Raw genomic sequence first — 54,700 nt, forward strand, 5'->3', positions numbered from 1 at the left:
TCGACGCGCTGGAACGCGTTGGCGGCTTCGGCGGCAAGGGCTCGACGCTGGCCGAAGGGCTGCTCTATTCCGACGATCCGGCCTATTACCGCACAGCACTGGAACGCGCGGCCTCGCTCGAAAGCGGCGAGGTGCGCGAGGCGCTCGGTCGCTGGCTTAGTCGCCCAGCCTACAAGCTTGCCATCGTGCCCGGCGAACGCGTCGAGAGCGGTGCGGATATGGGCGGCTGGGGCGACGAGGCAACCACGTCCGCACCTGAGCCGGACGCCAAGGAGCCGATCGAGATCACCCGTACCGGCCCGCCGCGCGAAATGCCGACGCCGCAAGACGTCGGCCCGCTGACTTTCCCGACCGTCGAACGTGCCGAACTGTCGAACGGCATCTCGGTCGCCCTGGCGCGCCGTACCGCCGTGCCCAAGGTCGTCATTTCGATGCAGTTCGATGCCGGCTATTCCGCCGATGGTGCGGCCCGGGCGGGCACGCAGTCGTTGATGATGGACTTGCTGGAAGAAGGCACGACCAGCCGCAGCGCCGTCGAGATCGCCGAGGAGCAGGAGCGCCTCGGCGCTTCGATCGGCACCGGCAGCTCGCTCGACACCAGTTCGGTGACGATGAATGCGCTCGCGACCAACCTCACGCCGTCGCTGGAGCTGATGGCCGACATCGTGCGCAATCCCGCTTTCGCGCAGACCGAGGTGGAGCGTGTGCGCGACCAGCGCTTGGCCGAGATCGCGCAGCAGCTGTCCTCCCCCGGCGGGCTGGCCAGCCGCACGCTGCGCCCGCTGATCTTCGGCGAAAATCATCCCTATGGCACCGTCGGCAGCCTCGGCACCGCGCCGGTGGTCGAGGCCATCGGCCCGGCGACCCTACGCGCCGAGCACGGCAAATGGATCCGGCCCGACAATGCCGAGATTTTCGTTGTCGGCGACATCACCATGCCCGAGCTTACCCGCCAATTGGAGGGCGCTTTCGGCGACTGGCAGGCAAGCGGGGCCGCCGCGCCCGAGAAGGTGTTCACCGATTCGGCGCGCGTGGACGGCACCCGCCTCGTGGTCATCGACCGGCCCAATTCGCCGCAATCGGTCATCTATGCCGGCCGCGTCCTGCCGCTCGCCGGGGCAACGCCGGGCCTGGAATCGCTCGACCTCGCCAATGAAGTGCTCGGCAACGGCTTCCTCAGCCGCCTCAACATGATCATTCGCGAGGAAAAGGGTTGGAGCTACGGCGCACGTAGCGGCGTCGATGCCCCGGCAGGTCCGCGCACCTTCACGGTCAGCACTTCGGTCCAGTCCGACCGTACGGGCGACTCCGTCCAGCTCATCCTCGATACCGCGCGCGAATTCGCCGAAGGCACCCGCACGGTCGACGATACCGAGTTCACTCGCGTGACCGACGGCAATATCCGCGGCCTCCCGAACCGCTTCGAGACCAATTACCAGGTGCTCGGCGCCATCGTGGAAAACGACCGGCTCGGCCGGCCGGACGATTACTACACCACCCTGCCCGCCACCTATCGCGCGATCGACAAGACCGCGATCGATGCGGCGGCCCGGCAGTATCTCGGCCCCGACGACCTCACCATCGTGGTGGTCGGCGACCGGAGCGAGATCGACGCGCAGCTCGAAAAGCTCGGCCTGCCGACGACCTATCTCGATGTTGACACTGATGTCAGCAACGCGGATTAAGGTGCCACTTCAAACCCTCAATTTTGCAGAGAGGAATTACCATGTCCGTAGCCGGTACGTATGACACCGTCGTCAAGAGCCCGATGGGCGACCAGAAAGGCACCTTCACCGTCGTCCCCGGTGACGATGGCAACACCTTCACCGGCTCGATGGCCGGCGGAATGGGCTCGATGGACGTCAAGGACGGCACCATCAACGGCAACGCGCTGAGCTGGAAGATGGACATGACCGTCCCCATGCCGATGACGCTGAACTGCAACGCCACCGTCGATGGCGACCAGCTGACCGGTACCGTCAACGCCGGCGCTTTCGGCGACATGCCGATCACGGGCGAACGCCAGGGCTAAGCTGTTCTTCAGCGAGAATTGGCAGGGCGTCGGGAGCGATCCCGGCGCCCTTTTTCTTTGCGTCAGATATGTGCTCGCACTGCCTGGTAGGCCGCCGCAGCCACCGTGTTGGCGAGGTTGAGCGAGCGCACCTTGTTCGAGCGCATCGGCAGGCCGACGAGCTGCTCGCGATGGGCCTCGATGATTTCCGGCGGGATGCCCTTCGTCTCGCGCCCGAAGACGAGATAGGCATCTGCCGGGTAATCCGGTTCGTAAAAGCTGCGCTCCGCATATTCCTCGAACAGATAGAGCTGGTCGGCGCGCGGTGCCCGCTCCGCGATGAAGGCCTCCCAGCTGGCAAACTCGACCAGCCGGATATGCGGCCAGTAGTCGAGGCCGGAGCGCTTGACCCTTTTGTCCGAAATCTCGAACCCGAGCGGGTGGATAAGCACCAGTTCCATATCCAGCGCCACGCAGGTCCGCCCTACCGCGCCGGTGTTGCCGGGTATTTCGGGCTGGACAAGGACGATGGAGGTCATCGCGCCTGGAACAGGCCCCACAGGAAGAGCGCCCAACCGATCGTCAGGAGACCGCTCGATCCCATGACAGCGAGTGTGACGACGTTTTCGGCCAGAGCCGAACCGTCATGACCTGCGCCGGCCATCGGCAGCACCTGGCTGGCACCGTTCAATGCTGCAAGCGTTATGCCGACCCACAGGCCGACCATACCGATCGCAAGGGTCCAGCGCGCAATCTGCTCAATCCGTTGGCCGAGTTTGGCCGTGCTCCAGAGCGCGCCCGCGATCATCACCGCCATTCCGCTTTGCACGGCATCGAGGTGCGCGGACAGGGCCATCCGCGGGTTGGCGTGCAGGTCCACCGCAGCGCCTTGCAGGATGCCTGCCATGAACAGCGCTGCCCCCGTGATAACCAGCGAACGGCCGGCCGGGGTTAGCGCCAGCTGCATCAGCCTAGCTTGTCCTTCAGGATCTGATTGACCACCGCAGGGTTGGCCTTGCCCTGCATCGCCTTCATCGTCTGGCCGACGAAGAAGCCGAACAGCTTGTCCTTGCCGCCGCGGTATTCTTCGACCTTGTCGGCGTTGTTTGCGATGATCTGGTCGATCGCGGCTTCGATCGCACCGGTGTCGCTGACCTGCTTCAAGCCTTCGGTTTCGGCGACTTCCTCGGGGTCGCGACCGGTCTTGAGGACGATCTCGTAGATCTCCTTGGCCTGCCCGCCCGAAATCTCGCCCTTGTCCTGCATGGCGAGGATGCTCGCCTGCGCTTCGGCGGTGGCATTCGAAGGGTCGGCCTCGTCCCCGAGCGATTTCATGACGCCGGGTGCGACCGAAAGCGCCCAGTTGGCGACCTGCGTAGCAACCTTGGCTTCCGGCTTGCCGATCTTCGCGGCAGTCGCAGCGAGCAGCGTTTCGAACCGGCCGAAGGTCTCGACCTCGGCGGTCAGCTCGCGCGCATTATAGGGTGTGAGGCCGAGCTCGCTCTCGTACCGCTGGCGCTTGGCATCGGGCAGCTCGGGCAGCGAAGCGCGGCATTCCTCGAGAAACGCGTCCTCCAGCTCCAGCGGCAGCAGGTCGGGGTCGGGGAAGTAGCGGTAATCGTGTGCGTCTTCCTTGCTGCGCATGGTCCGCGTGGTGCCGGTGTTCGGATCGAACAGGCGCGTTTCCTGATCGACCGTCCCACCATTTTCCAGCACATCGACCTGGCGATTCGCCTCGTATTCGATGACCTGCATGACGAAGCGCACGGAGTTCACGTTCTTCGTCTCGGTCCTGGTGCCGAATTCCTCGCCCGGCTTGCGCACGCTGACATTGACATCGGCGCGCATCGAACCTTCTTCCATGTTCCCGTCGCACGAGCCGACATAGCGCAGGATCGAACGCAGCTTGCGCACATAGGCCCCCGCCTCGGCGGGCGAGCGCATGTCGGGCTTGGAGACGATCTCCATCAGCGCCACGCCGCTGCGGTTGAGGTCGACATAGGACATGGTCGGATGCTGGTCGTGCATCAGCTTGCCCGCGTCCTGCTCGACATGGATGCGCTCGATGCCGATGACCTTGTCCTCGGCGATGCCGGCCTTTTCGTCCGCCTCGATCAGCAACTGCCCCTCGCCCACGATGGGGTGATAGAGCTGGCTGATCTGGTAGCCCTGCGGCAGGTCGGCGTAGAAGTAGTTCTTGCGGTCGAACCGGCTGTATTTGTTGATTTGCGCCTCGATCGCCATGCCGGTGCGCACCGCCTGACGGATGCACTCGGCGTTCGGCACGGGCAGCATGCCGGGCATCGCCGCGTCGACGAGGCTGACCTGCGTGTTCGGCTCCGCCCCGAAGGCGGTCGAGGCGCCGCTGAACAGCTTGGCTTTGGACGTGACCTGCGCATGGACCTCGAGGCCGATCACGACCTCCCACTCGCCCGTCGCGCCCTGGATGCGGTAAGTGCTCATTCTGTTTCCTCGAAACGTGTGCGGGCAATCGAGATCATTTGGTCGAACATTTTCTCGAGACGATCAAACTGCCCTTGCTCTAGTGAGCCTTCCGGGAGCATTTCCAGCACCGCACGAACGCCATCGACCGAAGTTTGTATATCAACCGAGGAAGCAAGCCCGCGCTCTGCAAGAATTCGGAGGCCGTGGATGCCGGCTGTCAGCCCCGCAATACCCAGCAACCTATCGCGCCGGTCGTCAGAACTCTCACCGAACAGTGTCACCACCACTTCTCCGGCTTCGCGTCGAACCTGGCGCGTTGCTGGATCGCGAGCCCTGCGTTCAGGACGCCCTGCTCGTCGAAGGGCTTGCCGACGATCTGCAGGCCGAGCGGCAGGCCGTCCGCGTTCACCGTCGCGGGCACGCTCATCGCAGGCAGGCCGGCGAGCGATGCGGGGACGGCGAAAACGTCGTTGAGATACATCGTCAGCGGGTCGTCGTTGAGCGAACCCAAAGGAAATGAAGCGGTCGGCGTGGTCGGCGCGAGGATCGCGTCGCATTGCGCGAAAGCCTCGGCAAAGTCGCGGCTCACCAGCGTGCGGACCTTCTGCGCCTGATTGTAATAGGCGTCATAGAAGCCGGCCGAAAGCACATAGGTGCCGATGAGGATGCGGCGCTTGACCTCGTCGCCGAACCCTTCGGCGCGGGTGGCGGCGTACATGTCCTGCAGGCCCGCACCGTCGGGCAGGTCGCGCAGGCCATAGCGCACGCCGTCATAGCGCGCGAGATTGCTCGAGGCTTCTGCCGGAGCGACGATGTAATAAGCGGGCAGCGCGTATTTGGTGTGCGGCAGCGAGACGTCGACGATCTCCGCGCCTGCATCGCGCAGCCATTCCTTGCCCTGCTCCCACGACTTGAGGATTTCCTCGTCGGTGCCATCCATGCGGTATTCTTTTGGAATACCGATGCGCTTGCCCTTGAGGTCGGCGGAGAGGCCCGCTTCCCATGCGGGCACGTCCATCTTCAGGCTTGTCGCGTCCTTCGGATCGAACCCGGCCATCGCCTCCAGCATAATCGCGCAATCCTCGACGGTGTGCGCCATCGGGCCGGCCTGATCGAGGCTGCTGGCAAAGGCGACGACGCCCCAGCGGCTGCAGCGGCCATAGGTCGGCTTGATGCCGCAAATGCCGGTGAAGGCGGCGGGCTGGCGAATCGATCCGCCGGTGTCGGTGCCGGTGGCGGCAGGCGCGATGCGCGCGGCGACTGCGGAGGACGAACCGCCCGAAGAGCCGCCGGGGCTCATCGCGGCATTGCTGCCCGCTTTGCGCCACGGCGAATTGACGTTGCCGAAATAGCTGGTCTCGTTCGACGAGCCCATCGCGAACTGGTCGAGATTGAGCTTGCCCAGCATGCCCGCGCCCGCATCCCACAGGTTCTGGGACACGGTGCTTTCGTACTGCGGGTTGAAGCCTTCGAGGATGTGGCTGGCGGCGGTGGTCTGCACGCCTTTGGTGGCGAACAGGTCCTTCATCCCGATCGGCACGCCGCCCATTTTGCCGAGGTCATCGCCCTTGGCGCGCTTCGCATCGACTGCGTCGGCAGCGGCGAGCGCATGATCGGGCGTGGTGACGATGAAGGCGTTGAGACTGGCGGCTTCGGCGACGGCAGCGTTGAACGCTTCCGCCACTTCGCGCGCGGTAAACTCGCCGGAATCGACGCCGTCGCGGATGTCCTTGACGCCAAGGTTCGTAAGGTCGGTCATTATTCGATCACCTTGGGCACACCGAAGAAGCCGTGTTCGGCCGCGGGTGCGTTGGCGAGCACATCTTCGCGGCGACCGCCGGCGGTTTTGGGGTCGGCATCGACCACGTCATCGCGCAGGCGCAGGTGGTTTTCGATCACTGCAGTCATCGGCTCGACACCGGACACATCGACCTCGCCCAGCTGTTCGACCCATTCGAGGATGTTGTTGAGCTCGGGCACCATGCGCTCGAGCTCTTCGTCACCCATTTTGATGCGCGCCAGCGAGGCGATTTTCGCCACGGTGGCCTTATCGACGGACATGGCTGCCGTCCTTTCCGTTCCTGGTGTTGACCGGTTGCAAAGGGCAGCTAGCAGCGCCGCTCCGCAGCTTCAAGAATTCGCGCGACCCGGCCTATTCGGCCGGAGGCGCTGCGCCGGCCTCGCCCTGCTGCTGCTGTTGCTGCATCATCTGCTGCATGGCGGCGGCACGCGCCTGGAAATCTTCCTCGCTCATGAAGTCCACCACCTCGACCTCGAACACGAGATCGGCATTGGCGGGGATCGGCGAGCCCGGCGGCGGTTCGGCGCCATAGGCCTGGTCTGCGGGGATGGTGAGGACATATTCGCCGCCCTTCTTCATCTGCGTCAGCCCTTCGATGAAACCATCGATGATCGCGCCTTCCTGCAGCAGCAGGGGATTGCCGTCCGGGAACAGGCCCGGCGGGATCGGCAGCGGCTGCGAACGGTCGAATTCGGTCCCGTCGGTGAGCTTGCCGACATAGTTCACGAACACCACGTCGCCGACCTGTGGCGATTCGCCCGTACCCTCGGCGACAGTCTCGACCGAAACGCCTTTGGGCACGGCGGCCCAGGCAAGCCCTGCGCCGAGCAGCACGGCGACGATCACGCCGATCCACAGCTTGGTGAGCGAGCCCTTGGAAATGGGCTGGAGGGGAACGCGGGTAATCTCGGTCATGCAAATTCGCCTGTAATACGCAAAGGGCGCGGATTTCTCCGCGCCCTCATGGCTTAGCTTGTTTGGTGTCGCAAGCCGGGATTACTTGACCCCGTCACGCTCCATCCGCTTGCGCTCGAGCTTGCGGGCGCGGCGAACGGCAGCAGCCTTTTCGCGGGCACGCTTTTCGCTCGGCTTTTCATAGTGGCGGCGCAGCTTCATTTCGCGATAGACGCCTTCCCGCTGCAGCTTCTTCTTGAGCGCGCGGAGGGCCTGGTCGACATTGTTATCGCGAACCATGATCTGCATAAACTTCAATACCTCGACTAGCGGGCCAGAGCCCGCTCGCGGCGGGGTATGCCTCCTTGAATAGTGCTTCGTTGGATAAACGAAAAACGCGCCGAATCCGTTCCGGATCGGCTCGAACCGGGGCGCACATACGGATTCGAGCGGTAAAAGGCAAGCGCTGACTGCGCGCTTCCCGTTTCCCGCGCGAGGCGCTAGGGGCGCTTGCAGCAATGTCCACCTACTCCCCTGTCCTTGCCAGCCTCAACGTCGCTCTCGGCGGCGCGATCGGTGCGGTGCTGCGCTACCAGCTGGGGCGCGGCATGACGTGGTGGCTGGGGCCGCAAATAGTTTCGCTGTTCCCTTGGGCGACGCTTGCCGCCAATGCCGTCGGCAGCCTCGCCATGGGGCTGCTCGCAGGATGGCTGGCCGTTCGCAGCAGCGGCGACGGCGAGCAGGTGCGCTTGCTGTTGGGCGTCGGCCTGCTGGGCGGCTTCACCACTTTCAGCGCCTTCAGCCTGGAGATGGTCCTGCTGATCGAACGCGGGCAGTTTCTCTTCGCCGCCCTTTACGCCATCCTCAGCTTCGCGCTGGGTATCAGCGCGCTGATGGTCGGCCTCACCCTGATGCGGAGCTTCGCATGAAAACCGCCGACGAAGTCCGTACCTTTACTGTCGAGCAGGACGATGACGGCGTCCGCCTCGACCGCTGGTTCAAGCGGCATCTGCCGCAGGTCGGCTTCGGCACGGTCAGCAAATGGGCGCGCACCGGTCAGATCCGCGTCGACGGCAAGCGCGCCAAGCCCGACGACCGGATCGCCGCCGGCCAGCAGATCCGCGTGCCGCCGGGCGGCGATGCGCCGCACAAGAAGCCGAAAGCCAAGCGCCCGCTCACCGAGGACGAGATCAGCCAGGCGCACGACATGGTCGTCAAGCAGACCAAGAGTGCGATCGTGCTGAACAAGCCGCCCGGTCTTGCCACGCAGGGCGGCACCGGGACGACGCATCATGTCGACGGCCTGCTCGACGCTTTCGCGCCGGGCGAGGAGGACGTGCGCCCGCGCCTCGTCCACCGGCTCGACAAGGATACGTCGGGCGTACTGCTGGTGGCAAAGACACCGGGCAGCGCATCGTACTTCTCCAAGCGCTTCTCCGGGCGTAGCGCCAAGAAGATCTACTGGGCGCTGGTGGTCGGCGTGCCCGAAATCCGCGAAGGCGTGATCGAGGCACCGCTCGCCAAGCAGCCGGGCTCCGGCGGCGAGAAGATGCATGTAGATCACGAGGGCGGGCAGTCGGCCAAGACCAAGTACCGGGTGGTCGACAGCGCGGGCAAGAAGGCCGCGTGGCTCGAACTCCAGCCGCTGACCGGGCGCACCCACCAGCTGCGCGTGCACTGCGCGGCAATGGGCAACCCGATCGTCGGCGACGGGAAATACGGCGGCAAGGATGCCTTCCTCACCGGCTCGATCAGCCGCAAGATGCACCTGCATGCGCGCCGGCTGATCATCGATAGCCCCGATGGCGGCAAGCTCGACACGACCGCCGACCTGCCCGAGCATTTCGCGGCGAGCATGGAGCAGCTCGGCTTCGATCCGAACATCAGCGATGCGACGCCCATGCGCGACGATCCGCCGCCCAAGAGCCGCGAGGAAAAGAAGCAGCAAGCCCGCCAGCACGCGAAAAACTACCGCAAGTCCCAGCGCGGACCCCGGCGCGCGCGGGGTGGATCTGGCGGGAAGCCGGCGAAGCCGAAGGGCAAGCGCTGATGCACCCCAACCCGGTGTTCAGAGCCGACGACGAAGCGCTGCTTGCGCGGCTTCTCGACGAGGTCGGCTTCGGGACCGTCTTCGCGCAGACCGCGGACGGCCCCCGGGTGGCTCATACACCTATCGCGATCGGCCCTGATGGCGGCATTCGCTTTCATCTCGCTAAGCGAAACCTACTCGCTCCGGAGCTCGACGGGACGCAGGCGCTGATCGTGATCGATGGTCCCGACGGCTACATCTCGCCGCGCTGGTATGCGAACCGCGACACCGTCCCGACGTGGAACTACGTCGCGCTCGAACTCGAAGGCCGTGTGTCGATGCTCGACGAAGCGGGGCTGGAAGAGTTGCTGCACGGGATGATCGCAAGGCATGAAGGCAAGCTTGCCGGAGATGGCTGGAGCGCAGCCGAAACCAGCGAGCGCGTCTGGACTGCGCAGCTCAAGGGCATCGTCGGTTTCGAAATGACGGTTACCGCCATCCGCTCGACGGTAAAGCTTTCGCAGAAAAGCAGCCCCGAAGAGCGTGAGCGGATCGCGGCGGGTGTGGCATCTGCGGGCAATCCTGCGCTCGCCGGCTGGATGCGGGAAGCGGCGGCGTGAACCGCCTCGCCATCTTCGATTGCGACGGCACGCTGGTCGATGGCCAGGCCGCAGTCTGCGAGACGATGGAGCGCGCCTTCGGCGCCATCGGCGCGCCGCCGCCCGAGCGCAATGCGATCCGCCGGACAGTCGGCCTGAGCCTGCCCCTCGCCGTGCGCCAGTTGATGATGGACGGCCGCGAGGTCGACCGGCTGCAGGTGGTCGAGGCCTACAAGCGGATCTTTCGCGACATCCGCCTGTCTGGCAAACTGCACGAACCGCTCTTCGACGGGATGCGCGAATTGCTCGAAAGGCTCTCCGCCGATGGGTGGATGCTCGGTGTAGCGACCGGCAAGAGCGATCGCGGACTCCATTCCTGCCTCGAAACGCACGGCATCAAGGACCTGTTCGTGACCCTGCACGGGGCGGACCGCTATCCGTCGAAACCCAATCCGGCGATGCTGGCGGCGGCGCTGGCCGAGGTCGGCATCGAACCGCAGGGCGCGGTGATGATCGGCGATACCAGCTTCGACATGGAGATGGCCCGTGCGGCCGATATGCGCGCCATCGGTGTCGCCTGGGGCTATCACGAACCGCGCGAGCTGCTGCAGACCGGCGCCAGCGCGGTGGCCGAAACGATGGAAGAACTGGAGGACATGATCCGTGGCTGAGCCCGATCCCGCCGCGAGCCGTTTCTGGCTGTTGCAACTCGCGCGCCTGTCGGGGGCTGCGATGGTCGTCGTCGGCGCGCTGATCGTCGCCGAAGCGATCGCGCTGCCCTATGCGCTGGGTATCGCGCTGCTGGTGCTGGGGCTGGTGGAATTCTTCGTAATCCCCACCCAGCTCGCCAAGCGCTGGAGCACGCGCGACAAATGAAGCGCTTCTACAAGGATGTGAGCGTCGAGCCGACCGAGGGCGGCCATCGCGTGCTGCTCGACGGCAGGCCGATCAAGACGCAGATGGGCCGGCCGCAGGTCGTGCCGACCGAAACACTTGGCTCTGCCCTTGCGGCGGAATGGGCCGAACAGGGCGAGAAGATCGACCCTCGCAAATTCCTGTTTCGCGACCACGCCGATTTCGCCATCGACATCGTCGGACAGCATCGGGACGAGACGATCGCCAAGCTGCTGGCCTTCGCGGAAACCGATACGCTGTGCTATCGCGCCGACCCGGACGAGCCGCTCTATCGCCGGCAGCAGGAGGACTGGGAGCCGCTGCTATGCCGCCTCGAAGACAAGCACGGCGTTTCTTTCCAGCGGATCAGCGGCGTTATACCCAAACCCCAGCCGCCGGAAACGATTGCGACGCTGAAGGCCCATCTCGAACAGCTGGACGATTTCGCGCTGGCGGGCATGACCGCCCTCGCATCGCTCAGCGCATCGCTCGCCATCGCCCTGCTGGCGGACGACGAGGCCGTGAACGATCCGATGCTGCTATGGCGCGACGCCAATCTCGAGGAAGAATGGCAGGCGGACCAGTGGGGCCGCGAGGAAGAGGCCGAGGAGCGCCGCCGGAAAAAGGGCGACGAGTTCTCCGCCGCTCACACCTTCATGCTGCTGGCCAAAAGCTGACGCCTCAGCCGACCCAGTCGGCGATTTGCACCGCGACGTCGTTGGCCGCCCGGTTGAGCGCCGGGCCGACGCTTTCACGGTCGGCGGCGATGCCGGGAATGCGCGCTTCGAAGCGACGCGTTTCGATCGCACTACCCTCACCCGGCTTCACCGCGTCGAACACCAGCACCACGCTGGACGACGGCACGTCGTAACCGAACTGGCGCAGCGTTCCCGTGAGCCGATTTTCGGCCAGCACGCCGGGATCGTCGCCGTCGATGACGACGCGGCCCGAGCGGGTGCGGATGGTTTCGGCAATCAGGCGACGCAGGAGGCGCGCGGGCTTTTCGACCCAGGTCGCTTCCTGGAGATAGGCGAGCTTGGTCGGATCGATCTGGACCGGCACACGCGTCACATCGAGCGCGGCGGGCGCTTCGAACTCGGAGAGAACCAGCGCAGTTCCGGCATTGGCGGAACCGCCCGCGCCCACCGGCGCCGAAGCGGTCGGAGTCAGCGTCAGCAGATTATCGGGCGTCTCGCCGCCGAAGCTGATGCAGCCCGCGAGCAAGGCGATCGGGGCCAATGCGGCCGGTCGAAGAAAACGGGTCGTCATCATGCGCCTCACGGTTCGTAATCGGGCAGCGGTTGCGAGCTTAGCAGGGCACCTGCGCCCTTTTCGTCGATCTTCTCGGTCACGTCGCGCAGCGCCTTGCTGGTGGCGCGCAGATCGCGCAGCGTTGCTTCGGCAGCCGGCAGCGTGCTCTCGGTCAACTGCTTGGTCGCCGGCCGCGCATCGGCGAGCGTCTGCTCCAGTGCCTTGGCCGCGCCGCTGGCGGAATTCAGCGTCCCGCGTAGCTGCTCGGCGAGCTGCGAGCCTTCCTGGTTGATCAGCCGGTCGGTCGATTGTGTAACCTTCTCGAACGCGTCCAGCGCTTCGCTGGATTCGCGCAACGTCACCTGCAATTCGGACAGCACGCGCTCTATTTGCGGCGTAGCAGCGGCAAGATCGCCGCTCATGCGCTCGGTATTGCGCAGGATGCCCTGCAGCGAATTCTGGTTCTCGTCCGACAGCAGCAGTGTCAGCCGCTCGGTCAGCGTGGCCAACCGCTCGAGCAGCAGCGGCGCGCTGGCGAGGACGGCACCGATCCCGCCCCCGGAGGTCGGCGGGATGATCGGCACGCCTTCGGTGCAGGCGGTGGTCTCGCAGGAGATCGGCGGAGCGCCGGTGCGTGCCCCGTCGAGTGTGATGGTGGAGACGCCGGTGAAGCTGCCCTGGATCGTCGCAGTGGTGCCGACCAGGATCGGCACTTCCTCGCGCACCTTGATACGGACGCGCACGAATTCGGGATCCTTGTCCCACAGCTCGATCTGATTGACCTGACCGACGGGCACGCCCGCGAAATCGACCGAGCTGCCGTTGGCGAGGCCCGCCACCGACTGCTTGAAGAAGATGTCGTATTCGTTCTGGTCCCCGCCGCCGAGCCGCGCGAGCCAGACGATGAACAGCGCAAGGGCACCGAGGATCAGCAAGGTAACCGCCCCCACCCAGATATGATTTGCCCGCGTTTCCATCCGTCAGTCTCTATGCCTTGCTATCATACTTATTGTCCAACGCTTTGACCGCGTGGGCGGCGATGGGATTGTCCATGTGCTGCCGCAATTCGTCGAGCGCCTGCGCGGTGAGCGCGGCCCGTCCGCGCGGGCCGTTGAAATATTCCTGGATCCACGGGTGATCGAGCTGCATCAGGTTCGGAACCGTATCGACGGCGATCACTTTCTTGTCGGCCAGCACGGCCACGCGGTCGCAGATTTCGTGCAGCGTATCGAGATCGTGGGTGATCAGGAACACAGTGAGGCCGAGCGTTTCCTTCAACTCGCGCGTCAGGCGGTCGAAGGCCGCTGCGCCGATCGGGTCGAGGCCCGCAGTCGGTTCGTCGAGAAACAACAGTTCGGGGTCGAGCGCGAGCGCACGGGCAAGGCCGGCGCGCTTCTTCATCCCGCCCGACAGTTCGCTGGGGAACTTGCCCGCGGCTTCTTCCGGAAGGCCGGACAGCACGGTCTTGAACCGCGCGATCTCGTCGAGCAGCTCCGGCGAGATGTCCGGGAAGAACTGCTTCAGCGGCACCTGCACATTCTCGCCAACGGTCAGCGTGGAAAACAGCGCCCCGCCCTGGAACAGCACGCCCCAACGGTTGCGCACGCCGATCTCTGCATCGGGATCGCCTTCGGTCATCGATTTGCCGAAAACCTTCACCTCGCCTTCGGTCGGGCGCTGCAGCCCGATGATGGAGCGCATCAGTACGCTCTTGCCGGTGCCCGAACCGCCGACCACGCCGAGGATTTCGCCCCGCCGCACCTTGAGGTCGAGGTTCTCGTGCACGGTCTGCGAGCCGAAGCGATTGACCAACCCCTCCACCACGATCGGGTGCTCGCCGCGATAGCGTTCGTGCCGCCCGAGGGTCCTGCCGTCGTCGTCCTGCGCCATCAGCCCCACCCGATCTCGGTGAAGAACACCGCGAAGAAGGCGTCGATGACGATGACGGCAAATATCGCGGAGACAACGGCCATGGTCGTGCGCCGTCCGACCTCTTCCGAATTACCCTTGACCTGCATGCCGTGATAGCAGCCTGCCAGCGCCACGATCAGACCGAAAACCGGTGCCTTCACCAGCCCGACCCACAAATCGTAGATCGGTACCACGTCCTGAATGCGCGCAAGGAAGGTGTAAAAGGGGATGCCGAGCATGACGTCGCCGATCACTGCACCGCCGACGATGGCGACCAGGGCGGCATAGAAGCCGAGCAGTGGCATCATCAGGATGGCAGCCAGGATGCGGGGGATTACCAATGCCTCCATCGGCGAGATACCGATGGTGCGCATCGCGTCGATCTCTTCGGTCAGCTTCATCGTGCCGAGCTGCGCGGCGAAGGCCGAGCCGGAGCGACCAGCGACCATGATCGCGGTCATCAACACGCCCAGTTCGCGCAGGGTGATGCGCCCGACGAGGTTTATGGTCAGCGTTTCGGCACCGAACTGCGCCAGCTGCACGGCACCCTGTTGAGCGATGACGATGCCGATGAGGAAGCTCATAAGCCCCACGATCGGCAGTGCGCTGACGCCGACCAGTTCCAGCTGGCGGACCAGCGCCAGCCAGCGAAAGCGGCGCGGATGGCGGATGAGGTTGCCGAAGGCGGCGATCAGCGCGCCGAGGAAGCCGAGCACGCCGAAAACGCCGTCGCGCGCAGCAAACACCTTGTTGCCGAGGGCCTCCGGAACGCGCTCCCAGACCGGCAGGCGCGGGGCGGAGACTTCTTCTTCGCCACGTGAGCCCTTCAACGCATCGATAAGCCGAGTGGCGCGATTGCTCGCCCCGGTGACTGCTGCATCGTGGTCGCTCGCAATGGTGCTGGCAACCCAGGCGCCAACCGTATCGATTTCACTTATTTCGGAGAGATCGACCCTCGCAATCGGACCGTCCAGATGGCGCAGTTCCTCGTCGACCGAGCCGATGGTCGATACCAGATAGGGACCGGACAGGGCGAGCACCTGCCCCCCGTCGTCCCCCTCGACCAGCTCGTATTCGGCGAAACCACCCATTGCTGCGCCCTATGCGGGGAATTGCCGTGCGAAACAAGCGGCTATGCCGACGCATCACCTGCGGCGTTGCATCGCAGCATGGGCGCTGGCATGGAATCCTATCTGATTTACCGGCACCGGCCCGCTCCCCCTCCCGGCCACCCCAAAGGATCATGCCATGGGTGGCCGGAAGGGGGAGCGGGCCGGTGCCGCCTGTAAGCGCGAGCGAACAAAGACAATGACCACCGAGCTACCCAAGACTTTCGACCCGGCAGATATCGAGGCGCGCTGGTACGCGCATTGGGAGGAAAACGGCCTGTTCCGGCCCGGGCGGACCGACGCCGAACCCTATACGATCGTCAACCCGCCGCCGAACGTCACGGGCAGCCTGCACATCGGCCACGCGCTCGACAATACGCTGCAGGACGTGATGATCCGTTACGAGCGGCTGCGCGGCAAGGACGCGCTGTGGGTGGTCGGCACGGACCATGCCGGTATCGCGACGCAAATGGTGGTGGAACGCCAGCTGGAGGCGCAGCAGGACAAGCGCACGAATTACTCACGCGAGGATTTCATTGCCAAGGTGTGGGAATGGAAAGAAGAAAGCGGCGGCACGATCACCCGCCAGCTACGCCGCCTCGGCTGCTCGATGGATTGGTCCAGAGAGCAGTTCACCATGGACGAGCATTTCTCGAATGCCGTGCTCAAGGTGTTCGTCGATCTCTACAACAAGGATCTGATCTATCGCGACAAGCGGCTGGTGAACTGGGACCCCAAGCTCAAGACCGCGATCTCGGATCTCGAGGTCGAGACGACCGATGTGAAGGGCCACTTCTGGCATTTCAAATATCCGCTCGAAGATGGCGTCACGCTCGACGACGGGCGGGACTACATAGAGGTCGCGACCACCCGCCCCGAAACCATGCTCGCCGATATGGCCGTGGCGGTTCACCCCGATGACGAACGGTACCGGAGCGTCGTCGGCAAGCATGTCGTGCTACCGATCACCGGTCGCCGCGTGCCGATCGTGGCGGACGAGCATGCCGATCCCGAACTCGGTTCGGGCGCGGTAAAGATCACGCCGGGTCACGACTTCAACGATTTCGACGTGGGCAAGCGCGCCGGGTTCCAGCCCGCCGAGATGCTCAACATGCTCGATGCGGAGGCCAACGTCTGCCAGACTGCGGACGGGCTGGTGCCGGAGGAATTTCTCGGCCTGCACCGCTTCCGCCGCGAGAAGATCGTCGGCGAAGGCGATGGCGCGCGCGAGCTGGTGGTCAAGCGCCTGAAGGAAAGCGGCCACCTCATCCCGCACATCGCCAAGACTAAGGATGGCGAGGAGGTCGAACTCGATGCCGAACCGCGCACCATCGCAACCCCCTTCGGCGACCGCGGCGGCGTTGTCATCGAACCCTGGCTGACCGACCAGTGGTATGTCGACGCCGAAGCGTTGGCGAAGAAGCCGATCGAAGCGGTGAAAAACGGCGAGATCGAGATCGTCCCGAAGAGCTGGGAGAAGACATTCTTCAACTGGATGGAGAACATCCAGCCGTGGTGTGTCAGCCGCCAGCTATGGTGGGGACACCGGATCCCGGCGTGGTACGATGCGGACGGCAAGGCCCATGTCGCCATGACCGAGGCCGAAGCGCAGGCGCAAGCAGGCGACGGCGTCACGCTGACCCGCGACGAGGACGTGCTCGACACGTGGTTCTCTTCGGCGCTCTGGCCCTTCGCCACGCTGGGCTGGCCGGAAAAGACCGACCTTGTCGACAAGCACTACCCCAACGACCTGCTCATCTCCGGCTTCGACATCCTGTTCTTCTGGGATGCGCGCATGATGATGGCGGGGTATTTCAACACCGGGCAGGCTCCTTGGCCCAAGCTCTATCTCCACGGCCTGGTACGCGCAGCGGACGGGGCGAAGATGTCCAAGTCCAAGGGCAATGTCGTCGACCCGCTGGGCCTGATCGACCAGTACGGGGCCGACGCGCTGCGTTTCTTCATGGCCGCGATGGAAAGCCAGGGCCGTGACATCAAGATGGATGAAAAGCGGGTCGAGGGTTATCGCAACTTCGCGACCAAGCTGTGGAACGCAACCCGTTTCTGCCAGTCGAACGGCATCGGCGCGAGCGCATCGATCGAGGCTCCCGCGGCCAGCCACGCAGTCAATCGCTGGATTATCGGCGAAGTGGTGGAGACGAAGCAGGCGCTCGATGCCGCGCTTGCCGACCTGCGCTTCGATGCGGCGGCGAACACGATCTACCACTTCGTGTGGGATCGTTTCTGCGACTGGTATATCGAGCTGATCAAGGGGAACTTCGACGAGGAGACCAAGGCCGTCGCCGGCTGGGCGCTCGACCAGATCCTCGTCATGCTGCACCCCTTCATGCCCTTCATCACCGAAGAGCTGTGGTCGAAGCAGGGCGACCGGCCCGACTATCCGCTCATCACCGCGAAATGGCCCGATCCGAAGGCGACCGTCGATCCGCAAGCTAAGGCGGAGATCGACTGGCTGATCGCCCTCACGTCCGCCACTCGCACGGCAAAAAACGAGCTAGGCATCGCCCCGGGCGCGAAGCTGGAGGCGTATTGCGCCGCTCCCAGCGCCCTCGCCCGCTCGGTCGTGGACGCCAATGCTGCCGCGATCGAGCGTCTCGCCCGCCTCACTCCCGTGCAGTTCGCCGAGGCACCCAGCGGGGCGGCGATGCAGATCGCGGCTGGCGACGATGCCTTCGTAATCCCGCTCGAAGGTGTGATCGACATCGAGGCGGAAAAGGCCCGCCTCACCAAGGCGATGGAGGCCAGCCAGAAGGAATTCGGCAGCCTCAACGGGCGGCTGTCCAATCCCAATTTCGTCGAGCGCGCCAAGCCCGAAGCGGTCGAAAAGGCCCGCGCCGACGCTGCCTTCCATGCCGCCGAAATCGACCGCCTGCGCGCCGCTCTCGCACGGCTGGGATAGGGGCGCTCTTACCAAGGCTCCGGATGCATCTTACCTGTGACGCATGACATCATGGATCGTACCTGGGGCACTCCTGCTGGTCGCAGGCTTGGCAGCGTTTCGCTGGGTATGGCGTCGCCAAAGGCGTAAAGTACTTTTGGCGACACCGCTGGGCACCGAGCAGCGGGAAATCGTCGAACGGCTCGTACCGCTGGTCAAACGATTGCCCGAGCCTTTGCGGGCATCGCTGGAAGGCAAGATGAACCTGCTGCTGAACCAGGTCACCTTCAGGGGCATCAATGGCGTCGAGGTGACCGAGGAAATGCGACTGTCCATCGCTGCCCAGGCCTGCCTCCTGATCGTCAACAGCCCCGTCTGGTACGATACTTTGAGGAACATACTCGTCTATCCTGCCGCATTCCTTACCGGGCGCGGCACGCCCGATGATGCAGTCGTGCACGAAACCCACCACGCGACGCTCGGGGAGAGCTGGGCACATGGGCCGGTGGTCCTGTCGTGGGACGATGCATTGTATGGCGGGCTCGATGCGAGCGACGGCCACAATGTCGTGATCCACGAATTCGCTCACCAGCTCGACGGGCTGAGCGGCCACGTCAACGGCATCCCGATCCTGCGTAAGGGGCAACGCTACGCCAAATGGGAGCAAGCGATGCTGGAGGCCTATGACGATCACGTCGAACGGCTTGAGAACGGTGAACGGACACTGATCGACCCCTATGGCGCGACAAACCACCAGGAGTTTTTCGCCGAAGCTATCGTGACCTTTTTCGAGCGGCCGAAGGCGCTGCGGAGCGAAGAGCCTGCACTCTATGCTCAGCTGAAGCAGCTGCTGGCGATCGACCCGGCGCTGTGGCACTGACCGACCCGCGGGGTCCGGCTCTCCGATTTCCCAAGGTCGGATTTCGTGTCATAGGGCCGCGCACCATGACAATCGGTAATAGAGACATTTCCCCTTGCCTTTAGTCCTCGCCACCGACGACACTGGCGGGCCCGAGATTTTCGCCTCCGTTCAGGGCGAAGGGCCGAGCGCGGGAATGCCGGTCGCGTTCATGCGGCTGTCACGCTGCAACCTCGCCTGCGTATGGTGCGATACGGCCTATACCTGGCACTTCACCGGTGATGATCGCCCGCATCGCGACGGGGTCGAATTCGACCGCAAGGCCAATCAGGTCAGGCTGGACGAGGACGAAGTCGCCGCGCGCATCACTACCTTAGGTCAGAAGCGCCTCGTCATCACCGGCGGCGAGCCGCTGTTGCAGGCCCCGGCGCTGGCGAAGCTGCTCGACCTGCTGCCGGACATCTCGGTCGAAATCGAGACCAACGGCACGACAACGGCCCCGCCTCCGCTCGACATCCGCATCGACCAGTTCAACGTCAGCCCCAAGCTAGCGCACAGCGGCAATCCGGCGGACCTGGCACTCATACCCGAACGGCTGGACGCCTACGCGACCGACCCGCGCGCGTGGTTCAAATTCGTGATTGCCGAGCCTGCGGATGTCGACGAGGTGCTGGCACTGCGCGATCGCTACCGCTTCAAGCCGGATCACGTCTTCCTGATGCCCGAAGGCACCGACAGCGAAACGCTGCGGACCCGCGAAAAGTGGCTCGCCCCGCTATGCGTCGAACACGGCTTCCGGATGAGCGACCGGCTACACATCCACCTGTTCGGCGATACGCGCGGGACATAATTGAATTTCGCAGCCACATCCATGGCTGCGCCCTCGCTAGACGTGCAGCACGCTGCACCCGCTACGGGCGGGCGGTCGCCCTTGCTTCGGCTCGGTTTCTGTTTAACCCTGCGAGCGCCAGCGCTGGACCGTGCGTTCGACGATCTCTTCCTCGCCGCCGGTCTGGTTCCACAGTTCGACGAAACTCGGGTCTTCGGACGCAGGGCGTTTCGATTCCTCGAGATTGTCGAAGCTGACGCGGATCGGGATGGCCACACCTTCGCCGCAGATGATGCATTCGCGATTGCGGAGCGCGGGGATTGCATCGAGGAAGCCGCGTGCGCCTTCGGGCATGGCGGCGCGGACGAAATCCTGGTCGCGGTCGTTGTTGAGGCGCATCGAGATGATCGTGCCGCACTGCGACAGCACGCCTTCGGCGAGGTCGGACGGTCGCTGCGTAATGAGGCCCAGCGAGATGCCGTATTTACGACCCTCCTTGGCGATGCGGCTAAGAATGGTGCCGACCGAATTGCCATCGGAATTCTTCTCGCTCGGCACGTAGCGGTGGGCTTCTTCGCAGACCAGCAGGATCGGCGACGTGCGCTCCTCGCGGCCCCAGATGGCAAAGTCGAACACCAGGCGGCTCAGTACCGCAACCACGGTCGAGGTGATGTCCGAGGGCACGCCCGAAACGTCGATGATCGAGATCGGCTTGCCGTTGGAGGGCATGCGGAAGATCTTGCAAATGAACTCCGACATCGTGTCGCCGACCAGCATGCCGGAGAACATGAACTGGTAGCGCGGGTCCGACTTCAGCTCTTCCAGCTTGTTCTTGATCCGCATGTAGGGCGCTGACGTCGTCGCCTTGTCGAGCTTGCCCATCGCATCCTGGATGGCGTTCGACAGGTCGGACAGGAGGTAGGGGATGGGCGAATCGACGGTGATCTTGCCCATGCTCTCGGCCAGGCGGCTTTTGCTGCGCGCCTTGAGCAGGCATTTGGCGAGGATGTCCTCATCCACCTGCCGGTCGTTGCCCTGCGAGGTCAGCAGCACCTCGCAATGCTCTTCGAAGTTCATGATCCAGTAGGGCATCTGCAGGTTCGAGACATCGAGGATCACGCCGGTGTTGCGGAACGCGGCCGAGTATTCGCCATGCGGGTCGACCATCACGATATGACCCTCGGGCGCGGCCTCGCAAATGCGGTGGAGGATCAGCGCGGCGCTGGTCGATTTCCCCGTACCGGTGGAGCCGAGCAGGGCGAAGTGCTTGCCGAGCATGGCGTCGATGTAAATGCCGGCGCGAATATCCTTGGTCGGATAGACCTTACCGATGGTGACAGCGCTGCGACCGTCGCTGACGTAGACCTGCTTCAAATCGGCTGTACTGGCGGGATAGACCAGTGCGCCGGGCACCGGGTAACGGGTGACACCGCGGCGGAAGCCGTGCAGACGACCGGTGAGCTTTTCTTCGATGCCCTCGCCGAGGAAATCGATATTCGCGAGGATGCTGCCGGCCTTGCGATCCTGCCGCTGGTTGCGGACGCTGGCAAGGAGCCAGCTGCTACCGACGCGAATCTTGATCTGGCTGCCGACCTGTCCGGCCATGGCGATTGCGGGATCGGCATCATCCGCGCATTCGGACAGGCGCTGAAGGTCGACGGCGATCATCGAGCCGGAACCGGCGATTTCGAGGACAACGCCGATGGGGTCCATCGTGTTGTTGGCGCTCTGCACGTCCGGATCGGGCGCTTGCTCGTCCTCGGCTTCGGGTTCCGGCGCCTTGCGAGCTTCCGCCTCGGCGCGAAGCTGCGACGGGGGAGCGGGAATGGATGGCGGCGCTACGGCCTGCTGGTCCACGATCGGCTCCTCGAAAGGCACCGGCTGTTGCACTTCCGGTGTTACCATCGAGGGCCGCTCGTCGGCGACCGGCTGTTGCTCGACTGGCTGCGGATTATGGACATAGCCCGAGCGCGAGAGCGAAGAGGCCGCCCCGCTGTCCTGTTCGCTTCGACGAATCCGGTCGCGCAGTGAGGAACCACGCGGCTGCGGCGGCTGGGCTCCTTCTTCCTTGGCAGGATCGAAAGTGCGGTGGTTCGGATTGCCCATGTCGGTCATCGGTCGGTTCGGCCCCAAGTTTCGCGCCCATCGCGCAGGGCTACAGCCTATGGCGGGGGACGGTTAAAATCGGGTCAACGCTAATGGGTCGATAGGGACTGGGGTCGGGGCTCTAGATCATCGCGAAGAGGCGACCGGCCAGCCAGCCCATGCCGACTGACAGCACGACGGCGAGGAGACCGTAGAGCAGCGACAAGTCCTGCGAATACTCCTCGACCTGCCGTTCGAAGCCGACTTTCTGGACTTCCACTTCGGTCTGCGCCGAGGCGATTACCCGCCCGCGACTCACCGCGAAAGTCTCGGCGGTATAGGTCCCTGTGGTCACGTTGGACGGCAAGGTAATCCGTGCCTGATACAGAACCTGCTCGCTGATCTGCACGCCCTCGAAATCCTGCTTGTAAAGCTGCTGGCGCGTTTTCAGATCGACGAGACCCGCGGAAAACCGCGCCTGCTCGTCCAGATCGATCACGCCGCTGGGGCTGAGCTGGATATAGTCGGTGCCGAACTCGTAAATCGCAGCCGTTTTCTCGTCCACGATCTCCTCGATGGGACGGGAGGAGGCGACCGCGAAGAACGAGGGGACCGAGCGGAAATCGGTGCTCTCCGCATTGACCCACACGCCGAGGAAGCGCCCCTTCTCGCGCAGTCGGGCAGGCTCGGCGGGACCTTTGAGCACCACGACGATGTCGTATTGATTGCCCGCAGCGCGCCCGCCCGGATCGAGGACCGCGCCGAACAACAGCAGTTCGGTGCCGGTAAACCCTTGCCTGACCTCCACTTCGTGCTGGCTGACCTCGGGCACGAGGATCGGGTCACGCTGACCCATTAGCGCGAACGCGCAGAGAAGGATCAACAGAACCCTCACAGCGGATACACCGTGTAGATCTCGTCCGGCTGGTAGAACAGGCCGAGGAACATGCGGAAGGCGATCACCAGCACGATGGCGGCCAGGATCAGCCGCAGCAGTTCGGGCTTGGCCTTGACGGCGATCTGCGAGCCGATCTGTGCGCCGGTGACGGAACCGATCAGCAGCAGGAAGACCAGCACGATGTCCACCGCCTTGGTTGTCAGCGAGTGCATCATCGTGGTCGCCATGGTCACGAACAGGATGTTGAACAGGCTGGTGCCGACGACGACATTCGCGCTCATGCCGAGAATGTAAAGCATGGCGGGCACGAGGATGAAGCCGCCGCCGACCCCCATCAGCATAGTGAGAATTCCGACGACGACGCCGACCAGCAGCGGGGCAAGCGGAGAGATGTAGAGACCGGAGCGATAGAAGCGCCATTTCATCGGCAGGCTGGCCACCAGCGGATGGTGCCGGCGCTTCGGGGCCTGCTTGCTGCCGGATCTGGCACCGCGCAGCAGTTCGACCGATTCCTTCGCCATCAGCAGCCCGATCGATCCGAGCAGCACGACGTAAAGCGCATTGATGACGACATCGATCTGGCCGATCGAGCGGAAGAAGCGGAACAGCAGCGCGCCGAAGCCTGAACCGACAACCCCTCCGGCGACCATCACCGCACCCATGCGGTAGTCGACGCCCTTGCGACCGCTATGCGCAATTACGCCTGTCACGCTGGCCCCGGTGACCTGTGTCGAAGCCGAAGCGGCGGCCACTGTGGGTGGCACTCCGTAGAAGATCAGCAGCGGCGTCGTCAGGAAGCCTCCGCCTACTCCGAACAGACCCGAAAGCACGCCCGTCAGCCCGCCCAGCGCGACGATCCACAGCCCGTTTACGGACAGGTTCGCAATGGGCAGGTATACATCCATGAAAGCGCCCTATCGCAGCCCCCGCCCGGATAAAAGCTGAACCGTGTCAGAAGCCCGCCGCAAGGGTGATCGCTGCTCCGGAAGAGGGCTCGGCATTGCCGGCCACGCGGAAGCGGTAGTCGGCCGCGATACGCGCCTGTCCATTGCCGAGTCCGAAATCCAGCTTGAGCGTCGGGCCGATGTCCACCCGCGAGGCGCCGCGCTGCGCGCCGGCCCAAGCCCCGGCACCGGCGCGCACCGATAGTGGATCGTTGTCCTCGATGTCGCGGGTGAGGTCGATCCTGCCATCGACAAACCCCGTGGCGAAATCGCCGGCGACGTAACCCGCCTGAGCATAGCCGGAGGCTTCGAGGCCGAACGGCATTTGCGAGTTTTCAATACCTGCCGAAACGAAGGCGGCAGGTCGCAACCTCACCTGATCGGCAGATTCTGTTGCGCGCAATTCCGCGTGCAGCGCTAACGGCAAGCCGCCAACCGGCCTTGCGCGCATACCGAGCGCCGCCTCGGTCTCTCCTGCTGTCACCAGCGCCTTGCTGGCTCGCGCATAGATCGCGGGATCGTGCCTGCTGGACGGCGCGAGGCGATAGGCAATCACCGCACCTGCCTGGCTGGCTCCGTAGCTTGCCGGCCGCGCTCCACCGGTGAGCGCGGACGTTCCTCCATCGCGCAGCATCAACCAAGCATCGATCCGCCATGCTTTTAGCCAATCGGCATCATTCTGAGGTGTGGCTTCCAGCGTGCGGTCGATCGATTCCGCGGTGCCGCCCGGCACATGCGACTGTGCCACATCGGTTTGCCGCAATAAGCTTTCTTCCAGCACCCGCTCACCAGTTCCGAAATGCTCGCGGTGATCGCGGCTCGTCAGCGTGACGATTGGGGAAATCGGCATTTGTTTTCTGGAGGGCGCAGGGTTTGGAACCGGCCCAGCATATGATGGAACCGTTTGATCGTATTCGGGCGATGGCCTCGCTTGGGGTACTATCGCAGCGGTGCGTTCACCTTCGTACGAGAATGCAAGCGTATTGGATTTTGTCGGCTGAACCATCATCGGCCAGGGACTCTGCCACGAAATTAAACGGATCAGCAGCCAGCCGATTAGCAACAAGCCAAGGAATAGAAGAGGCTGCCCTCGACGCGCCTCCACTGCGCCATCGCTCATGCGTGGGCCTCGGCCCTTGCGGCCAAGGCCGGATGGTCCTGGTGCTCTGTCTTGTCCCAAATGACAGTAGCACCGCGCAGCGTTCCTACATAGGCAGACAGGGCGCGGCGCGCGGCCATGATAGCGATGATGTTCGACACGATCAGCCGCGGTACGGACAGCAAGCCCTGTCGCCATCCGTATTCGCGCGCGGTGAAAAGCGCCCGCATCGCGAAGCGCCAGCCAAGACCGACGAGATTGAGCAGCAACAGCCAGCCCAGCAGTCCGGAATATTCCGGTGCCGCAATCGCGCCGCTGCTCACCAACAAGTAGAGTAATCCACTCAGTCCGATAAGCAGGTAAGCAAGTGAAAGCAGAATGGCAGCAAGCGGCCCGCGCCGATCGCGCAGCTGCATCCAAATGTCCGCAGCCGAGCCCTGCCAGCCGAGCCGGTCCCAGCCCTGCAGCGCGATACCATGCATCCAACGCGTCTTCTGACGGACGGCCTGATCGAGGCGCGCCGGGAAAAAGGCACGAGTTGCGATCAGGCGACCGTCGGCGGTGCGGCAGCGCAAGAAGCGGCCCAGTCCGCCTGCCTCGGCGACGCGCAGGCCAAGCTCATAATCCTCGGTCAGCGATTGCTGCGCGAAAGGCTCGTCGCCGAAGCGACTGAGCATATCCCGAGAGATCGCGAGACCCACGCCTGCCCCCGGAATGGCCGCGCCCAAGGCGTCGCGCACCAGAAGCGCCTTTGCGTGCGATTCTGCGAACTCGTCGGCGTAGTGACTGCCGATAAGGGCGGACCCGCGCTGCGGGAGCGCCATAACGGGTAGCTGGGCGAAATCCGCCGTTGCCATCGCGTCGTCCAGCAGAGCGAGAGCTGCGGGATCGACCATGTCCTCCGCATCATGCAGCACGATCATGCGGGCCGCTGTCCCGCCGCGCGCCTCGTCTTCGCGCAAGGCAGCGTAAAGACGGTTGAGGCAGTCGGCCTTGCTCGTCGGGCCGTCTTCGCCATGCACCACGATCCGCACTCTCGGATCGCCCCGCGCAGCCGCCATGGCCGATGCCATCGTTGCCGGGTCGTTGTGGTAGCAGCCGACGTAAATTCGCAGATCGCGATAGGGCCAGACTTCGAGCATGTGGTAGATTGTCGGGCCGATCACCGCGGCTTCCTGCCATGCAGGGACGAGTACTGCTGCGCGGCCTGTTAACGGCCTTTCGGTCAGCTGCGATTCGTCGATTTTCGGGATTGCGATCCGGCCGCGCAGCCGCATCCAGATGTAGGACAGGTCGACTGCGAATTCGTCGATTACGCCAATCGCGAAAAAGGCCGCGCAAAACAGCAGCAGCTCGCGATGGGCGAGCAAAAACCATTGCGCGACAGTGAATTCGCCGATGAGCACGACCCGTTTCCCCCCGCCAAGGCGTCTAGCGAAACGATCACCCCCTTGCAACGCGGTGCGGTTTGTTCAAAGGACCACCCCGACATGACCGAACGCCCTTCAGCTTTCCGCCTCGTTTTCGCCCCCGTGCGAGCGCTGTTCGTCAGCGATGCCTCGGCCGGTATCCTGCTCATCTTCGTAGCTGTTGCAGCGATGCTGGCCGCGAATTCGCCGTTCGCCGCGGAGTACCAGCAGCTGTTCTACGGCAAGCTGGCGTGGACCCCGATCCCCAAGCTGTACGACCTCCATCTATGGATCAATGATGGCTTGATGGCGATCTTCTTCTTCGTCGTCGGGCTGGAGGTGAAGCGCGAGTGGATCGAGGGGCAGCTCTCCACCGCGCAGCAGCGACGCTTGCCGATCATGGCGGCGGCTGCCGGCATGGTCGTCCCGGCCCTGTTCTATGTCGGTGTCGTCGGCGGCGACAGCACCTTGCTGCGCGGCTGGGCGATCCCGGCCGCGACCGACATCGCCTTCGCGATGGGTGTGCTGGGCTTGCTTGGCAATCGCTGCCCGGCATCGCTCCGCCTGTTCCTGCTGACCGTCGCCATCGTGGACGACATCGGTGCGGTGCTCGTGATCGCAGCCTTCTATACCGAGAACATCAAGCTGGAGTGGCTGGGCGCCTCCGCAGTCATCGTGGGTGCCATGCTGGCGATGAACAAGGCGCGCGTTTCCGCCTATTGGCCGTTCATCCTGCTGGTCCTGGTGCTGTGGTTCTTCGTCCTCAACTCCGGCATCCACGCGACGATCGCGGGCGTCGTGGGCGCGCTGTGCATCCCGATGCGCGGCAAGGACGACGAAACCATGGTCGAAACCATGGAGCACGCGCTGGCCCCGTGGAGCGCCTATTTGGTCGTTCCTGTCTTCGGCTTCGCCAACGCCGGCGTGCCGCTGGCCGGTCTCGGCATGGAGCAATTGCTGGCACCGCTGCCGGTCGCGATCATCGCAGGGCTCTTCCTCGGCAAGCAGATCGGCATCTTCTCGGCCATCTGGCTGGCGGACCGGCTGGGCATCGCCCCCCGTCCCGACCAGGCGAGCTGGCAGGAGATCTGGGGCATCACCCTGTTGTGCGGGATCGGCTTCACCATGTCGCTGTTCATCAGCGGGCTGGCCTTCGCCGGGCAGGAGTTGCTAATCAACGAGGCCAAGATCGGCATCCTGCTGGGATCGTTGCTATCGGCAATCGTGGGCTACACGGTCATCCGCCTCTCGGCCGCGCACCCGGACGATGCGAGTTCGCCTTACATCGAGAAGAAGGGCTGACTACCAGCTGCCGGTATTGGGCATGCTCGCCCACGGTTCCTGCGGGTCGAGATAGCCTTCCTGCAGTAGCTCGATCGAAATACCATCGGGTGTCCGCACGAAGGCCATGTGCCCGTCGCGCGGAGGGCGATTGATCGTGTGGCCCGCATCCATCAGCCGCTGGCAGGTCGCGTAGATATCCTCGACGCGATAGGCGAGGTGGCCGAAATTGCGTCCGCCGTCGTAGGTTTCCGGCGCGCTGCCATCCTCCGGCGGCCAGTTGTAGGTCAGTTCGACCGCCGTGCCTTCCTGCCCCGGCGCGGCAAGGAACACAAGCGTGAAGCGTCCCTTGTCGTTGTCGAAGCGGCGTACTTCCTTCAACCCGATGAGATCGAAGAAGGCGACAGTCGCGTCGATGTCGGCGACGCGGATCATGGTATGGAGGAATTTGGTCATTACGCGCAGATGGCGTAAATCCTCCAGGATACAAACGAAAATGCGCCGCAGCGGGTGCGGCGCATTCGAATACTCTGGCGGGAAAGGGGACGAGCGCTGGCCCGCCCCTGCCCGGCTGGTCACTCAGAAACTGGCGGAAATCGTGCCGACGATCGCGTCGTCGGTGAAGCCGTCGATCGACGGACCTTCGACGCCGACATAGGAAACGCCCACTTCGAACATACCGGCCGATGCGGTCGCGCCGATAGCCCAGTCCAGCCCGGTATCGTCTGCGGTACCGGCCAGCAGCGGCGGGGCCAGCGGTCCGTCGGTGTAGCCGAGGTGGCCGGTCAGGGTAATCGGCGTGTTGGGAACGCCTACACCGAGGTCGGTATAGACATAGAGATTGTCGTCATTACCCAGCGAATCCTGGCTCGGTGCCCAGGCGACGCCGACCGTGGCTTCCGCCGGGCCGAGGTTGAAGCCGAGCGAGGCGTACGGCTCCCAATAGTCGGTATCGAGACCGAGGTCCTCGGTCGGGTAAAGATAGTAGAGCACGCCGACATCGAAGCTGACGGCGTCGCTGATCTGGCCGCTGTACCCGGCATAGATGTCGACTTCGAGTTCGCCATAGGCAGGGCCGCCGTCGATCGAGGATGCCCAGGTGCCGACATAAAAACCGCTGTCATGCGCGGCATCGATGCCGCCCTGGATGGCGGGATCGCCGCCCGATAGCGAGACGCCGCGGAAACGATAGTCGGTGGTCAGCGCCACGTTGGCGGAGACGGTCACAGGGCCGGCATCGACGCCGTCCTCGACCTCTTCAGCCGGGTTGGAGACCTGCGCCATCACGGGCGCGGCGGAAATCAGGCTCACCGATGCGAGCGAAATGGCCATCAGGCCGCGAAAGGACGTCAGCATTACAAACTCCTACACGAGTGTCGCTTCGTCCCACCTGCGAATCCGTCGGGGCCGTTTTGGTGGCTCCTCGTCCGGATACGGCAACTTTTGTGCACGTCACGTGGTCTTTACGCAAGATATGACCCGCAAAGTTTTTGCACATGCAGCAAAACCTGTGATGTTTTCGCAACTGCACAACGCGCCATTCAGCGAAGGTTGTCCCGTGGCGGACTAGGCCCTATCTGGTCGCCCGCCGGCAAGGCCCACGTTCCATATATCGAGAACTCACAACCAATGCTTCGATCCCTTCGCCAATTGTTCAAGGAACGCCCCACCGCGCGCCGCGTGGCGCGGGTTCCGGATGGCGAACGCTATTACGTAATCGGCGACATTCATGGTCGTTTGGACCTCTTCGAGGAACTGATCGAAGCGATCGAAGCCGACGATGCAGCCAACGAAGCGGCAGACACGACGGTCATCCTGCTCGGCGATCTGATCGATCGCGGCCCCGACAGTTGCGGCGTCATCGAACGTGCACGCGACTGGGGCAAGACGCGCAAAGTGCGCTACATCGCCGGCAATCACGAGGAAATGTTCCTCGAGAGCTTCGACGACAAGGAAATGCTGCGCCACTTCGTCAAGCATGGCGGACGCGAGACCATCCTGAGCTACGGCATCAAGCGCAAGCGCTACAACGAGCTTACGATGAAGGATTTGCAGATCGAAATGGCCGGGCTGATTCCGCAGGACCATCGCGAGTTTCTTGCGTCATTCGAAGATCTGATCATCGCCGGCGACTATGTTTTCGTTCATGCCGGACTCAATCCGAAGCGCTCGGTCGAAGAGCAAAAGCAGAGCGACTTGCGCTGGATCCGCGAGCGCTTTCTCAAGCATCCCGAGCCGTTCAGCCATGTCGTCGTGCACGGCCATACGATCTTCGAGGATATCGAGCGGACCGACCATCGCATTGGTATCGATACGGGCGCATTTCGCACCGGCCGCCTGACCGCGCTGGTTCTCGAAGGCGATACCCGGCGTGCCATCCAGGCGGCCGAGACCGACGGGTCTATCGCCATCAAGGCAGACATGCTCGACTGAAGCGTGACAGGCTCCCGGCTGTTCCGGAAGCCTGCCAGCTCTTGCGTTATTCGCCGGCCAGTTCGCGGACCAGCGCGGGCGCGGGGTAGATAGTCTCCAGCGCTTCCTGCACCGCATCGGTCGACACCGCCACGGTCCGGTTGAGCGTGCCGTCGTAACCGTAATTGCCGCCCAGCGAATGGATATTGCCGTCGAAAGCCGCACCGATCACCGTGCCTGCGCGGTCGATCACCGGAGAGCCGGAATTACCGCCGATGATGTCGTTGGTGGTCACGAAGTCGAAAGCGGTATCGGGATCGATATCGGCCTGGTTCGCGGCGAAGGCTTCGGCCACGTCGAACGGCGGTGCGCCGGTCGCGCGCTCGAAAGTCCCGCCCATCGTTGTCAGGATCGGCACCTGCTGGCCGCGTTCCTCCCAGCCCTTCACCTGGCCGTAGCTGATGCGCAGCGTGAAGGTGGCATCGGGATAAAGGCTGTCGCCATAGGCCGCGAAGCGCGCGTCGGCGAGCTTGCCACCGGCGATGGCGAGCGGGCCGGAATAGCTCTCGTTCACCGCATCTCGCAGTGCCCGCTGGCGATCGGCGAGGCGCAGGGCGTACTCGATCATCGGATCGTCCGATGCCTCGATCGCGGCCAGCCCGCCGTCCCAAAGCTCCTTGCGCACCGCCGGATCGGCCAGCTGCGTGCCTTCGACCAGCCGCTCGGCCAGCGCTTCGGGGCTTTCCTGCCCCAGCAGCAGGCGGCTGTCCGCATCGTCCACGCCGAGATATTCGCGTGCCTTCGAGAGGCTCCAGCCCATCATCAGCTCGTCGAGCCAGGGGTAGACCGGGCGCTCGTCGAGCAGGCGCTTCTCGGTCAGCGGCAGCGCGCTGTCGGTGTAGCCGGGCAGGCGCTCGCCATTGGGCTTTGCGCGCTCTTGCGCCGCGAAAACCAGCGTCGAAGCATAACCGAACAGGTCGCCCGAGGGGCTGATGAAGCGCGACGGCAGGTAAAGCGCGCGATAGGCTTCGGTCGCCTCGTCAACCGCGGTCCACGGATCGCCGATCTCGGCATTGCCTTCGCTGCGCTGGCGTAGGTCGGCCTCGGCTTCGGCCAGCTGGGCGGTGAAGTCCGGATCGTTCAGCGCCTTGGTGCGGCCGATATAGACCTTGAGGCCGTTCTCGACGCCGTTGAGCGCGTCGAGACCCTGCCGCTCCTTCTCAGGGCTTTCGTCCATGGCAGTGATCAGGCGGCCGCGCAGTTCGGACAGGGTCGTGAGGGTCACCGGCAAGCGCACCTCACGCTCGAAGGCGAGCTGGCTTTGCGTGTAGAGGCGGCTCGTCGAGCCGGGATTGCCGACCACGAATGTCACCTCGCCCTCTTGCGGAGCGCGTGGGTTCCACTGAAGGTGCTGCGGTGTGGCGACCGGCCGGCCGTTCTCATAGGCCCGCAGGAAGCTCGCATCGAGCGAGTAGCGCGGGAAGTTGAAATTGTCGGGATCGCCGCCGAAGGTCGAGGCGCGGTCTTCCGGGGCCCAAGCGAGGCGGATGTCCGAGTACTTGCGGTAGGTGTAAAGCTTGTATTGCCCGCCGCCGAACAGCGTCACCACCTGGCAGCGGGTCGTATCGGTGTCCGGGCATCCGGCCGACTCGAGTTCCGCAATCTTGGCGTCACGTGCCTTGGTAAGGGCTTCACCCTCGAGGCCTGCGAAGGAGTCCTTCACCTCTTCGGTCACGTCGGCGATCGAGGTCACGACCTCGGCCTGTTGGCCGGGGCACTTGAGCTCCTCTTCACGGTTTTGCGCGACGAAACCCGCGTCGAGATAGTCCATCGCGTCCGAGGAATTGTCGAACAGGCAGCTGGCGATGCAGTGGTGGTTGGTGAGGATCAGGCCCGAACCCGACACGAAACTCGCCGAACACCCGCCGGTCAGACGCACGGCGGCGGCCTGCACGCGGTCGAGCCACGCCTGGTCCGGTGCCCAGCCATAGGTCTCTTGCATTTGTTCGGTCGGGAAACCGTCGAAGGTCCACATGCCTTCGTCGGCCTGGGCCGCGGTGGAGGTGAAGGCGATGGCGGCGCTTGCCGCGTAAAGCGCGAAACGTTTCATGGATTGACCCTCTTAAAGACTGTCGTTGCGCGCCGTTTTCGCGTTTCCGCAGCGATTGTCCAGCGCGAAGGTCAGCCAAGCCATCGCTTCCTGTTCGCCGGATGCTGCAATCCGGCAGCCGCAGCGAGGATGACGAGCAGCGCAGACAGGCTGCAGGCGATCGCGACCACGCCGCTTTCCTGCCCGCCGCGGTTGTAGATGCCCCAGAGCGCCCACAGGAAAACGAGCGCGTACCACGGGTTGCCCGCGCTGCGCAGCACGGCCAGAGCGGCCACGATGCCGCCGACTGCGACGATGGCGGCGGCGAGCAGCGGATAGGTGTCCTCCGCCCCGACGCCGTGGAAGCGCAAAGCGGCGGTGACGTTCACGATGGTCGCGGCGGTCAGCCACGCCGCAAGCGCGCTGAAGGTGACGCCGATCAGGAACCGCTCCCACCCTGTCATCGGGCGGTCGAGTTGTGTGAGGATGCGCAGGATGGCGAGCAGGCTGACCAGCGAGGTCGCGATAATGACTACCGATATCCAGGTGAGGTCGGCAAACTGCGTGTAGAGCGCCCATACGCCTTGCGAGGCCAACGCGACCACTGCGTACCAGCCGATGCGGTCGATCAGCGCGTTGTCCCGCTGCGCCGGAAGCAGTTGCCAGAGCACGAAGCCGGTCGAGAGCAGGAACAGCGGCCCCCAGATGCCGAACGCCCAGCCGATCGGTGTCACCAAGGTGCGGACGCTGTCCGACTGCTCGCCGATGGGTTCGCCGAAGCCGAGCTGCGGGAGGAAGGTCGATCCGATTTGGATGACCACGGCGAGGACGAGTGCGACCCGCTGAGCGAGACTGCGATGTGGGGAGCTATGCTGCGTCATGTCGCCTCAACCCGCCCGTCGGCGCGCCGTTCCGCGAGGGGTGAGATGCCAGGGGGCCTGTAAGCCGGGTTCTGTCTCCACAGACGGTATCCGACGAGCGGACCGTATCTGCGGCGGCAGCCATTCATCTAGGCCATGGATCGCTCCATGACTCAAGCAGCCAACCCGGGCGGTCGATACGAAACGTATCTGCCAGCAAGCTGGCGCGCCGCCCCTATTCGGCCTTGCTCCGGGTGGGGTTTGCCATGCGGACCGCGTTGCCGAAGCCCCGGTGCGCTCTTACCGCACCCTTTCACCCTTGCCTGTTCTCCCGAAGGAGCCATCGGCGGTATGCTCTCTGTGGCACTTTCCCTCGACTTGCGCCGGGCGGGCGTTACCCGCCACCCTTGTTTCGTGGAGCCCGGACTTTCCTCTCCAACAACCCGCTCATCCTGAGCCTGTCGAAGGAGCGGCTGCCCGGCCCCCTGGCGAATGCGCAGATAGGATGTGGCTTTCGATTAGCCAAGTGAAACGGGTGACGATCGCGGGGCCACTCGCCACCAGGCCTGACTTCAACTTAAACTGCTATTGAGAATTATTCTCATTGACGCAGTTCGAACCGCTCGGTAGCCGCACCGCCATGAGTCGCGAGACGATCAAGTTCTGGTACCTGGTGCACAAGTGGAGCAGCCTTATTCCCATGGCTTTTCTGCTGATGCTGTGCGTCACCGGCCTGCCCCTCATTTTCCACGACGAGATCGATGCCGCGATGGCCGACGAGGCGGGCTCCGCACTCGCCGAGACCCCCTCTGCCGAAGGCGGGCTTCCGCTCGATGCCATGCTCGAAACGGCGCTCGAGCAGCGGCCTGGTGAAGTCCCGCTGTTCATGGCCTTCAGTCAGGACGATTCCCTCCTGACCGTGACGACCGGCCCCTCGCCCGATGCGGACGGATCGCAGATGACGCTGCTGTTCCTCGACCGGGCGACCGGGGAGTCGCTGGGTCCGGCCCCCGTCAATCAGCTCATGGATTTCCTGCTGACGCTGCATACCGATATGTTCCTGGGCTTGCCCGGCATGTGGGCTCTCGGTGTCTGCGGTATCCTGTTTCTGGTCGCGCTGGTTTCCGGCATCGTTTTGTATGCCCCCTTCATGCGCCGTTTGCCCTTCGGCACCGTACGGACCGATCGCAAGCCCCGAACCCGCCGGCTCGATGAGCACAATCTACTGGGTGTCGTGGCGTTCGCATGGATGATGGTCGTAGGTGCGACCGGTGCGATCAACGCCTTTGCCAATCCGCTGACCGATAGTTGGCGCGAAAGCGAAGTCGCTGCGATGACCGCAGGCTACGGTGCGCAGCAGCCTCTTTCACCCGACGAATACGGGTCGCTGGATGCGGCGATGGCTGCAGCCCAGGAAGCCCTGCCCGGTCGCAGCCCGCAGTTCGTCGGTTTCCCCGGCGGCGACTGGTCGTCCGGCCATCATTACGCGATCTTTTTCCAGGGCGATCGACCGGTCACGCAGAACCTGCTGACCCCCGCGCTGGTAGATGCGCGCTCCAGCCAGTTGACCGATGCGCGGACCATGCCCGCGATCAACCAGGCGCTGATGATGTCGAAGCCGCTGCATTTCGGCGACTATGGCGGTCTGCCGCTGAAGATCATCTGGGCCGTCATGACGCTGATCACGATCTGGGTGCTGTGGACGGGCATTTTGCTGTGGCTTCGCCGCAGGTCCGGCAGGCTCGAACGGCGGATCGCGGAGATCCAGAGCGGCGGCACGTTGGGAAAAGCCGCATGAGACACAAACCGCGCAACACGCTTCTTCAGACCTTCGCCGTCCCATTGACGCTGGCGATCGCCACCGTGGCAGGTCTCATCCTGGGGCTGACAGGGGATGGCTGGCGCGACCTGGCCAGCTGGCTGCTGCTGATAGTTTCCCTGCTCCCGATCCGCGCCGCCTTTGCGCGTCGCCGATCGAGCGCACATCGTAATGCTCGTTTGGGCCATTCCCGTTTGGAAAGAAAGACATCATGAATTCAATGCTTCGCGTTTCAATCCTCGCCCTCGGCGCTTCGATCGCTGCAACGGCGCAGGCGCAGGATACGTCGGACGACGTAATTATCGTCACCGCGCAGCGCGAGAATGCGACGCAGGTGGTCAATGCGGGAAGCGCGGGCGTGCTGGGCAACAAGAATGCAGAGGATCTGCCCTTTACCATCCGGTCTTATGACGAGAGCCTGATCCTCAACCAGCAGCCGCAGACCCTGGGCGATGTATTGGAAAACGATCCGACGATCCGGACGACCTACGGCTTCGGTAATGCGTCCGAGCAGTTCGTCATCCGCGGCTTCACCCTGTTCGGCGACGATGTGGGTGTGAACGGATTGTATGGCATCGCGCCTCGCCAGCTTGTGGCGCCGGAGCTATACGGCAGTGTCCAGGTGCTTAACGGATCAAGTGCTTTTCTCAATGGCGCCGCACCGGGCGGCACGGGTCTCGGCGGCAGTGTGAACCTGATGCTCAAGCGCGCCGGAGCGTCCGATCTCAATCGGGTTACGGTATCCGCCGAACAAAGCGCCCGCTTCGGCGGCGCGGTGGACGTCTCGCGCCGGTTCGGAAGCGGGGGCGAGTGGGGACTGCGCATCAACGGAGCCTATCGCGATGGCGAAACTTCTATCGACGAGGAATATCGCCGCACGGCCGTAATCGGCGGCGCGCTCGATTACGATAGCGGACCGCTACGCGCCGCCATCGATCTGGCGTATCAGGAAATCCGTGTCGACAACCTGCGGCCGAAGGTAACGATCGCGACCTCCACCGTGCCGGTCGTCCCAGACGCCGACGCCAATTACGCGCAGGATTTCGCCTACAGCGATCTGTCCGACGTGTTCGGCACCTTCGGACTCGAATACGATGTCGCCGACAACGCAACTCTTTATGCTCGCGGCGGTGCTCGGGACGGCACGGAAGCAGGACAGTATGCCAGCCTGACGCTGGTCGACGCCGACACCGGAGCCGCAAACGGCGGGTCGCTGTTCGTACCTGCGACAAGCAATAACGAAGCTATCGAGGCCGGCCTGCGCGTGCGCCTTGGCGAACGCGTCACGCAGGAGATCAATTTCGGCGGCAATATCAGCTGGCAGGTCTTCCGCACGGCCTTCGATTTCGGATCGGGATACGCCACGAACCTCTACGACACGCCGCAGGTCGCATTGCCGCCCGGTGGCTTCATCGGCGGCGACCTCGACGATCCGCAACCGATCACCAAAACACGGCTGGCCAGCGCCTTCGCCTCGGACACCATTGGCCTGTGGGGGGATCGCATCCTGTTGACCGGCGGCCTACGCCTGCAGGATATCCGGCAGGAGAACATCAATTACGACGGAACCCCGGGCGCGACCTACGACGAGAGTGCGGTTACTCCGGTGGCCGGCTTGGTCGTCAAACCGGTGTCCGGCTTGTCGCTCTATGCCAACCGGATCGAAGCCCTGCAGCAAGGACCCGTGGCCCCGATCGACCCTGGTCTGGTGACCAACCCCGGCGAAGTCCTCGCCCCGCGCAAGTCGGTGCAATATGAAGTCGGCGGCAAGCTGGCGCTGGGCGGATTGTTCGTCGGCCTCGGAGCCTACCGGATCGAGCGCCCGGGCGAAGGCGTGCTGGACGATGGCAGCTTCGGCTATCTCGGCGATCAACGCCATCGGGGGGTGGAACTGACCGTCAATGGCGAAGTCGCACCCGGCTTACGGTTGATCGGCGGCGCTGCCTTGACAGATGCCGAACTGATCGGCGGCAATGAGGTGCCGGGTGTACCGGACTTCACGGCCAACGCCGATGTCGAATGGGATCTCGGCTTTGCGCCCGGCCTCACATTGACAGGGCGTGCCGTGCACACCGGCGAGCAGTGGGTGGATGCGGCGAACACGCTGACGCTGGATAGCTGGACGCGCTTCGATCTCGGTGCGCGCTACGTGTTCGTGGCCGGCGAAGCGCCGATCACGCTGCGACTGTCGGTCGATAACGTCGCCAACGAGCGGTATTGGGCCAGCAGTTTCGATGCTTTCTCGGCCGCGTTGCTGCAGGGGCGGCCGCGCACGTTCAAGGCCTCCGTGTCAGCGGACTTCTAAACGCGTCAGCGGGTGTTGCCGCGATCCCTGTCCAGCAGCAGCTGGAACAGGATCGCGCGCACTTCGCCGTCGATCTCGCCGTTGATCTTCTCCGGACGCCAGCGGCGCTGGAAGGCTTCGACCGCCTTGTGCCCATCGGTGATGTCGTAGCCGTAGCGTTCCAGCGCGAGGTAGAAGGCCGCGTCGTTGTCGAACGGATCGCCGCGTTCGAGCTTTTCGGGGCGCGGCAGGCAGAGGCCGTACTCGGCGAGGCGATCCCACGGGAACAGCTCGCCCGGATCGATCTTGCGGGCGGGCGCGACGTCCGAATGGCCGACCACGTTGGCGCGCGGGATGTCGTATTCCTTCACGATCCGCGCCACCAGCGGCACCAGCTTTTCGAACTGCGCCTCGTTGAATTCGCGATAGCCGTATTTGTGGCCCGGATGGTCGAGCTCGATGCCGATGCTGATGCCGTTAACGTCCTTATGGCCGCGCCAGTAGGAGACTCCAGCATGCCAAGCGCGTTTGTCTTCCGGCACCAGCCGCACGACCTCGCCCTGTTCGCCGATGAGGTAATGCGCGGAGACCTTGGCCTCCGGATCGCATAGCCGCTCAATCGCGAAACCCTTATCCTCCATCTCGGTATAGTGGATCACCACCATCGAAATGGGACCGCTGCGCTCGTCGTGATTGGGCGAAAGGACCTCGCGGTCGACGAGCTCGTCCTTGCTGGCGGGCAGGCCTTCGCCGAGCTTCCCGAAGTCGGACTTCACCCGATCAGGCCTTCGCCCTGGGGCAACACTGCACCCAACACCAGCGCATCGGCGGACTTGTGATATTGCAGACCGCCGCCACTCTCCTGTGCGAGGAGGTGGATCATATGCGCCGCCGCCGTGCGGCTCGACAGCTCCTTGCGGTCGAGACTGCCGTCGAGCGCCTTGCCGATGGTCTCGTCGAAGGCGACCTTGGGCCCGCTGGCGCGCACCACGATTTCGCACGCCCCGTCACGCGTTTCCGCGCCGACATCCAGCGTGCCGCCGCGCACCAGCGCGTCGATCGCGATCTGCGCGAAGTTGAGCAGCACCTTGACCGCCGGCTTGCCGAGCGAGGCATCAGCCAGCGCCCAGTTGACCTCGACCTTGTCCTTGTCCGCCACCAGCGCCTGGATCAGCGCCTTGGGCTCCTCCACATCGACACGCTCGCCAAAGCCGCCGGCCGCGCCGAAGGCGAGGCGGAAGAACTTGAGTTTGTTGGTAGAGATCGACGCGCTCTGTTCCAGCAATTGCATGACGTTGGCCCGCATTTCGGGGTCGGTTTCCAGCGCGAGCAGTTCCAGCCCGTTGGACAGCGCCCCCACGGGGCTCAGCATGTCATGGCACAGCCGCGAGCAGAGCATGGCGGCAAGGTCGATCGATTGGCGGTCGTCCATCGTGATCCCGGTAATGAAAAATTGAGGATGTGTCTTAGCGAGGCGAGGTCACATAGGGAAGCGCTTCGAACCCCGCATCCCCCGAACGCCAGAACGCGATTCGGCCTGCCGCGACGATGGCGCAGACCATCCCGTCGCCCGGCGCCATGGCGGCATCGGTTGCAGAGGGATCAGCGCCGCCATTGGGGTGCGAGTGGTAATAGCCGACGATCTGCGGACCACCCAATCGCCCAGCGCGATGCGCGTCGATGAGGGTTTGCGGATCGATCTCGAAATGGGTTGCGGGGTCGGGATGGACGTTCGCTGCGGGGAGAATGGCGCCGATGCGTTCGCCTTCACCCAGCAGGATGCCGCAGCATTCGTTCGGATGCGATGCCTCCGCCTCTGCGAGCAGTTGGTCCAATAGCGCGCTTGAGATGTCCACGGTCATCGCGCATGGCCCTAGCATGGCCTCGCCGGAAATCATCAGCGGATCGCTCGCCACCACCGGCCGCCTGGACAAGGCGCTGGCCGAGGCGAGCGGGTTGTCGCGCGAGCGGGTGAAGGGGCTCATCGCGGATGGCGCGGTCGAGCTGGACGGGAAGGTGATGACCAGTGGGTCCGCCAAGGCCGAGGCTGGTGCTCGCTTCACTATTGCCCTCCCCCCGCCTGAACCGCTGGCCGCGGAACCGCAGGACATCCCGCTGGAGATCGTCTTCGAAGACGCTGACCTGCTGGTGGTGAACAAGCCCGCAGGCATGGTCGTGCATCCCGCGGCAGGCAATCCGGACGGGACGCTGGTCAATGCCCTGCTCCACCATTGCGCGGGGCGGCTGTCCGGCATCAATGGTGTCGCACGGCCCGGAATCGTCCACCGGATCGACAAGGATACCTCCGGCCTGCTGGTCGTCGCCAAATCCGACGCGGCGCACGAAGGGCTGGCGAAGCAGTTCGCCGACCATTCGATTGCGCGCCGCTATCTCGCCGTCTGCGCTGGCCATCCGAACCCGGCATCGGGTACTGTCGCAGGCCGCATTGGCCGCTCCGACAAGGATCGGAAGAAGATGGCCATGCTCCCCAACGATGCCACGCGCGGCAAGCATGCGGTCACGCATTACGAGACGAAGCAGCGCCTCGACCATGCCGCGCTGATCGAATGCCGGCTCGAAACCGGGCGAACCCACCAGGTGCGCGTTCACTGTGCGTCAATAGGTCATCCGCTATTAGGAGACCCTGTCTATGGACGCACTCCCAAGCCGATCCGCGCGACGCTTCAGCAGCTGCAATTCGCCCGCCAGGCGCTCCACGCAGCCAGCCTCGGATTCATCCATCCTATCAGCGGCGAAAGCTTGGATTTCCGCGCCGAATTGCCCCCCGATATGCGGGAACTCATCGACGAAACCGCACGTTGAAATCGATGAAAAGCAGCACAGTCACGGGCAATATCTGTTATAAGTAACTTCAGTGGCCCGAGAGTCGAATGCCCAGCAGGGGTTCGGCGCGCGAGGTCGACGCTAGAAAGGTCAGGGTTTACGTGAGCAATACCAAAGCATTGAGCGTCCCGGCGCTCGGCGGTGAGCAGAGCCTCAATCGCTATCTCTCCGAAATCAAGAAATTCCCCGTGCTGACGCAAGAGCAGGAATACATGCTCGCCAAGCGTTACGAAGAGCATGAGGACAGCGAAGCTGCGGCGCAGCTCGTCACCTCGCACCTGCGCCTCGTGGCGAAGATCGCCATGGGCTATCGCGGCTACGGCCTGCCCGTTTCGGATCTCATTTCCGAAGGCAATGTCGGCCTGATGCAGGGCGTGAAGAAGTTCGAAGCCGATCGCGGTTTCCGCCTCGCCACCTATGCCATGTGGTGGATCAAGGCATCGATCCAGGAATACATCCTGCGTTCGTGGAGCCTCGTGAAGATGGGCACCACCGCCGCACAGAAGAAGCTGTTCTTCAACCTGCGCCGGATGAAGAAGAACCTCGATGCCTACGAGGACACCGATCTCCATCCCGACGATGTGGCCAAGATTGCGACCGATCTCGGCGTGCCCGAGCAGGAAGTGATCAACATGAACCGCCGCATGCTCATGGGCGGCGACGGTTCGCTCAACGTGCCGATGCGCAATGGCGAAGACGGCAGCGGCGAGTGGATGGACTGGCTGAAGGACGATGGTCCGCTGCAGGACGAGCTGGTCGCCGATGCCGAGGAAGCCGAAGTCCGCCACGACATGCTGGTGGAGGCTATGGATAATCTCAACGATCGCGAGAAGCACATTTTCCGCGAGCGGCGCCTGACGGAAAACCCGCAGACGCTGGAGGAATTGAGCCAGGTCTACAGCGTCAGCCGCGAACGCATTCGCCAGATCGAAGTCCGCGCTTTTGAAAAGGTGCAGAAAGCAATGAAGGCGATTGCCGGCGAAAGGCTGCTGCCGGGCGTGGCGTAATTGCGCTGGTCGTGAGACAATAGAAAGGGCCGCCGTTCCGATGGGACCGGCGGCCCTTTCTCTTTTGCGTCTAACGACTAACTCCCCGCCAGATCCAGCACCGCGGCCACCATGGCCCGGGTGCCGAGCGTCACGCTCTCGCGCGGGGCGATCTTGAACAGGGGGGAATGGTGCGACGGCACGGCGGGGCCGCCATTGGCCTCGGCCTCGAACGCCTCGGGCGGGGTGCCGCCGACGCCGAAATAGTAGCCCGGCACGCCGAGGTCTTCCGCTACGAAATAGGAGAAATCCTCCGCACCCATGCCGCGCTGCTCGAAGGGTTCGAAGCCTTCCTCGCCGAAAGTCGCGCGCATCACTCCATTCAGCCGGCGGGCGAGCTCGGGGTCGTTATAAGTGACCGGTGTGCCTTCGCTCACCGTGACCTTCACTGGCAGTTCGTCGGGCAGGCCGTGGGCCTTGCCGATGCCGACCGCAACGCGCTCGATGGCGGCAAGCAATTGTGCGCGCGTATCCTCGTCATTCGCGCGCACGGTCAGTTGCAGGTCGGCGCGTTCGGAGATGATGTTGTGCTTCGTGCCGGCCTGGAACGCGCCAACCGTGATAACCGCGGGTGAGAGCGGCTCGATCTCGCGGCTGACGATCGATTGCAGCGCGGTGACGATCTGCGAGGCGATATAGACCGGGTCGCGGCCCATGTGCGGGCTGGCCCCGTGCGCGCCGACGCCGGGCACCATGATATCGACCGAATCGGCGCTCGAATACTGGATTCCCTCGGCCGCCGAGACGACGCCCGTCGGTAGGATCGAGGCGACATGGAAGGCGAGTGCATAGTCCGGCTTGCCGAAGCGGTCGTAGAGGCCGTCCTCCAACATCGCCTTGGCTCCGCCGACACGTTCTTCCGCAGGCTGGACCACGAACATCAACGTGCCCGACCAGTCGTCTTTCATCGCCATCAAGCGCCGCGCCGTGCCGACCATCGACGTGATATGCACGTCGTGCCCGCAGGCGTGCATCACCGGATAGGTCTCGCCGTCCTGCCCGACCTGCGTGGCGGTAGAGGCGTAGTCGAGGCCGGAGCGCTCCTCCACCGGCAGCCCGTCCATATCGGCACGCAACATGATCAGCGGGCCATCGCCATTCTCCAGCATGCCGACCACGCCGGTGCCGCCGACATTTTCGGTCACCGTCAGCCCGGCGGCGCGCAGTTCGGCGGCCATGCGCTTGGCGGTATCGGTCTCGAGGAAGGAAAGTTCGGGGTTCTGATGGAAATGGACGAAGAGGTCTTCGAGATGGCTGTCGTAATCCGCTGCAACCGCGTCGGCGACCTCCGCGCTATCGGCCAGAGCCGGTGTCGCAGCGAAAGCGGCCAGCGCCGCGGCCAGAGTGAGATTGCGCATCGATCATCCCCTTGTGTTCATTCGTGGTGACAGAAAGCACGGGCGCGCCCCATGGGCAAGCGCCGCCGATTGCAACCGCTCTCCATGGCCGCTAGCAGCAGGACCATGCGCTGGTTCGTCCGCTTTCTTTTCAAAGCCATGTTCGGCCTGCTGGTGCTGAGCCTTCTGCTGGTGCTCGCGTTCAAATTCGTGCCCGTGCCCGTCACCGCCACGATGGTGATGGACGGCAACGGCATCACCAAGGACTGGACCACCCTCAGCAATATCGACCGCAACATGGTGCGCGCGGTGATTGCGGCAGAGGATGGCAAGTTCTGCACGCATGACGGCTTCGACCGCGAAGCGATCGAGCAGGCGATGCGCGAAAACGCCCAGGGCGGGCGCATCCGTGGCGGCTCCACGATCAGCCAGCAGACCGCCAAAAACGTCTTCCTGTGGCAGGGCGGCGGCTATTTCCGCAAAGGGCTGGAGGCCTATTTCACCCTGCTGATCGAGCAGATCTGGGGCAAGCGGCGGATCATGGAGGTCTATCTCAACGTCGCCGAAACCGGCATCGGCACCTATGGCGTGGAAGCCGGGGCCGAGCGATACTTCAACAAATCCGCCGCCAGCCTCACCCCCACCGAAGCGGCGCGCATGGCTGCCGCGCTACCGCTGCCGAAGGAACGCTCGGTCGTGAACCCGCGCGGCTGGCTGCGCGGACATGGCAATACGATTGCCGCTCGCATCGGCGTAGTCGGTCGTGACGCCCTCGATGCCTGCGTGTACGACTGATCGCCATGGGCGCAGGGCACGATCACGCGCATGGCAGCGATCACGCAGGGCATAGCCATGCTCCGGCCGATTTCGGCCGCGCCTTCCTGATCGGCATCATCCTCAACACCGGTTTCGTGATCGTCGAGGCGGCCTATGGCTGGATCTCTGGCTCGATGGCGCTGATCGCCGACGCAGGCCACAACCTCTCTGACGTGCTGGCCCTGATGCTGGCTTGGGGCGCAAGCGTCGCGGCGAAGAAGGCGCCGACCGACCGCTTCACCTATGGCTACAAGAGCTCGACCATCCTCGCGGCGCTCGCCAATGCGGGGCTGTTGCTGGTCGCCATCGGAGCGATCCTGTTCGAGACGTTGCATCGCATGGCAGAACCCGCCGAGGTCCAGGGCGAGACCATGGCGATTGTCGCCGGGATCGGCATTTTGATCAATGCGGGCACCGCGGCGCTCTTCCTGCGCGGACAGCACGACATCAATATCCGCGGGGCCTTCCTGCATATGGCCGCAGACGCGCTGGTCAGCCTGGGCGTGGTGATGGCAGGGCTGGCGATCCTGTGGACCGGCGAAACGTGGATCGATCCGGCAGTAAGCCTGCTGATCGTGCTCGTGATCGCTTGGGGCACCTGGGGTCTGCTGAACGACAGCGTGGCGATGAGCCTGCTCGCGGTGCCCAAGGGCATCTCGGAGAAATCCGTGCGCGATTATCTGGCAACCCTACCGGGTGTGGACGCCGTCCACGATCTCCACATTTGGCCGATGAGCACGACCGAGACCGCGCTAACAGCGCATCTCGTCATGCCCCAGGGCCACCCGGGCGACACCTTCCTCAGCGAGATTTCGCACGAGCTGGAGCATCACTACCGCATTGGCCATGCGACCATCCAGATCGAGCGCACACCGCACTGCGCGGGCGGTTGCTGACATTAGCGGAGATGGGGCGCCTTCCGGCATTTCAATAGCTCGATCAGTCTCTCATCCATGAACCGGTAGCGGTCGGGAATTGCAAGATGGACGATCGGCTTGCCGTCGAGCGCATCCGCAAAGCGCTGGCGGATAGCCGTGCGATGGCGCGCCTCCATCCCAAAAAGCGGCCCGCCCAGCGCACGAGTTCCGCATCGATCACGACGTCTGCGGCGGATGCAGGTCCGGCCGAGAGGACATCGAAGCCCTCCCGGCCGGCGAATATCTGTTCTGCTGTCAAACTGCGCCAGCGGTTCTTGCCGCAGACGAAGAGCAGGCGCCGGGTGGTCAGGCGGCCTCTTCCTCGTCCTTCTTGCCGCCATGGACCTGGACCGGTTCCTTGCGGCCGTCGACCACGTCCTTGTCGATCACGATCTCGGTCACGCCTTCCATGTCGGGCAGGTCGAACATGGTATCGAGCAGGATTCCCTCGACGATCGAGCGCAGACCGCGCGCGCCGGTCTTGCGCTTGATCGCCTTCTCGGCGATTTCGCGCAGCGCTTCGTCCTTGAAGGTCAGCTCGACATCTTCGAGCTCGAACAGCTTGCTGTACTGCTTGACGATGGCGTTCTTCGGTTCGGTCAGGATCGTCACCAGCGCATCCACATCGAGGTCGTTGAGCGTTGCGATCACCGGCAGGCGGCCGACGAATTCGGGGATCAGGCCGAACTTGAGCAAATCTTCCGGCTCGCTCTTCTCGAGCAGTTCGCCCACGCGCCGCTTGTCCGGATCGGCGACATGCGCACCGAAGCCGATGCTGCGCTTCTGCAGGCGGTCGGCGATGATCTTGTCGAGGCCGGCGAAAGCGCCGCCGCAGATGAAAAGGATGTTCGTCGTGTCGACCTGCAGGAACTCCTGCTGCGGGTGCTTGCGCCCACCCTGCGGGGGGACGCTGGCCGTGGTGCCTTCCATCAACTTCAGCAGCGCCTGCTGCACGCCCTCACCCGAAACGTCGCGGGTGATGGAGGGGTTTTCCGCCTTGCGCGTGATCTTGTCGATCTCGTCGATATAGACGATGCCGTGCTGCGCCTTCTCGACATTGTAGTCGCTGGCCTGCAGCAGCTTGAGGATAATGTTCTCCACATCCTCGCCCACGTAGCCGGCTTCGGTCAGCGTGGTGGCGTCGGCCATGGTAAAGGGCACATCGAAGGTACGCGCCAGCGTCTGCGCCAGCAGCGTCTTGCCAGTACCGGTCGGGCCGACCAGCAGGATGTTCGACTTCGCCAGTTCGACATCGCCGGATTTGCCGCTGTGCTTCAACCGCTTGTAGTGATTGTGCACTGCGACCGAGAGGACGCGCTTGGCGCGATCCTGGCCGATCACGTAATCGTTCAACGTCTGGAAGATTTCGGACGGCGTCGGAACGTCGCCTTCCTTCTTGCCGGTGAGGCCGGCCTTGGTTTCTTCGCGAATGATGTCGTTGCACAGCTCGACGCATTCGTCGCAGATGAACACGGTCGGGCCCGCGATGAGCTTCCTCACCTCGTGCTGCGACTTGCCGCAGAAGCTGCAATACAGCGTGCTCTTGCTATCGGTTCCGCTCAACTTGGTCATATCCTAATCGTCTTCCCCGGCCCTGTCGGCAGATGTGCGACTCTAGGGGACACGGGATTTGGGTCAATATCGTAGGTACAGTCATCCCCTTGCCACAAGCTGAAGCGGCAAGGTTGCTGGAATCCTACGGCAATCGTGCAACAGTCCCGCGCAGGCACAGTGGCTGCGCGGAACCTTAAGGCTGCCCGATCACTCGGGTGCGCCACCCGAACCTTCGGCTTCTGCCTCGCCGTTTTCCGGACGGGTTTCGAAGACCTTGTCCACGATCCCGAACTTCATCGCTTCCTCGGCTTCGAGGAAGGTATCGCGATCCATCGCCTTCTCGATGTCGGACAGGCTCTGGCCGGTGTATTTCACATAGAGATCGTTCATCCGCTTGCGAATGCGCAGGATCTCGCGCGCCTGAATCTCGATATCGCTCGCCATGCCGCGTGCGCCGCCGGACGGCTGGTGGACCATGATGCGGGCATTGGGCAGCGCGATGCGCATACCCGGCTCGCCCGCCGCCAGCAGGAAGCTGCCCATGGAAGCGGCCTGGCCGACGCACACGGTCGACACGCGCGGCTTGATGTACTGCATCGTGTCGTGGATGCCCATGCCGGCCGTAACCACACCGCCGGGCGAATTGATGTACATGCTGATCGGCTTTGAGGGATTTTCGCTTTCGAGGAACAGCAGCTGGGCAATAATCAGCGACGCCATGCCGTCTTCCACCTGGCCGGTGACGAAGACGATGCGTTCGCGCAGCAGGCGGCTGAAAATGTCGAAACTGCGTTCGCCGCGGCTGGTCTGTTCTACCACCACCGGGACAAGCGCGCCGGTCGCGGGATCGCGCGTGAACTGGCCCTGGGTGGAATGGGCATCGCTGCCGAACAGGTCGATCATGAAAATTCCTCTCGTCGGATCGGTTGAGCGCCTATGTCGCGAGTACCCCGGCGATGTTCAAGAGGCTTAACCCCTTTGCCGCCCAGATATGTCGCCGAACACCCAAATGCCGGTGGAAAATCGGTTGCACGCTGCAATCCATGTAATTCGTCCGTCGCAATGTGCCGTTGGCAGACGTGCCGGACTCATTTGTCGGATGCGATATCGCCATGGTCGATGGCGCGGTGGCCTTTTCGGTTACAAACGTAGACGAGGCTCCTCGAACCAGGAGGGGAGCCCCTATTCAATGAATTACCGCCGCGACATATCGGTCGTTACCGTCTTGGCTTCACTGATGCTCGGTGTAATTCCGATACCTGCGCTCGCCGCGAAGGACGATGCGAGCGAACCGGCCGGCGAAGGCGATCCGCCCACCGAAGGCGCGCAGGTTTTCGAACCGGCCTATTTCGAACGCTACGCCCCCCGCAACGCACTCGACATGCTCGCCCAGGTCCCCGCCTTCGTCATCGACGATGGCGACAACAATTCGCGCGGGCTCGGCCAGGCGACTGCCAATGTGCTGGTCAATGGCGAGCGCTTCTCGAGCAAGTCCGACAGCGTGCGCGACCAGCTCAGCCGCATCCCGGCAAGCGACGTGGTCCGGATCGAGATCGTCGACGGAACCACGCTCGATATCCCCGGCCTCAATGGCCAGGTCGCCAACGTCATCGTCAACAAGACTGGTTCGTCGGGGCAGTTCAGCTGGACCACCGGCTTTCGCCCGTACAACACCGGAGCGCAGCTGTTCGGCGGCGAGGTATCGCTGACCGGCAATGCCGGTAAACTCGACTACACGGTCTCGCTCAGCAACGAGAACAACCGCTTCGGAACCGATGGCCCGATCACCGTGGTCGATGGCGCGGGCGATCTGATCGAGACGCAGGATACCAAGTTTTCCGGCAAGTTCGACAATCCGATACTGGCAACCAACTTCACCTATACCTTCTCGCCCGACGTCATCGCCCATCTCAACCTGCGCTACGGCGAGGACTTCTTAGCAGAACGGATCACCGAATTTGCCCAGACTGTCGTCGGCCCCAACCGCGAGCGCCTATTGCTCAACGACGAGGATGGACCCGAATACGAGATCGGCGGCGACATCGAATTCCCGCTTGGCCCAGGCAAACTCAAGCTGATCGGGCTGGAACGCTTCGAACGCGACAATTTTCGCAGCGTATTGGTCGACAGCTTTTCCGACGGCTCGCCCGACACCGGCTCGCGCTTCCGCCAGACCAATGCGGCGGGTGAGCGGATCGGTCGGTTCGAGTATGGCTGGAACATGTTCAAGGCCGATTGGCAGCTTTCGGGCGAGGCCGCGTTCAACCGGCTCGACCGCCGCTCCTCGATCGAGGAGCTCGATACCGATGGCGAGTTCTTTTTCCTCCCCTTCCCGGCCGGCAATGGCGGCGTGACGGAGGATCGCTATGAAGGCATTCTCAGCGTCGGCAAGCAGTTGACGCCGAAGCTGTCGCTCCAGGCCACGGCGGGTGCTGAATATTCGAAAATTCAGCAGACCGGGTCCGCCGCCAATTCGCGAGTGTTCAAGCGGCCCAAGGGCTCGCTGTCCCTCGCCTGGAAGCCGACCAGCGATTTCGACGTGTCGGTCGAGCTGCGTCGCCGTGTCGGCCAGCTCAGCTTCGGCAATTTCCTCGCCAGCATCAATCTCGACAACGACAACGGGAACGGTGGCAACAACGAACTGGTGCCCGACCAGAGTTGGAACCTGGAAGCGGAGATCAACAAGAGCTTCGGTCCTTGGGGCTCTGCCAAGCTGCAGGTCCGGCAGGCGTGGTTCGAGGATTTCATCGACTATTTCCCGCTCGCGAACGGCGGCGAGGCGCGGGGCAATATCGGCGATGCGCAGAGACTGCATATAGAATTGTCGGGAACGGTGAAATTCGATCCGATCGGCTGGAAAGGCGCACAGCTCAATTTCGCTGCCGTCCAGCGTTATATGGATGTAACGGATCCGTTCACGGGCAAGAACCGCGCATTCTCCAACGATCTCTACAACCGGCTGGAGGCCGATTTCCGCCACGACATCCCCAACAGCGACTGGGCTTATGGCGCCAGCCTGTTCACCTTCAGCCCGGTCGAATATTCGCGCCGCTACGAAGAGGGGCGCTTCTGGGAGGGACCGAGTTTCGTGGATGTCTTCGTGGAGCACAAGGACATCCTGGGCATGACCGGGCGACTGCGGGTGGGCAACGTGCTGTCGGCGCGCAACAAGGGTTTCCGCACCGTCTTTGACGATTCGCGGCCCGACGGCGACGTGCTGTTCACCGAAACGCTGGACCGGCGCATCGGCCCCATCGTGCGCTTCACCTTGAGCGGGAATTTCTAACCACGCTTGCATTGCGCTTCGGCGGTGGCAGGGTGGCGCGATGAAGCATCTCGCCCTGTCGTTCGCTCTCCTTGCAACCGCATCGCCGCTCGCAGCGCAGGAGGGGCCAGATGAACAGCCGACAGTGCGCTTGGAGATGCCCGGTCCACCACCCGGAGTGGAGGCTCCGCAGAACGAAGCGGAGCGGCGCACGCTCCTTTATGCCATTCGCGCTCGAAATCTCGACAACGGGCCGAATGGGCTGAATTCGATCATCGCTTTTGCTCCCGACATCACAGCTCAGACCCGGGCGGCGCGAGCTCAGCCAACATTGCTCGCCGGTCGACCAGTGCTGGTGAAAGACAATATCGAAACACGCGAATTACCGACCTCCGCCGGTAGCCTTGCCCTGGCGGAGAGTATGACCGGACGCGATGCGCCGCTGATTGCACGCCTGCGCGCAGCCGGCGGGGTCATGATGGGTAAGACCAACCTGTCCGAATGGGCGAATATCCGCGACGACAATTCTACCAGCGGCTGGAGCGCGGTGGGCGGCCTGACCCGCAATCCGCATGCGATCGACCGCAATACCTGCGGCTCATCCTCCGGCAGCGGCGCGGCGGTGGCGGCGGAATTCGCCTGGGCGGCCATCGGCACGGAAACCGACGGATCGATCACCTGCCCCGCCAGCGTCAACGGGATCGTCGGCTTCAAGCCAACGGTCGGCATGGTCAGCCGCACGCATGTCGTGCCGATCAGCCATTCGCAGGACACCGCGGGCCCGATGGCGCGCAGCGTTTACGACGCGGCCCTGCTGCTCGAAGCCATCGCGGGCAGCGATCCCGCCGATCCCGCCACCGCAGAAGCGGACGCGCGCAAGACTTCGTTCTCGCAAGGTCTGCGCGATGCTTCGCTCCAGGGCGTCAGGATCGGCGTGCTGGTCAACCAGATCGGCAGCAGAGACGACGTGCGCACGCTGTTCGAGCAGGCGCTGGACGACATGCGGCGCGCAGGGGCGGAACTGGTCGAGATCGAATACGATCCGCAGGGCGAAATGTTCGGCGCGGAGCTGACCGTGCTTCTCTACGAATTGCGCACCGACATGGACGCCTATCTCGCCTCGCGCCCGGGCACCGGCGGACCGCGCAGCCTTGCCGACCTCGTCGCTTTCAACAAGGCCAATGCCGATGCCGAGATGCGCTGGTTCGGCCAGTCGCTGTTCGAACGCGCGCTCGAGACGACGGATCAGGCGGCTTACGAGGAAGCCCGCGCTACGTCGCTACGGCTGGCGGGCGCAGAGGGGATCGACCGTCTGCTGCGGGAGAACGACGTCAGCCTGCTGGTCGTGCCCACGCGCGGCCCGGCGTGGGTCAGCGATCTCGTCAATGGTGACAATTTCAACGGCAGCATCGGCGCTGGCTCGCTTGCGGCCATCGCAGGCTATCCGCACCTGACCATGCCGATGGGCGCGGTCGAGCGGCTGCCGGTCGGTATCAGTTTCATGGGCGCGAAGTGGCAGGACCACGCGGTGCTCAAGGCCGGGGCCGCATTCGAGCGGGCGCGCACCGCCGAAATTCCGAAGCCGAATTTCCAACGCTGGGAACCCGAAGCCCTGCCCGCGGACTGATAGGCGATGGAATACGAACCGCGCATCTTTCTCTTCGTCGTCATGGGCTTGGGGCTGATGGTAGCGGTGTCGCTGGAGCGGTTTCTCGCCAGGTTCTGGCTGTCGCTGCCGATCGTCTATGTCGCTGCCGGGTTCGCGATCTTCTCGCTCCCGCTCGACCTGCCGCGCATCAACCCAACCTATGATGGCTTCGACGCGGTTACGCTCGAATACACGACCGAGTTCATCGTGATCGCCTCGCTGATGGCGGCAGGGATCGCGATCGACCGGCCCGTCAGCTGGGCCAATTGGCGACAGGTCTGGCCTCTCCTGTTGATCGCCATGCCACTAACGGTTGCCGCGGTTGCCTTGCTCGGCTGGTGGGCCATCGGGCTGACACCTGCCTCTGCCATTCTACTCGGCGCCGCGTTGGCGCCGACCGATCCGGTCTTGGCGCGCAGTGTGCAGGTCGGCCCACCGGGGGAGAACAAACGTCATGATGTCCGCTTCAGCTTGACCGTCGAGGCAGGCTTGAATGACGGACTGGCCTTTCCCTTCACCTATTTGGCCATTGCCGCGGTCGGAATGGCGTCACTTGGAACGTGGACGCTTGACTGGGTATGGTACGACTTGGGCTGGCGAATCCTCGTGGGCTGCGCCGTAGGGTGGGCAGTAGGTCGGCTCGGCGCATGGTGGGTCTTCGAACGAGAAGCGGACGCACCAATGAAGGACATCGAAGAAGAAACCGAAAGCGCGGAACAACCGAAATACTCGACCAGCGAGGGATTGATCGTCCTGGGTACGCTACTGCTTGCCTATGGACTGGCGGAAATCTTTGCCGGTTATGGCTTCCTTGCCGTATTTGTCGGTGCAGTGACCACGCGCCAGCGGGAGAACCGCAGCCGTTATCACAAGATCAGCCACCATTTCATCGACCAGATCGAGCAGATCGTTCTAGTTGCCGTGCTGTTCGGTTTCGGGGCCATGCTGGCGAGTGGAGTGCTGCAGCCATTGACCTGGGCTGCCGCGCTGGTTGGCCTCGCATTGATCTTCGTCATCCGGCCGCTATCGGGTTTGCTAGCGGAATGGCGCTCCGACCTGCCGATGATGGGCACCCTTGCGATCGCCTTCCTCGGCGTGCGGGGCATGGGCTCGATCTACTACCTCGCCTATGGTCAGAACCATGCGGAGTTCATCCAGATCGATTTGCTATGGGCTTGCGTCAGCTTCACCATTCTCGTCTCGATCCTGGTGCATGGCATCGTCTCCGGTCCGCTGATCTCGCATGCCGAGCGTCGCCGCGCGCACATCCATACCGGCATGGACGAGGAAATGCTCAGCCATAGTCCCGACGGCAAACCGATCGCAGTCGAGCTGCCCGACAAGCCCTGCTGACACCGCGCAAGTAAAAGGGCGACCGGATCCGATCCGGCCGCCCTTTGCGATTTTGTATTCTTCCGTAAAGCTTACTTCTTGGCAGCAGCCTTCTTTGCCGGGGCCTTCTTCGCAGCCGGCTTCTTGTCGGCCGCTTTCTTGGCCGGGGCCTTCTTGGCGGCGGGCTTCTTGTCGTCCGCCTTCTTCTCGTCGGCCTTCTTCGCAGCGGCTTTCTTGGCCGGAGACTTCTTCGCCGCAGGCTTCTTGTCGGCAGCCTTCTCGTCCGACTTGGCGTCGTCCTTCTTCGCAGCAGCCTTCTTCGCTGGGGCCTTCTTTTTAGCCGCAGCCTTTTTCTTGGGCTTCTCTTCAGCGGTGTCCTCGGCCTCGATTGCGGCTTCGAGCTCCTCGCGCGTCACTTCGCGGTCGGTGATTTCGGCCTTATTGAACAGGAAGTCGACAACCTTGTCTTCATAGAGCGGGGCGCGCAGCTGGGCGGCGGCCATCGGCTCGGTGCGGACATATTCCATGAACCGCTCGCGGTCTTCCGCGCGGTACTGCTGGGCAGCCTGCTGGATCAGCATCTGCATTTCGTTCGCGTTGACTTCCACGCCGTTCGCCTGGCCGATTTCCGACAGCAGCAGGCCGAGGCGCACGCGGCGTTCGGCGATCTTGCGGTAATCGTCCTTCTCGTCCTCGACCTCTTTCAGCATCGCTTCGGGATCTTCGGACTGCGCGGCTTCCTGCTGCAGCTGGGCCCAGATCTGGTCGAATTCCGCATCGACCATACCCTGCGGCACGGCGAAATCATGACCGGCAGCCAGCTTGTCGAGCAGTTGGCGCTTCATCTGCGTGCGGGTCAGGCCTGAGGTTTCCTGCTCCAGCTGTCCGCGGACCAGTTCCTTCAGCTTGTCGATGCTGTCGAGGCCGAGGTTCTTGGCGAACTCGTCGTCGACCTTGGTCTCGGTCGCGACCTTCACCTGCTGCACGGTGACGTCGAATGCCGCTTCCTTGCCGGCAAGATGCTCTGCCGGATAATCGTCCGGGAAAGTCACGGTGATGGTCTTCTCATCGCCGGTCTTCACGCCCGTAAGCTGCTCTTCGAAGCCGGGGATGAACTGGCCCGAGCCGATCACCAGCGGGGTGTTTTCCGCCTTGCCGCCTTCGAATTCGGTGCCGTCGACGCGGCCGACGAAATCGATGATCAGCTGGTCGCCCTCGCCCGCCTTCTTGGTCTTGGCGGCGTCCTTGTAGCTCTTGTTCTGGTCGGCGATGTTCTGGACGGCTTCGTCCACCGCCTCGTCCTTCACCGGAACGGTCAGGCGCTCAAGCTCGAGGTCCTTGATCTCGGGCGCTTCGATCTCGGGCAGGATTTCCAGCTCGACGGTGAGCTCGGCATCCTTGCCTTCCTCGTAGCCTTCGCCGAATTCGACCTTGGGCTGCATCGCGGGGCGCAGCTTGTTGTCGGCCATCACCTTGTCGACCGATTCGCGGATCATGTCGTTGACCGCCTGCGCGTGAAGCTGTTCGCCGTGCATCTTGCGCACGAGGTTCGCCGGCACCTTGCCGGGGCGGAAACCGGGCATGCGGACCTGCGGGGCGATCTTCTTCACTTCGCTGCCCACGCGCTCGTCGATGTCCTTCGCCGGGATGGTGACGGCATAGGCGCGCTTCAGGCCTTCATTGGCGGTTTCTTTGATCTGCATGGTTGAAACTCGTGACTTTCGAAAATGCGATAGTGATGACGGGGCTTCACGCCGGGGCGGCACTGGTGCGGGCGAAGGGACTCGAACCCCCACATCTTTCGATACTGGTACCTAAAACCAGCGCGTCTACCAGTTCCGCCACGCCCGCTAACCCGAACGATGCCGCGCGAAGGGGCGGGCCCTCCACGTGTAGGCGCGTGCCTCTAGAGCGATGCGACGACAAGCGCAAGCGTGGCGACGGACGGGGGAACGCGGGGGCGCGACAAGCCGTTGATCCTAGCGAAAGGAGCCATGCTTATGGCCGACTATGAAACACCCCATATCCCGCCGACGACGCCGCCGGTCGTCAATCCCGATGTGAAGCCGAAAACATCCGCCGAGATGGAGGCGGACGGCGAAGCGGAAGGCGAAACCCTCGACCATCGCGACACCCCGGACGAAATCGACATCGAAACCGAAAAAGCGCTCGAGCCTGCCATGGACGGCGGGCGTGACGGCAAGGGGGAGCAGGGGCTGGATGTCTCACGCTCCGAAACCCTGCTCCCGCCGGATTGAAGGAGACCGACCATGGCAACGCAGCCCGACCCCTCGCCCGATACGATCGATCCCGGTGCGCCTCAGGAAATGCCGCCCGACAGCCCGCCGAACGAGGCCCCGATGGAAGAGCCGCCCGGTGTGGAGCCGGTTTCCCCCGATTACGACAATCCGGGTCGGAGCCCGATCGAAACGCCTCCGCCGCCCGATTGAATGCTGCGCCCGAATGAACTTGCGGGTCGGCGCGGGGCGCATTATCGGCGCATCGCATGAGCGAAGACACGAATAATGACACCCCGCCCGACCGCCTGTCGGTCAACCCGAAGAACGAGCATTTCAGCACCGAAGTGTTGCAGCGCGGCGTCGGCATACGGTTCAAGGGCAAGCAGCGCACCGATATCGAGGAATATTCGATCTCGGAAGGTTGGGTGCGCGTTCAGGCCGGCAAGACGATGGATCGCAAAGGCAATCCGCTCACGCTCAAGCTCAGCGGCCCGGTCGAAGCCTGGTACGAGGATCTGGGCGAGGACGCGCCGGTCGCAAAAGCCGGCTGATCAGCGGAAGTCGGCGAAAGCGCTGAGAAAGCGCTTCGAGGTTTTCTTGCGCGCCGGTTTGTCGGACTGGGCGATCTGCATACGCTGCTGAACGACGTTGTCGCCGTAGATAAACCCTTCGACCGGCCATGCGGTCTTTCCGACCCCGCCGAGCGGGGCATACCAGACCTGCACCTCGCTCCAGTCGTTGGCGGGCGACACGTCGACCGCCAGCACGTCTTTCTCGACTTGGCCGCGCCGCCCGTCGATCGGCGACCAGTTTGCATGGTCGAGCAGCACGCGGCGCGAATCCACCACCTTGCTGACGGCGGCGACATGGCCGAGGCGCATGCTGCGATGCGGCTTGAACGCCATGACGGCGCCAACGCGCGGAGTCGACCCGGTCGCATATCGACCTTGCGCCTGATCCCACCACGTATGCGCATCGCCGTAGATTTCG

56 protein-coding genes, 1 tRNA gene and 1 other RNA gene (2 of these 58 cut by a window edge) are annotated in these 54,700 nt (G+C 63.8%); 26 read left to right on the forward strand and 32 right to left on the reverse strand.

What is annotated here, in order from left to right:
• Together P8R33_RS02765 and P8R33_RS02770 are read left to right on the forward strand one after the other, a co-directional pair.
• Nucleotides 1–1,685: the 3' portion of a M16 family metallopeptidase gene (locus P8R33_RS02765; protein WP_278327461.1), read on the forward strand. 1,189 nt of this gene lie to the left of the window's left edge; the window shows 1,685 of its 2,874 coding nt (coding positions 1,190–2,874); its start codon lies beyond the left edge, outside the window; it ends in the stop codon at nt 1,683–1,685.
• Between the two features lie 41 nt (nt 1,686–1,726).
• Entirely contained in the window at nt 1,727–2,032 is a 306-nt protein-coding gene (locus P8R33_RS02770) for a hypothetical protein (protein ID WP_278327462.1), read from the forward strand.
• Nucleotides 2,033–2,094: 62 nt separating this feature from the next.
• On the opposite strand, the gene P8R33_RS02775 is transcribed toward P8R33_RS02770, so the two are convergent.
• The 8 genes from P8R33_RS02775 to rpsU form a co-directional block, all read right to left on the reverse strand.
• Entirely contained in the window at nt 2,095–2,550 is a 456-nt protein-coding gene (locus P8R33_RS02775; protein WP_278327463.1) for a tRNA (cytidine(34)-2'-O)-methyltransferase, read from the reverse strand.
• On the reverse strand, nt 2,547–2,978 hold the full coding sequence (locus P8R33_RS02780) for a styrene oxide isomerase (RefSeq protein WP_278327464.1): 432 nt from the start codon (nt 2,976–2,978) through the stop codon (nt 2,547–2,549). The genes P8R33_RS02775 and P8R33_RS02780 overlap by 4 nt, the downstream gene beginning before the upstream one ends.
• Complete coding sequence (gatB, locus tag P8R33_RS02785; protein WP_278327465.1) at nt 2,978–4,474, reverse strand: Asp-tRNA(Asn)/Glu-tRNA(Gln) amidotransferase subunit GatB; 1,497 nt, start codon at nt 4,472–4,474, stop codon at nt 2,978–2,980. The genes P8R33_RS02780 and gatB overlap by 1 nt, the downstream gene beginning before the upstream one ends.
• Nucleotides 4,471–4,737 carry a hypothetical protein gene (locus P8R33_RS02790; protein WP_278327466.1) on the reverse strand — a complete coding sequence of 89 codons (267 nt, stop codon included), beginning with the start codon at nt 4,735–4,737 and terminating at the stop codon, nt 4,471–4,473. The genes gatB and P8R33_RS02790 overlap by 4 nt, the downstream gene beginning before the upstream one ends.
• Complete coding sequence (gatA, locus tag P8R33_RS02795) at nt 4,734–6,215, reverse strand: Asp-tRNA(Asn)/Glu-tRNA(Gln) amidotransferase subunit GatA (RefSeq protein WP_278327467.1); 1,482 nt, start codon at nt 6,213–6,215, stop codon at nt 4,734–4,736. Before gatA ends, P8R33_RS02790 begins: the two co-directional genes overlap by 4 nt.
• A complete protein-coding gene (gene gatC, locus P8R33_RS02800; protein ID WP_278327468.1) occupies nt 6,215–6,517 on the reverse strand; it encodes an Asp-tRNA(Asn)/Glu-tRNA(Gln) amidotransferase subunit GatC in 303 nt (100 codons plus the stop codon). Before gatC ends, gatA begins: the two co-directional genes overlap by 1 nt.
• A gap of 91 nt (nt 6,518–6,608) precedes the next feature.
• Nucleotides 6,609–7,172, reverse strand: a complete 564-nt coding sequence (locus P8R33_RS02805) for an FKBP-type peptidyl-prolyl cis-trans isomerase (protein WP_278327469.1) — start codon at nt 7,170–7,172, stop codon at nt 6,609–6,611.
• An 81-nt stretch (nt 7,173–7,253) separates the two neighbouring features.
• Nucleotides 7,254–7,460 (reverse strand): 30S ribosomal protein S21, encoded by a 207-nt coding sequence (rpsU, locus tag P8R33_RS02810; RefSeq protein WP_007011585.1) that lies wholly within the window; start codon nt 7,458–7,460, stop codon nt 7,254–7,256.
• 209 nt (nt 7,461–7,669) lie between these two features.
• Here rpsU and crcB point away from each other — a divergent pair, with 209 nt between their 5' ends.
• The 6 genes from crcB to P8R33_RS02840 are packed head-to-tail and all read left to right on the forward strand — an operon-like array spanning nt 7,670 to nt 11,350.
• A complete protein-coding gene (gene crcB, locus P8R33_RS02815; protein WP_278327470.1) occupies nt 7,670–8,080 on the forward strand; it encodes a fluoride efflux transporter CrcB in 411 nt (136 codons plus the stop codon).
• Nucleotides 8,077–9,201: an RluA family pseudouridine synthase gene (locus P8R33_RS02820; protein WP_278327471.1), complete on the forward strand. Its 1,125-nt coding sequence runs from the start codon at nt 8,077–8,079 to the stop codon at nt 9,199–9,201. Before crcB ends, P8R33_RS02820 begins: the two co-directional genes overlap by 4 nt.
• Entirely contained in the window at nt 9,201–9,800 is a 600-nt protein-coding gene (locus P8R33_RS02825) for an FMN-binding negative transcriptional regulator (RefSeq protein ID WP_278327472.1), read from the forward strand. The genes P8R33_RS02820 and P8R33_RS02825 overlap by 1 nt, the downstream gene beginning before the upstream one ends.
• Nucleotides 9,797–10,450: an HAD-IA family hydrolase gene (locus P8R33_RS02830; RefSeq protein ID WP_278327473.1), complete on the forward strand. Its 654-nt coding sequence runs from the start codon at nt 9,797–9,799 to the stop codon at nt 10,448–10,450. Before P8R33_RS02825 ends, P8R33_RS02830 begins: the two co-directional genes overlap by 4 nt.
• Nucleotides 10,443–10,655, forward strand: a complete 213-nt coding sequence (locus P8R33_RS02835; protein WP_278327474.1) for a hypothetical protein — start codon at nt 10,443–10,445, stop codon at nt 10,653–10,655. The genes P8R33_RS02830 and P8R33_RS02835 overlap by 8 nt, the downstream gene beginning before the upstream one ends.
• Nucleotides 10,652–11,350 (forward strand): ATP12 family chaperone protein, encoded by a 699-nt coding sequence (locus tag P8R33_RS02840; RefSeq protein ID WP_278327475.1) that lies wholly within the window; start codon nt 10,652–10,654, stop codon nt 11,348–11,350. Before P8R33_RS02835 ends, P8R33_RS02840 begins: the two co-directional genes overlap by 4 nt.
• Before the next feature lie 4 nt (nt 11,351–11,354).
• Here the strand turns inward: P8R33_RS02840 and P8R33_RS02845 are convergent, their stop codons facing one another.
• Genes P8R33_RS02845 through P8R33_RS02860 form a run of 4 tightly spaced genes read right to left on the reverse strand, consistent with a single transcriptional unit; the run spans nt 11,355 to nt 14,926 of the window.
• Nucleotides 11,355–11,945 (reverse strand): ABC-type transport auxiliary lipoprotein family protein, encoded by a 591-nt coding sequence (locus P8R33_RS02845; RefSeq protein ID WP_278327476.1) that lies wholly within the window; start codon nt 11,943–11,945, stop codon nt 11,355–11,357.
• A gap of 5 nt (nt 11,946–11,950) precedes the next feature.
• Nucleotides 11,951–12,901, reverse strand: coding sequence for an MlaD family protein (locus tag P8R33_RS02850; protein ID WP_278327477.1), 951 nt, complete (start codon nt 12,899–12,901; stop codon nt 11,951–11,953).
• A gap of 10 nt (nt 12,902–12,911) precedes the next feature.
• On the reverse strand, nt 12,912–13,814 hold the full coding sequence (locus P8R33_RS02855) for an ABC transporter ATP-binding protein (RefSeq protein ID WP_278327478.1): 903 nt from the start codon (nt 13,812–13,814) through the stop codon (nt 12,912–12,914).
• A complete protein-coding gene (locus P8R33_RS02860) occupies nt 13,814–14,926 on the reverse strand; it encodes an ABC transporter permease (protein ID WP_278327479.1) in 1,113 nt (370 codons plus the stop codon). The genes P8R33_RS02855 and P8R33_RS02860 overlap by 1 nt, the downstream gene beginning before the upstream one ends.
• A gap of 217 nt (nt 14,927–15,143) precedes the next feature.
• On the opposite strand from P8R33_RS02860, the gene P8R33_RS02865 reads away from it, so the two are divergent.
• The 3 genes from P8R33_RS02865 to P8R33_RS02875 all read left to right on the forward strand — a co-directional run bounded on the left by P8R33_RS02865 (nt 15,144) and on the right by P8R33_RS02875 (nt 19,552).
• Nucleotides 15,144–17,864: a valine--tRNA ligase gene (locus P8R33_RS02865; protein WP_278327480.1), complete on the forward strand. Its 2,721-nt coding sequence runs from the start codon at nt 15,144–15,146 to the stop codon at nt 17,862–17,864.
• Between the two features lie 43 nt (nt 17,865–17,907).
• Nucleotides 17,908–18,723 (forward strand): M90 family metallopeptidase, encoded by an 816-nt coding sequence (locus tag P8R33_RS02870; protein ID WP_278327481.1) that lies wholly within the window; start codon nt 17,908–17,910, stop codon nt 18,721–18,723.
• Nucleotides 18,724–18,817: 94 nt separating this feature from the next.
• A complete protein-coding gene (locus P8R33_RS02875; RefSeq protein ID WP_278327482.1) occupies nt 18,818–19,552 on the forward strand; it encodes a 7-carboxy-7-deazaguanine synthase QueE in 735 nt (244 codons plus the stop codon).
• Nucleotides 19,553–19,654: 102 nt separating this feature from the next.
• Here the strand turns inward: P8R33_RS02875 and P8R33_RS02880 are convergent, their stop codons facing one another.
• From P8R33_RS02880 to P8R33_RS02900, 5 genes are all read right to left on the reverse strand, one after another.
• Nucleotides 19,655–21,646 (reverse strand): ATP-binding protein, encoded by a 1,992-nt coding sequence (locus P8R33_RS02880; protein ID WP_278327483.1) that lies wholly within the window; start codon nt 21,644–21,646, stop codon nt 19,655–19,657.
• Nucleotides 21,647–21,758: 112 nt separating this feature from the next.
• Nucleotides 21,759–22,472, reverse strand: a complete 714-nt coding sequence (locus P8R33_RS02885; RefSeq protein WP_278327484.1) for a TIGR02186 family protein — start codon at nt 22,470–22,472, stop codon at nt 21,759–21,761.
• Nucleotides 22,473–22,507: 35 nt separating this feature from the next.
• A complete protein-coding gene (locus tag P8R33_RS02890) occupies nt 22,508–23,419 on the reverse strand; it encodes a sulfite exporter TauE/SafE family protein (protein WP_278327485.1) in 912 nt (303 codons plus the stop codon).
• A gap of 46 nt (nt 23,420–23,465) precedes the next feature.
• Nucleotides 23,466–24,578, reverse strand: a complete 1,113-nt coding sequence (locus P8R33_RS02895) for a hypothetical protein (RefSeq protein WP_278327486.1) — start codon at nt 24,576–24,578, stop codon at nt 23,466–23,468.
• A complete protein-coding gene (locus tag P8R33_RS02900) occupies nt 24,575–25,963 on the reverse strand; it encodes a glycosyl transferase family protein (RefSeq protein ID WP_278327487.1) in 1,389 nt (462 codons plus the stop codon). The genes P8R33_RS02895 and P8R33_RS02900 overlap by 4 nt, the downstream gene beginning before the upstream one ends.
• Before the next feature lie 84 nt (nt 25,964–26,047).
• Between P8R33_RS02900 and nhaA the strand changes: the two genes are divergently transcribed.
• Nucleotides 26,048–27,268 (forward strand): Na+/H+ antiporter NhaA, encoded by a 1,221-nt coding sequence (gene nhaA, locus P8R33_RS02905; RefSeq protein WP_278327488.1) that lies wholly within the window; start codon nt 26,048–26,050, stop codon nt 27,266–27,268.
• On the opposite strand, the gene P8R33_RS02910 is transcribed toward nhaA, so the two are convergent.
• Both P8R33_RS02910 and P8R33_RS02915 read right to left on the reverse strand, forming a co-directional pair.
• Nucleotides 27,269–27,703: a VOC family protein gene (locus P8R33_RS02910; protein WP_278327489.1), complete on the reverse strand. Its 435-nt coding sequence runs from the start codon at nt 27,701–27,703 to the stop codon at nt 27,269–27,271.
• Nucleotides 27,704–27,826: 123 nt separating this feature from the next.
• Nucleotides 27,827–28,603, reverse strand: coding sequence for a TorF family putative porin (locus tag P8R33_RS02915; protein WP_278327490.1), 777 nt, complete (start codon nt 28,601–28,603; stop codon nt 27,827–27,829).
• Between the two features lie 273 nt (nt 28,604–28,876).
• Between P8R33_RS02915 and P8R33_RS02920 the strand changes: the two genes are divergently transcribed.
• Nucleotides 28,877–29,680 carry a metallophosphoesterase family protein gene (locus P8R33_RS02920; RefSeq protein WP_278327491.1) on the forward strand — a complete coding sequence of 268 codons (804 nt, stop codon included), beginning with the start codon at nt 28,877–28,879 and terminating at the stop codon, nt 29,678–29,680.
• 46 nt (nt 29,681–29,726) lie between these two features.
• On the opposite strand, the gene P8R33_RS02925 is transcribed toward P8R33_RS02920, so the two are convergent.
• The 3 genes from P8R33_RS02925 to rnpB form a co-directional block, all read right to left on the reverse strand.
• Entirely contained in the window at nt 29,727–31,769 is a 2,043-nt protein-coding gene (locus tag P8R33_RS02925; RefSeq protein WP_278327492.1) for a S46 family peptidase, read from the reverse strand.
• Between the two features lie 71 nt (nt 31,770–31,840).
• Nucleotides 31,841–32,629 carry a TspO-related membrane protein gene (locus P8R33_RS02930; protein ID WP_278327493.1) on the reverse strand — a complete coding sequence of 263 codons (789 nt, stop codon included), beginning with the start codon at nt 32,627–32,629 and terminating at the stop codon, nt 31,841–31,843.
• 44 nt (nt 32,630–32,673) lie between these two features.
• Nucleotides 32,674–33,097: RNase P RNA component class A (gene rnpB / locus P8R33_RS02935), an RNA gene on the reverse strand.
• Nucleotides 33,098–33,248: 151 nt separating this feature from the next.
• Between rnpB and P8R33_RS02940 the strand changes: the two genes are divergently transcribed.
• The 3 genes from P8R33_RS02940 to P8R33_RS02950 are packed head-to-tail and all read left to right on the forward strand — an operon-like array spanning nt 33,249 to nt 36,732.
• Complete coding sequence (locus P8R33_RS02940) at nt 33,249–34,406, forward strand: PepSY-associated TM helix domain-containing protein (RefSeq protein ID WP_278327494.1); 1,158 nt, start codon at nt 33,249–33,251, stop codon at nt 34,404–34,406.
• Nucleotides 34,403–34,642 (forward strand): hypothetical protein, encoded by a 240-nt coding sequence (locus P8R33_RS02945; RefSeq protein WP_278327495.1) that lies wholly within the window; start codon nt 34,403–34,405, stop codon nt 34,640–34,642. The genes P8R33_RS02940 and P8R33_RS02945 overlap by 4 nt, the downstream gene beginning before the upstream one ends.
• On the forward strand, nt 34,639–36,732 hold the full coding sequence (locus P8R33_RS02950; RefSeq protein WP_278327496.1) for a TonB-dependent receptor: 2,094 nt from the start codon (nt 34,639–34,641) through the stop codon (nt 36,730–36,732). Before P8R33_RS02945 ends, P8R33_RS02950 begins: the two co-directional genes overlap by 4 nt.
• 5 nt (nt 36,733–36,737) lie before the next feature.
• On the opposite strand, the gene P8R33_RS02955 is transcribed toward P8R33_RS02950, so the two are convergent.
• The 3 genes from P8R33_RS02955 to P8R33_RS02965 all read right to left on the reverse strand — a co-directional run bounded on the left by P8R33_RS02955 (nt 36,738) and on the right by P8R33_RS02965 (nt 38,573).
• Entirely contained in the window at nt 36,738–37,376 is a 639-nt protein-coding gene (locus P8R33_RS02955; protein ID WP_278327926.1) for an N-acetylmuramoyl-L-alanine amidase, read from the reverse strand.
• A 107-nt stretch (nt 37,377–37,483) separates the two neighbouring features.
• On the reverse strand, nt 37,484–38,143 hold the full coding sequence (locus P8R33_RS02960) for a histidine phosphotransferase family protein (protein ID WP_278327497.1): 660 nt from the start codon (nt 38,141–38,143) through the stop codon (nt 37,484–37,486).
• A 34-nt stretch (nt 38,144–38,177) separates the two neighbouring features.
• The gene (locus P8R33_RS02965; protein ID WP_278327498.1) at nt 38,178–38,573 is read right to left on the reverse strand and encodes a M67 family metallopeptidase; all 396 of its coding nucleotides are present in this window, start codon (nt 38,571–38,573) and stop codon (nt 38,178–38,180) included.
• Between the two features lie 16 nt (nt 38,574–38,589).
• Between P8R33_RS02965 and P8R33_RS02970 the strand changes: the two genes are divergently transcribed.
• Together P8R33_RS02970 and rpoH are read left to right on the forward strand one after the other, a co-directional pair.
• Nucleotides 38,590–39,534 carry an RluA family pseudouridine synthase gene (locus P8R33_RS02970; RefSeq protein ID WP_278327499.1) on the forward strand — a complete coding sequence of 315 codons (945 nt, stop codon included), beginning with the start codon at nt 38,590–38,592 and terminating at the stop codon, nt 39,532–39,534.
• Nucleotides 39,535–39,656: 122 nt separating this feature from the next.
• Entirely contained in the window at nt 39,657–40,562 is a 906-nt protein-coding gene (rpoH, locus tag P8R33_RS02975) for an RNA polymerase sigma factor RpoH (RefSeq protein ID WP_278327500.1), read from the forward strand.
• A gap of 77 nt (nt 40,563–40,639) precedes the next feature.
• Here the strand turns inward: rpoH and P8R33_RS02980 are convergent, their stop codons facing one another.
• Entirely contained in the window at nt 40,640–41,959 is a 1,320-nt protein-coding gene (locus P8R33_RS02980; protein WP_278327501.1) for an amidohydrolase, read from the reverse strand.
• 105 nt (nt 41,960–42,064) lie between these two features.
• Here P8R33_RS02980 and mtgA point away from each other — a divergent pair, with 105 nt between their 5' ends.
• Nucleotides 42,065–42,733, forward strand: a complete 669-nt coding sequence (mtgA, locus tag P8R33_RS02985) for a monofunctional biosynthetic peptidoglycan transglycosylase (protein ID WP_278327502.1) — start codon at nt 42,065–42,067, stop codon at nt 42,731–42,733.
• A 5-nt stretch (nt 42,734–42,738) separates the two neighbouring features.
• On the forward strand, nt 42,739–43,650 hold the full coding sequence (locus tag P8R33_RS02990; RefSeq protein WP_278327503.1) for a cation diffusion facilitator family transporter: 912 nt from the start codon (nt 42,739–42,741) through the stop codon (nt 43,648–43,650).
• A 2-nt stretch (nt 43,651–43,652) separates the two neighbouring features.
• Here the strand turns inward: P8R33_RS02990 and P8R33_RS02995 are convergent, their stop codons facing one another.
• The 3 genes from P8R33_RS02995 to P8R33_RS03005 all read right to left on the reverse strand — a co-directional run bounded on the left by P8R33_RS02995 (nt 43,653) and on the right by P8R33_RS03005 (nt 46,128).
• Nucleotides 43,653–43,808, reverse strand: a complete 156-nt coding sequence (locus tag P8R33_RS02995) for a phosphotyrosine protein phosphatase (protein ID WP_278327504.1) — start codon at nt 43,806–43,808, stop codon at nt 43,653–43,655.
• A gap of 169 nt (nt 43,809–43,977) precedes the next feature.
• The gene (clpX, locus tag P8R33_RS03000) at nt 43,978–45,243 is read right to left on the reverse strand and encodes an ATP-dependent Clp protease ATP-binding subunit ClpX (protein ID WP_278327505.1); all 1,266 of its coding nucleotides are present in this window, start codon (nt 45,241–45,243) and stop codon (nt 43,978–43,980) included.
• Nucleotides 45,244–45,432: 189 nt separating this feature from the next.
• Complete coding sequence (locus tag P8R33_RS03005; RefSeq protein ID WP_278327506.1) at nt 45,433–46,128, reverse strand: ATP-dependent Clp protease proteolytic subunit; 696 nt, start codon at nt 46,126–46,128, stop codon at nt 45,433–45,435.
• 286 nt (nt 46,129–46,414) lie between these two features.
• Here P8R33_RS03005 and P8R33_RS03010 point away from each other — a divergent pair, with 286 nt between their 5' ends.
• The 3 genes from P8R33_RS03010 to P8R33_RS03020 are packed head-to-tail and all read left to right on the forward strand — an operon-like array spanning nt 46,415 to nt 51,491.
• Nucleotides 46,415–48,511: a TonB-dependent receptor plug domain-containing protein gene (locus tag P8R33_RS03010; protein ID WP_278327507.1), complete on the forward strand. Its 2,097-nt coding sequence runs from the start codon at nt 46,415–46,417 to the stop codon at nt 48,509–48,511.
• A 40-nt stretch (nt 48,512–48,551) separates the two neighbouring features.
• Complete coding sequence (locus P8R33_RS03015; RefSeq protein WP_278327508.1) at nt 48,552–50,117, forward strand: amidase; 1,566 nt, start codon at nt 48,552–48,554, stop codon at nt 50,115–50,117.
• A 6-nt stretch (nt 50,118–50,123) separates the two neighbouring features.
• A complete protein-coding gene (locus tag P8R33_RS03020; RefSeq protein WP_278327509.1) occupies nt 50,124–51,491 on the forward strand; it encodes a cation:proton antiporter in 1,368 nt (455 codons plus the stop codon).
• 71 nt (nt 51,492–51,562) lie between these two features.
• On the opposite strand, the gene tig is transcribed toward P8R33_RS03020, so the two are convergent.
• Entirely contained in the window at nt 51,563–53,173 is a 1,611-nt protein-coding gene (gene tig / locus P8R33_RS03025; RefSeq protein ID WP_278327510.1) for a trigger factor, read from the reverse strand.
• 63 nt (nt 53,174–53,236) lie between these two features.
• Nucleotides 53,237–53,321: transfer RNA gene (locus P8R33_RS03030), tRNA-Leu, on the reverse strand.
• A 149-nt stretch (nt 53,322–53,470) separates the two neighbouring features.
• On the opposite strand from P8R33_RS03030, the gene P8R33_RS03035 reads away from it, so the two are divergent.
• From P8R33_RS03035 to P8R33_RS03045, 3 genes are read left to right on the forward strand one after another with little or no spacing between them, the layout of a single operon-like run.
• Entirely contained in the window at nt 53,471–53,728 is a 258-nt protein-coding gene (locus tag P8R33_RS03035) for a hypothetical protein (RefSeq protein ID WP_278327511.1), read from the forward strand.
• Nucleotides 53,729–53,740: 12 nt separating this feature from the next.
• The gene (locus P8R33_RS03040) at nt 53,741–53,920 is read left to right on the forward strand and encodes a hypothetical protein (protein WP_278327512.1); all 180 of its coding nucleotides are present in this window, start codon (nt 53,741–53,743) and stop codon (nt 53,918–53,920) included.
• A 56-nt stretch (nt 53,921–53,976) separates the two neighbouring features.
• Complete coding sequence (locus P8R33_RS03045) at nt 53,977–54,261, forward strand: DUF3297 family protein (protein ID WP_278327513.1); 285 nt, start codon at nt 53,977–53,979, stop codon at nt 54,259–54,261.
• On the opposite strand, the gene P8R33_RS03050 is transcribed toward P8R33_RS03045, so the two are convergent.
• On the reverse strand, nt 54,262–54,700 hold the 3' portion of the coding sequence (locus P8R33_RS03050; protein WP_278327514.1) for a CHAP domain-containing protein. It continues 167 nt past the right edge of the window; only the last 439 of its 606 coding nucleotides appear in the window; the start codon falls outside the window, past its right edge; it ends in the stop codon at nt 54,262–54,264.

Origin of the sequence: Qipengyuania flavescens, from assembly GCF_029688735.1 — a bacterium.
In the GTDB taxonomy this organism is placed as follows: Bacteria; Pseudomonadota; Alphaproteobacteria; order Sphingomonadales; family Sphingomonadaceae; genus Qipengyuania.

Bases quoted from the DNA above. Each gene is read 5' to 3' on its own strand.
- P8R33_RS02770 (WP_278327462.1), top strand. From the start codon at position 1,727: ATGTCCGTAGCCGGTACGTATGACACCGTCGTCAAGAGCCCGATGGGC.
- P8R33_RS02775 (WP_278327463.1), bottom strand. From the start codon at position 2,550: ATGACCTCCATCGTCCTTGTCCAGCCCGAAATACCCGGCAACACCGGC.
- P8R33_RS02780 (WP_278327464.1), bottom strand. From the start codon at position 2,978: ATGCAGCTGGCGCTAACCCCGGCCGGCCGTTCGCTGGTTATCACGGGG.
- gatB (WP_278327465.1), bottom strand. From the start codon at position 4,474: ATGAGCACTTACCGCATCCAGGGCGCGACGGGCGAGTGGGAGGTCGTG.
- gatA (WP_278327467.1), bottom strand. From the start codon at position 6,215: ATGACCGACCTTACGAACCTTGGCGTCAAGGACATCCGCGACGGCGTC.
- gatC (WP_278327468.1), bottom strand. From the start codon at position 6,517: ATGTCCGTCGATAAGGCCACCGTGGCGAAAATCGCCTCGCTGGCGCGC.
- P8R33_RS02805 (WP_278327469.1), bottom strand. From the start codon at position 7,172: ATGACCGAGATTACCCGCGTTCCCCTCCAGCCCATTTCCAAGGGCTCG.
- rpsU (WP_007011585.1), bottom strand. From the start codon at position 7,460: ATGCAGATCATGGTTCGCGATAACAATGTCGACCAGGCCCTCCGCGCG.
- crcB (WP_278327470.1), top strand. From the start codon at position 7,670: ATGTCCACCTACTCCCCTGTCCTTGCCAGCCTCAACGTCGCTCTCGGC.
- P8R33_RS02820 (WP_278327471.1), top strand. From the start codon at position 8,077: ATGAAAACCGCCGACGAAGTCCGTACCTTTACTGTCGAGCAGGACGAT.
- P8R33_RS02825 (WP_278327472.1), top strand. From the start codon at position 9,201: ATGCACCCCAACCCGGTGTTCAGAGCCGACGACGAAGCGCTGCTTGCG.
- P8R33_RS02840 (WP_278327475.1), top strand. From the start codon at position 10,652: ATGAAGCGCTTCTACAAGGATGTGAGCGTCGAGCCGACCGAGGGCGGC.
- P8R33_RS02845 (WP_278327476.1), bottom strand. From the start codon at position 11,945: ATGATGACGACCCGTTTTCTTCGACCGGCCGCATTGGCCCCGATCGCC.
- P8R33_RS02850 (WP_278327477.1), bottom strand. From the start codon at position 12,901: ATGGAAACGCGGGCAAATCATATCTGGGTGGGGGCGGTTACCTTGCTG.
- P8R33_RS02855 (WP_278327478.1), bottom strand. From the start codon at position 13,814: ATGGCGCAGGACGACGACGGCAGGACCCTCGGGCGGCACGAACGCTAT.
- P8R33_RS02860 (WP_278327479.1), bottom strand. From the start codon at position 14,926: ATGGGTGGTTTCGCCGAATACGAGCTGGTCGAGGGGGACGACGGGGGG.
- P8R33_RS02865 (WP_278327480.1), top strand. From the start codon at position 15,144: ATGACCACCGAGCTACCCAAGACTTTCGACCCGGCAGATATCGAGGCG.
- P8R33_RS02870 (WP_278327481.1), top strand. From the start codon at position 17,908: ATGACATCATGGATCGTACCTGGGGCACTCCTGCTGGTCGCAGGCTTG.
- P8R33_RS02880 (WP_278327483.1), bottom strand. From the start codon at position 21,646: ATGACCGACATGGGCAATCCGAACCACCGCACTTTCGATCCTGCCAAG.
- P8R33_RS02885 (WP_278327484.1), bottom strand. From the start codon at position 22,472: ATGGGTCAGCGTGACCCGATCCTCGTGCCCGAGGTCAGCCAGCACGAA.
- P8R33_RS02890 (WP_278327485.1), bottom strand. From the start codon at position 23,419: ATGGATGTATACCTGCCCATTGCGAACCTGTCCGTAAACGGGCTGTGG.
- P8R33_RS02895 (WP_278327486.1), bottom strand. From the start codon at position 24,578: ATGAGCGATGGCGCAGTGGAGGCGCGTCGAGGGCAGCCTCTTCTATTC.
- nhaA (WP_278327488.1), top strand. From the start codon at position 26,048: ATGACCGAACGCCCTTCAGCTTTCCGCCTCGTTTTCGCCCCCGTGCGA.
- P8R33_RS02910 (WP_278327489.1), bottom strand. From the start codon at position 27,703: ATGACCAAATTCCTCCATACCATGATCCGCGTCGCCGACATCGACGCG.
- P8R33_RS02915 (WP_278327490.1), bottom strand. From the start codon at position 28,603: ATGCTGACGTCCTTTCGCGGCCTGATGGCCATTTCGCTCGCATCGGTG.
- P8R33_RS02920 (WP_278327491.1), top strand. From the start codon at position 28,877: ATGCTTCGATCCCTTCGCCAATTGTTCAAGGAACGCCCCACCGCGCGC.
- P8R33_RS02925 (WP_278327492.1), bottom strand. From the start codon at position 31,769: ATGAAACGTTTCGCGCTTTACGCGGCAAGCGCCGCCATCGCCTTCACC.
- P8R33_RS02930 (WP_278327493.1), bottom strand. From the start codon at position 32,629: ATGACGCAGCATAGCTCCCCACATCGCAGTCTCGCTCAGCGGGTCGCA.
- P8R33_RS02940 (WP_278327494.1), top strand. From the start codon at position 33,249: ATGAGTCGCGAGACGATCAAGTTCTGGTACCTGGTGCACAAGTGGAGC.
- P8R33_RS02945 (WP_278327495.1), top strand. From the start codon at position 34,403: ATGAGACACAAACCGCGCAACACGCTTCTTCAGACCTTCGCCGTCCCA.
- P8R33_RS02950 (WP_278327496.1), top strand. From the start codon at position 34,639: ATGAATTCAATGCTTCGCGTTTCAATCCTCGCCCTCGGCGCTTCGATC.
- P8R33_RS02955 (WP_278327926.1), bottom strand. From the start codon at position 37,376: ATGGTGGTGATCCACTATACCGAGATGGAGGATAAGGGTTTCGCGATT.
- P8R33_RS02960 (WP_278327497.1), bottom strand. From the start codon at position 38,143: ATGGACGACCGCCAATCGATCGACCTTGCCGCCATGCTCTGCTCGCGG.
- P8R33_RS02965 (WP_278327498.1), bottom strand. From the start codon at position 38,573: ATGACCGTGGACATCTCAAGCGCGCTATTGGACCAACTGCTCGCAGAG.
- P8R33_RS02970 (WP_278327499.1), top strand. From the start codon at position 38,590: ATGGCCTCGCCGGAAATCATCAGCGGATCGCTCGCCACCACCGGCCGC.
- P8R33_RS02980 (WP_278327501.1), bottom strand. From the start codon at position 41,959: ATGCGCAATCTCACTCTGGCCGCGGCGCTGGCCGCTTTCGCTGCGACA.
- mtgA (WP_278327502.1), top strand. From the start codon at position 42,065: ATGCGCTGGTTCGTCCGCTTTCTTTTCAAAGCCATGTTCGGCCTGCTG.
- P8R33_RS02990 (WP_278327503.1), top strand. From the start codon at position 42,739: ATGGGCGCAGGGCACGATCACGCGCATGGCAGCGATCACGCAGGGCAT.
- P8R33_RS02995 (WP_278327504.1), bottom strand. From the start codon at position 43,808: ATGGAGGCGCGCCATCGCACGGCTATCCGCCAGCGCTTTGCGGATGCG.
- clpX (WP_278327505.1), bottom strand. From the start codon at position 45,243: ATGACCAAGTTGAGCGGAACCGATAGCAAGAGCACGCTGTATTGCAGC.
- P8R33_RS03005 (WP_278327506.1), bottom strand. From the start codon at position 46,128: ATGATCGACCTGTTCGGCAGCGATGCCCATTCCACCCAGGGCCAGTTC.
- P8R33_RS03010 (WP_278327507.1), top strand. From the start codon at position 46,415: ATGAATTACCGCCGCGACATATCGGTCGTTACCGTCTTGGCTTCACTG.
- P8R33_RS03015 (WP_278327508.1), top strand. From the start codon at position 48,552: ATGAAGCATCTCGCCCTGTCGTTCGCTCTCCTTGCAACCGCATCGCCG.
- P8R33_RS03020 (WP_278327509.1), top strand. From the start codon at position 50,124: ATGGAATACGAACCGCGCATCTTTCTCTTCGTCGTCATGGGCTTGGGG.
- tig (WP_278327510.1), bottom strand. From the start codon at position 53,173: ATGCAGATCAAAGAAACCGCCAATGAAGGCCTGAAGCGCGCCTATGCC.
- P8R33_RS03035 (WP_278327511.1), top strand. From the start codon at position 53,471: ATGGCCGACTATGAAACACCCCATATCCCGCCGACGACGCCGCCGGTC.
- P8R33_RS03040 (WP_278327512.1), top strand. From the start codon at position 53,741: ATGGCAACGCAGCCCGACCCCTCGCCCGATACGATCGATCCCGGTGCG.
- P8R33_RS03045 (WP_278327513.1), top strand. From the start codon at position 53,977: ATGAGCGAAGACACGAATAATGACACCCCGCCCGACCGCCTGTCGGTC.